Origin of the sequence: Streptomyces sp. NPDC002825, assembly GCF_040295385.1 — a bacterium.
In the GTDB taxonomy this organism is placed as follows: Bacteria; Actinomycetota; Actinomycetes; order Streptomycetales; family Streptomycetaceae; genus Streptomyces.
This window is the reverse complement of the sequence record NZ_JBEOVH010000004.1, coordinates 55,977-110,702: the sequence shown is the minus strand read 5'-3', so window position 1 is coordinate 110,702 and position 54,726 is coordinate 55,977. Positions and strand designations below refer to the sequence as shown.

General features: G+C 72.6%; 55 protein-coding genes and 1 tRNA gene (2 of these 56 running past the window's edge). 31 read left to right on the top strand and 25 right to left on the bottom strand.

The window, feature by feature from the left end; translation table 11 throughout:
• The 3 genes from ABT041_RS07195 to ABT041_RS07185 all read right to left on the bottom strand — a co-directional run.
• Positions 1-648, bottom strand: partial view of a PP2C family protein-serine/threonine phosphatase gene (locus ABT041_RS07195; protein WP_351180356.1) — the 5' portion only. It extends 591 nt beyond the left edge of the window; only the first 648 of its 1,239 coding nucleotides appear in the window; its start codon is at positions 646-648; its stop codon lies off the left edge, out of view.
• A 327-nt stretch (positions 649-975) separates the two neighbouring features.
• Positions 976-2,025 carry a C40 family peptidase gene (locus ABT041_RS07190; RefSeq protein WP_351180353.1) on the bottom strand — a complete coding sequence of 350 codons (1,050 nt, stop codon included), beginning with the start codon at positions 2,023-2,025 and terminating at the stop codon, positions 976-978.
• Between the two features lie 368 nt (positions 2,026-2,393).
• Entirely contained in the window at positions 2,394-3,194 is an 801-nt protein-coding gene (locus ABT041_RS07185) for a class I SAM-dependent methyltransferase (RefSeq protein WP_351180350.1), read from the bottom strand.
• A gap of 188 nt (positions 3,195-3,382) precedes the next feature.
• Here ABT041_RS07185 and mshA point away from each other — a divergent pair, with 188 nt between their 5' ends.
• Both mshA and ABT041_RS07175 read left to right on the top strand, forming a co-directional pair.
• Entirely contained in the window at positions 3,383-4,750 is a 1,368-nt protein-coding gene (gene mshA, locus ABT041_RS07180; RefSeq protein WP_351180347.1) for a D-inositol-3-phosphate glycosyltransferase, read from the top strand.
• The gene (locus ABT041_RS07175) at positions 4,743-5,255 is read left to right on the top strand and encodes a type III secretion system chaperone family protein (RefSeq protein WP_351180344.1); all 513 of its coding nucleotides are present in this window, start codon (positions 4,743-4,745) and stop codon (positions 5,253-5,255) included. The genes mshA and ABT041_RS07175 overlap by 8 nt, the downstream gene beginning before the upstream one ends.
• Here the strand turns inward: ABT041_RS07175 and ABT041_RS07170 are convergent.
• On the bottom strand, positions 5,212-6,192 hold the full coding sequence (locus tag ABT041_RS07170) for an AraC family transcriptional regulator (protein WP_351180340.1): 981 nt from the start codon (positions 6,190-6,192) through the stop codon (positions 5,212-5,214). The genes ABT041_RS07175 and ABT041_RS07170 overlap by 44 nt on opposite strands.
• Positions 6,193-6,286: 94 nt before the next feature.
• On the opposite strand from ABT041_RS07170, the gene ABT041_RS07165 reads away from it, so the two are divergent.
• Positions 6,287-7,201: an MBL fold metallo-hydrolase gene (locus tag ABT041_RS07165; RefSeq protein ID WP_351180337.1), complete on the top strand. Its 915-nt coding sequence runs from the start codon at positions 6,287-6,289 to the stop codon at positions 7,199-7,201.
• A 1-nt stretch (position 7,202) separates the two neighbouring features.
• On the opposite strand, the gene ABT041_RS07160 is transcribed toward ABT041_RS07165, so the two are convergent.
• Entirely contained in the window at positions 7,203-8,540 is a 1,338-nt protein-coding gene (locus ABT041_RS07160; RefSeq protein WP_351180334.1) for an MDR family MFS transporter, read from the bottom strand.
• A gap of 125 nt (positions 8,541-8,665) precedes the next feature.
• On the opposite strand from ABT041_RS07160, the gene ABT041_RS07155 reads away from it, so the two are divergent.
• The gene (locus ABT041_RS07155) at positions 8,666-9,424 is read left to right on the top strand and encodes a phosphoglyceromutase (protein WP_351180331.1); all 759 of its coding nucleotides are present in this window, start codon (positions 8,666-8,668) and stop codon (positions 9,422-9,424) included.
• Positions 9,425-9,520: 96 nt separating this feature from the next.
• Here ABT041_RS07155 and ABT041_RS07150 read toward each other — a convergent pair whose 3' ends face one another.
• Positions 9,521-10,252 carry an SCO4225 family membrane protein gene (locus ABT041_RS07150; protein WP_351180328.1) on the bottom strand — a complete coding sequence of 244 codons (732 nt, stop codon included), beginning with the start codon at positions 10,250-10,252 and terminating at the stop codon, positions 9,521-9,523.
• Positions 10,253-10,535: 283 nt separating this feature from the next.
• On the opposite strand from ABT041_RS07150, the gene ABT041_RS07145 reads away from it, so the two are divergent.
• From ABT041_RS07145 to ABT041_RS07135, 3 genes are all read left to right on the top strand, one after another.
• Complete coding sequence (locus ABT041_RS07145; RefSeq protein WP_351180325.1) at positions 10,536-11,186, top strand: hypothetical protein; 651 nt, start codon at positions 10,536-10,538, stop codon at positions 11,184-11,186.
• Positions 11,187-11,313: 127 nt separating this feature from the next.
• Positions 11,314-11,673 carry a hypothetical protein gene (locus tag ABT041_RS07140; RefSeq protein WP_351180322.1) on the top strand — a complete coding sequence of 120 codons (360 nt, stop codon included), beginning with the start codon at positions 11,314-11,316 and terminating at the stop codon, positions 11,671-11,673.
• A gap of 135 nt (positions 11,674-11,808) precedes the next feature.
• A complete protein-coding gene (locus tag ABT041_RS07135; RefSeq protein WP_351180319.1) occupies positions 11,809-12,276 on the top strand; it encodes a GNAT family N-acetyltransferase in 468 nt (155 codons plus the stop codon).
• A gap of 298 nt (positions 12,277-12,574) precedes the next feature.
• On the opposite strand, the gene phoU is transcribed toward ABT041_RS07135, so the two are convergent.
• Positions 12,575-13,255, bottom strand: coding sequence for a phosphate signaling complex protein PhoU (gene phoU / locus ABT041_RS07130; protein ID WP_041130440.1), 681 nt, complete (start codon positions 13,253-13,255; stop codon positions 12,575-12,577).
• Between the two features lie 265 nt (positions 13,256-13,520).
• Between phoU and phoR the strand changes: the two genes are divergently transcribed.
• Positions 13,521-14,750 (top strand): two-component system sensor histidine kinase PhoR, encoded by a 1,230-nt coding sequence (gene phoR, locus ABT041_RS07125; protein WP_351180315.1) that lies wholly within the window; start codon positions 13,521-13,523, stop codon positions 14,748-14,750.
• 5 nt (positions 14,751-14,755) lie between these two features.
• On the top strand, positions 14,756-15,427 hold the full coding sequence (gene phoP, locus ABT041_RS07120) for a two-component system response regulator PhoP (protein ID WP_466728736.1): 672 nt from the start codon (positions 14,756-14,758) through the stop codon (positions 15,425-15,427).
• 96 nt (positions 15,428-15,523) lie between these two features.
• Here the strand turns inward: phoP and ABT041_RS07115 are convergent, their stop codons facing one another.
• Entirely contained in the window at positions 15,524-16,159 is a 636-nt protein-coding gene (locus ABT041_RS07115) for a DUF461 domain-containing protein (protein WP_351180311.1), read from the bottom strand.
• A gap of 674 nt (positions 16,160-16,833) precedes the next feature.
• Here ABT041_RS07115 and ABT041_RS07110 point away from each other — a divergent pair.
• The 6 genes from ABT041_RS07110 (at position 16,834) to ABT041_RS07085 (ending at position 23,159) form a co-directional block, all read left to right on the top strand.
• Positions 16,834-17,316, top strand: a complete 483-nt coding sequence (locus ABT041_RS07110) for a CarD family transcriptional regulator (RefSeq protein ID WP_003953493.1) — start codon at positions 16,834-16,836, stop codon at positions 17,314-17,316.
• Between the two features lie 409 nt (positions 17,317-17,725).
• Positions 17,726-18,475 carry a 2-C-methyl-D-erythritol 4-phosphate cytidylyltransferase gene (gene ispD / locus ABT041_RS07105; RefSeq protein WP_351180308.1) on the top strand — a complete coding sequence of 250 codons (750 nt, stop codon included), beginning with the start codon at positions 17,726-17,728 and terminating at the stop codon, positions 18,473-18,475.
• Positions 18,465-19,013, top strand: a complete 549-nt coding sequence (ispF, locus tag ABT041_RS07100; RefSeq protein ID WP_351180305.1) for a 2-C-methyl-D-erythritol 2,4-cyclodiphosphate synthase — start codon at positions 18,465-18,467, stop codon at positions 19,011-19,013. The genes ispD and ispF overlap by 11 nt, the downstream gene beginning before the upstream one ends.
• Before the next feature lie 80 nt (positions 19,014-19,093).
• The gene (cysS, locus tag ABT041_RS07095) at positions 19,094-20,491 is read left to right on the top strand and encodes a cysteine--tRNA ligase (protein ID WP_351180302.1); all 1,398 of its coding nucleotides are present in this window, start codon (positions 19,094-19,096) and stop codon (positions 20,489-20,491) included.
• A 77-nt stretch (positions 20,492-20,568) separates the two neighbouring features.
• On the top strand, positions 20,569-21,525 hold the full coding sequence (rlmB, locus tag ABT041_RS07090) for a 23S rRNA (guanosine(2251)-2'-O)-methyltransferase RlmB (RefSeq protein WP_351180299.1): 957 nt from the start codon (positions 20,569-20,571) through the stop codon (positions 21,523-21,525).
• Positions 21,526-21,620: 95 nt separating this feature from the next.
• Entirely contained in the window at positions 21,621-23,159 is a 1,539-nt protein-coding gene (locus tag ABT041_RS07085) for a DoxX family membrane protein (RefSeq protein ID WP_351180296.1), read from the top strand.
• Positions 23,160-23,223: 64 nt separating this feature from the next.
• Here the strand turns inward: ABT041_RS07085 and ABT041_RS07080 are convergent, their stop codons facing one another.
• The 3 genes from ABT041_RS07080 to ABT041_RS07070 form a co-directional block, all read right to left on the bottom strand.
• Complete coding sequence (locus ABT041_RS07080) at positions 23,224-23,940, bottom strand: nucleotidyltransferase family protein (RefSeq protein ID WP_351180293.1); 717 nt, start codon at positions 23,938-23,940, stop codon at positions 23,224-23,226.
• Positions 23,941-23,986: 46 nt separating this feature from the next.
• The gene (locus tag ABT041_RS07075; RefSeq protein ID WP_351180290.1) at positions 23,987-24,397 is read right to left on the bottom strand and encodes a hypothetical protein; all 411 of its coding nucleotides are present in this window, start codon (positions 24,395-24,397) and stop codon (positions 23,987-23,989) included.
• Positions 24,398-24,648: 251 nt separating this feature from the next.
• The gene (locus ABT041_RS07070) at positions 24,649-25,746 is read right to left on the bottom strand and encodes an ABC transporter ATP-binding protein (RefSeq protein ID WP_351180287.1); all 1,098 of its coding nucleotides are present in this window, start codon (positions 25,744-25,746) and stop codon (positions 24,649-24,651) included.
• Positions 25,747-25,928: 182 nt separating this feature from the next.
• Between ABT041_RS07070 and ABT041_RS07065 the strand changes: the two genes are divergently transcribed.
• Both ABT041_RS07065 and ABT041_RS07060 read left to right on the top strand, forming a co-directional pair.
• A tRNA-Thr gene (locus ABT041_RS07065) sits at positions 25,929-26,002 on the top strand.
• Between the two features lie 226 nt (positions 26,003-26,228).
• The gene (locus tag ABT041_RS07060) at positions 26,229-27,956 is read left to right on the top strand and encodes an FG-GAP repeat domain-containing protein (RefSeq protein ID WP_351180284.1); all 1,728 of its coding nucleotides are present in this window, start codon (positions 26,229-26,231) and stop codon (positions 27,954-27,956) included.
• An 80-nt stretch (positions 27,957-28,036) separates the two neighbouring features.
• On the opposite strand, the gene ABT041_RS07055 is transcribed toward ABT041_RS07060, so the two are convergent.
• Positions 28,037-29,425 carry an NAD(P)/FAD-dependent oxidoreductase gene (locus ABT041_RS07055; RefSeq protein WP_351180281.1) on the bottom strand — a complete coding sequence of 463 codons (1,389 nt, stop codon included), beginning with the start codon at positions 29,423-29,425 and terminating at the stop codon, positions 28,037-28,039.
• Positions 29,426-29,617: 192 nt separating this feature from the next.
• On the opposite strand from ABT041_RS07055, the gene ABT041_RS07050 reads away from it, so the two are divergent.
• From ABT041_RS07050 to ABT041_RS07040, 3 genes are read left to right on the top strand one after another with little or no spacing between them, the layout of a single operon-like run.
• Positions 29,618-30,508, top strand: a complete 891-nt coding sequence (locus ABT041_RS07050) for an aminoglycoside phosphotransferase family protein (protein WP_351181025.1) — start codon at positions 29,618-29,620, stop codon at positions 30,506-30,508.
• Positions 30,509-30,528: 20 nt separating this feature from the next.
• The gene (locus ABT041_RS07045) at positions 30,529-31,008 is read left to right on the top strand and encodes a GNAT family N-acetyltransferase (protein ID WP_351180277.1); all 480 of its coding nucleotides are present in this window, start codon (positions 30,529-30,531) and stop codon (positions 31,006-31,008) included.
• 9 nt (positions 31,009-31,017) lie between these two features.
• Positions 31,018-31,353, top strand: coding sequence for a hypothetical protein (locus ABT041_RS07040; RefSeq protein ID WP_351180274.1), 336 nt, complete (start codon positions 31,018-31,020; stop codon positions 31,351-31,353).
• Between the two features lie 3 nt (positions 31,354-31,356).
• On the opposite strand, the gene ABT041_RS07035 is transcribed toward ABT041_RS07040, so the two are convergent.
• Together ABT041_RS07035 and ABT041_RS07030 are read right to left on the bottom strand one after the other, a co-directional pair.
• The gene (locus ABT041_RS07035) at positions 31,357-32,361 is read right to left on the bottom strand and encodes a zinc-binding dehydrogenase (protein ID WP_351180271.1); all 1,005 of its coding nucleotides are present in this window, start codon (positions 32,359-32,361) and stop codon (positions 31,357-31,359) included.
• A gap of 99 nt (positions 32,362-32,460) precedes the next feature.
• A complete protein-coding gene (locus ABT041_RS07030; RefSeq protein WP_351180268.1) occupies positions 32,461-33,642 on the bottom strand; it encodes an NAD(P)-binding protein in 1,182 nt (393 codons plus the stop codon).
• Positions 33,643-33,744: 102 nt separating this feature from the next.
• Between ABT041_RS07030 and ABT041_RS07025 the strand changes: the two genes are divergently transcribed.
• Positions 33,745-34,407: a pentapeptide repeat-containing protein gene (locus ABT041_RS07025; protein WP_351180265.1), complete on the top strand. Its 663-nt coding sequence runs from the start codon at positions 33,745-33,747 to the stop codon at positions 34,405-34,407.
• Positions 34,408-34,771: 364 nt separating this feature from the next.
• Here ABT041_RS07025 and ABT041_RS07020 read toward each other — a convergent pair whose 3' ends face one another.
• From ABT041_RS07020 to ABT041_RS07010, 3 genes are all read right to left on the bottom strand, one after another.
• Complete coding sequence (locus ABT041_RS07020; RefSeq protein ID WP_041130459.1) at positions 34,772-35,272, bottom strand: hypothetical protein; 501 nt, start codon at positions 35,270-35,272, stop codon at positions 34,772-34,774.
• A 115-nt stretch (positions 35,273-35,387) separates the two neighbouring features.
• Positions 35,388-36,044 (bottom strand): response regulator, encoded by a 657-nt coding sequence (locus ABT041_RS07015; RefSeq protein WP_351180262.1) that lies wholly within the window; start codon positions 36,042-36,044, stop codon positions 35,388-35,390.
• A complete protein-coding gene (locus ABT041_RS07010; protein WP_351180259.1) occupies positions 36,041-37,225 on the bottom strand; it encodes a sensor histidine kinase in 1,185 nt (394 codons plus the stop codon). The genes ABT041_RS07015 and ABT041_RS07010 overlap by 4 nt, the downstream gene beginning before the upstream one ends.
• A gap of 132 nt (positions 37,226-37,357) precedes the next feature.
• On the opposite strand from ABT041_RS07010, the gene ABT041_RS07005 reads away from it, so the two are divergent.
• The 5 genes from ABT041_RS07005 (at position 37,358) to ABT041_RS06985 (ending at position 42,770) form a co-directional block, all read left to right on the top strand.
• A complete protein-coding gene (locus ABT041_RS07005; RefSeq protein WP_351180256.1) occupies positions 37,358-38,251 on the top strand; it encodes an ABC transporter ATP-binding protein in 894 nt (297 codons plus the stop codon).
• Positions 38,251-39,060, top strand: a complete 810-nt coding sequence (locus ABT041_RS07000) for an ABC transporter permease subunit (RefSeq protein ID WP_351180253.1) — start codon at positions 38,251-38,253, stop codon at positions 39,058-39,060. The genes ABT041_RS07005 and ABT041_RS07000 overlap by 1 nt, the downstream gene beginning before the upstream one ends.
• A 159-nt stretch (positions 39,061-39,219) precedes the next feature.
• Positions 39,220-41,460 carry a glycoside hydrolase domain-containing protein gene (locus ABT041_RS06995; protein ID WP_351180250.1) on the top strand — a complete coding sequence of 747 codons (2,241 nt, stop codon included), beginning with the start codon at positions 39,220-39,222 and terminating at the stop codon, positions 41,458-41,460.
• A gap of 6 nt (positions 41,461-41,466) precedes the next feature.
• Positions 41,467-42,000 (top strand): hypothetical protein, encoded by a 534-nt coding sequence (locus tag ABT041_RS06990; RefSeq protein WP_351180247.1) that lies wholly within the window; start codon positions 41,467-41,469, stop codon positions 41,998-42,000.
• Positions 41,997-42,770 carry a hypothetical protein gene (locus ABT041_RS06985; protein WP_351180244.1) on the top strand — a complete coding sequence of 258 codons (774 nt, stop codon included), beginning with the start codon at positions 41,997-41,999 and terminating at the stop codon, positions 42,768-42,770. The genes ABT041_RS06990 and ABT041_RS06985 overlap by 4 nt, the downstream gene beginning before the upstream one ends.
• A 36-nt stretch (positions 42,771-42,806) precedes the next feature.
• On the opposite strand, the gene ABT041_RS06980 is transcribed toward ABT041_RS06985, so the two are convergent.
• The 3 genes from ABT041_RS06980 to ABT041_RS06970 form a co-directional block, all read right to left on the bottom strand.
• Positions 42,807-44,012, bottom strand: coding sequence for an FAD-dependent monooxygenase (locus tag ABT041_RS06980; protein ID WP_351180241.1), 1,206 nt, complete (start codon positions 44,010-44,012; stop codon positions 42,807-42,809).
• Between the two features lie 105 nt (positions 44,013-44,117).
• On the bottom strand, positions 44,118-44,738 hold the full coding sequence (locus ABT041_RS06975; protein WP_351180238.1) for a response regulator: 621 nt from the start codon (positions 44,736-44,738) through the stop codon (positions 44,118-44,120).
• The gene (locus tag ABT041_RS06970) at positions 44,738-45,904 is read right to left on the bottom strand and encodes a sensor histidine kinase (protein WP_351180235.1); all 1,167 of its coding nucleotides are present in this window, start codon (positions 45,902-45,904) and stop codon (positions 44,738-44,740) included. Before ABT041_RS06970 ends, ABT041_RS06975 begins: the two co-directional genes overlap by 1 nt.
• Positions 45,905-46,151: 247 nt before the next feature.
• On the opposite strand from ABT041_RS06970, the gene ABT041_RS06965 reads away from it, so the two are divergent.
• Together ABT041_RS06965 and ABT041_RS06960 are read left to right on the top strand one after the other, a co-directional pair.
• A complete protein-coding gene (locus tag ABT041_RS06965) occupies positions 46,152-46,688 on the top strand; it encodes a GlcG/HbpS family heme-binding protein (RefSeq protein ID WP_351180232.1) in 537 nt (178 codons plus the stop codon).
• A gap of 116 nt (positions 46,689-46,804) precedes the next feature.
• A complete protein-coding gene (locus ABT041_RS06960; RefSeq protein ID WP_351180229.1) occupies positions 46,805-48,196 on the top strand; it encodes a M1 family metallopeptidase in 1,392 nt (463 codons plus the stop codon).
• Between the two features lie 10 nt (positions 48,197-48,206).
• Here ABT041_RS06960 and ABT041_RS06955 read toward each other — a convergent pair whose 3' ends face one another.
• On the bottom strand, positions 48,207-48,722 hold the full coding sequence (locus ABT041_RS06955) for a GNAT family N-acetyltransferase (protein ID WP_351180226.1): 516 nt from the start codon (positions 48,720-48,722) through the stop codon (positions 48,207-48,209).
• Positions 48,723-48,782: 60 nt separating this feature from the next.
• The gene (locus ABT041_RS06950; RefSeq protein WP_351180223.1) at positions 48,783-49,358 is read right to left on the bottom strand and encodes a TerD family protein; all 576 of its coding nucleotides are present in this window, start codon (positions 49,356-49,358) and stop codon (positions 48,783-48,785) included.
• A 116-nt stretch (positions 49,359-49,474) separates the two neighbouring features.
• Here ABT041_RS06950 and arfB point away from each other — a divergent pair, with 116 nt between their 5' ends.
• Positions 49,475-49,912, top strand: a complete 438-nt coding sequence (arfB, locus tag ABT041_RS06945) for an alternative ribosome rescue aminoacyl-tRNA hydrolase ArfB (RefSeq protein WP_225803491.1) — start codon at positions 49,475-49,477, stop codon at positions 49,910-49,912.
• A 20-nt stretch (positions 49,913-49,932) separates the two neighbouring features.
• Here arfB and ABT041_RS06940 read toward each other — a convergent pair whose 3' ends face one another.
• Positions 49,933-50,496, bottom strand: coding sequence for a flavin reductase family protein (locus ABT041_RS06940; protein ID WP_351180218.1), 564 nt, complete (start codon positions 50,494-50,496; stop codon positions 49,933-49,935).
• A gap of 262 nt (positions 50,497-50,758) precedes the next feature.
• Here ABT041_RS06940 and cdgB point away from each other — a divergent pair, with 262 nt between their 5' ends.
• Both cdgB and ABT041_RS06930 read left to right on the top strand, forming a co-directional pair.
• Positions 50,759-52,492, top strand: coding sequence for a diguanylate cyclase CdgB (gene cdgB, locus ABT041_RS06935; RefSeq protein WP_351180215.1), 1,734 nt, complete (start codon positions 50,759-50,761; stop codon positions 52,490-52,492).
• Positions 52,493-52,565: 73 nt separating this feature from the next.
• Positions 52,566-53,525, top strand: a complete 960-nt coding sequence (locus ABT041_RS06930; RefSeq protein ID WP_351180212.1) for a CBM35 domain-containing protein — start codon at positions 52,566-52,568, stop codon at positions 53,523-53,525.
• Between the two features lie 21 nt (positions 53,526-53,546).
• Here the strand turns inward: ABT041_RS06930 and ABT041_RS06925 are convergent, their stop codons facing one another.
• Both ABT041_RS06925 and nagA read right to left on the bottom strand, forming a co-directional pair.
• Positions 53,547-54,473 (bottom strand): 1-phosphofructokinase family hexose kinase, encoded by a 927-nt coding sequence (locus ABT041_RS06925; RefSeq protein ID WP_351180209.1) that lies wholly within the window; start codon positions 54,471-54,473, stop codon positions 53,547-53,549.
• Positions 54,474-54,600: 127 nt separating this feature from the next.
• Positions 54,601-54,726, bottom strand: the 3' end of a protein-coding gene (nagA, locus tag ABT041_RS06920) for an N-acetylglucosamine-6-phosphate deacetylase (RefSeq protein ID WP_351180206.1). 1,029 nt of this gene lie beyond the right edge of the window; the window shows 126 of its 1,155 coding nt (coding positions 1,030-1,155); its start codon lies off the right edge, out of view — the gene reads right to left on this strand; its stop codon occupies positions 54,601-54,603.

Genomic DNA, 54,726 nt, shown 5'->3' with positions numbered 1-54,726 from the left:
GTGGACGGTGCCGTCGGGGGTGCGGACGACGTCGTAGAAGTCGCCGCCGAGCAGGGCGCGGGAGCGTCCGGGCCGGTAGTGGGCGGCGAAGCGGAGGTCGGAGCCCTCCAGGAGCGGGGTGGGGAGCAGCCCGCGTTCCAGGCGGGCGTTCTCCTGGGCGCGCAGCCGGGACTCGGCCAGCTTCACCTGGACGGCGTCGGCCCGCTTGCGTTCGACGGCGTACCGGATGGCCCGGCTGAGCAGCCGCCCGTCGAGTTCCTCGCGGAAGAGGTGGTCCTGGGCCCCTACCCGTACGGCCTCGGCGGCCAGCTCGGCGTCGGCGGAGCCCGCGAGTGCGAGGACCGCGTGGCGCGGGGCGAGGCGCAGGATGTGCCGCAGCGGGGCGAGCGGGTCGTCGCCGACGGCCCCGGCGCGCGGGCCGGGCAGGGAGAGGTCGACGAGGACGCAGTGGACGTCGTCGGTGAGGAGCCGCTCGGCCTCGGTGAGGTTACGGGCGGTACGGATGCGGACCCGGGTGCCCGCGGCGTCCGCCGCGTCGAGCAGTTCGGGTACGGCGAGGGCACCCGCCGGGTCGTCCTCGACGACCAGGAGAGTGAGATCGGTGCGGTCGGTTCCTGTGACTGTGCCGGTCATGGGAGTGGCGTCCATTGGGGTGGTTTCGCCGGGTGCCGCAGCGGCAGAGACGTTTCTCTGGCGCGGTACGGATACGGGCATCGGTCCGGGTTTCCTTCCCTCCCCCCGAGGTTTCCTTCCCTCCCCCCGAAGGTGCGCGGGGCGCCCGGTGGCGTCCCGCCCGTCCCGGACCATAGCGGTAGGGCGGTGCGCAGCGGAATGGTGATCAGCCTGTGAGAGCGAGCGTCGCCCTTGGCATATGCCGCGGAAGGGGAGGTACTTGCCCCCGAAGGGTCCGCACGGCGGCCCGGATCCCATGAGAAAGGTCACGCCCCGGGGCCCCGGGGCGTGATGTGGCCGCCGTCACGAAGGGCGGACGACGCCCAGGATCTCCATCGACCCGGCGCCGGCGAGGGTCACGTTCCGCCCCGGGCGGGGCGCGTGCACGATCACGCCGTTCCCGACGTACATCCCGATGTGGCTCGCGTCCTTGAAGTAGACGATCAGGTCGCCCGGCCGCATGTCCTTGATGTCCACGTGCGGAAGCAGCCGCCACTGCTCCTGCGAGGTGCGCGGGATCCCCCGGCCGGCGGCGCCCCAGGCGCGCTGGGTCAGCCCGGAGCAGTCGTACGAGCCCGGTCCCTCGGCGCCCCAGACGTACGGCTTGCCGATCTGGGCCGTCGCGAACTCGACCGCCCTCCTGCCCTCCGCGGTCGCGCCCGCCTGCGGGCCGTCGAGGACGCCGGTGCCGAGCCAGGTCGTCTGGGCGCGGAGCTGGGCCTGCTCCTCCAGGCGCCGCAGCCGCTCGCGCTCCTCGGCGGCGAGCTCGGACTCCAGCTTCTTCGCGGCGGCGATCTTGTCGTTGATCTCCTTCTTCGCCTTGGCCTGCTTGACGCGGATGGCCTCCAGCTTGGTCCAGTTGGTGCTGGCGTCCTTCGCGTACGTGTCCAACTCGGCCTGGGTGCGGGTCATCTCGCCCAGCAGGTCGGTGGTGGCCTTGGCGCCGGACTTGAGCCGTCCGGCGGCGTCGAGGAAGAGCTGGGGGTCGTTGGTGAGGACGAGCTGCGCGCCGTCGGGAAGTCCGCCGTTGCGGTACTGGGCGCGGGCCTGGGCGCCGGCCTTGGACTTGAGTTCCTCGATCTTCTCGCGGCCGTCCACGATCATCCGGGCGAGCCGGACGATCTCGGCGGACTGCTCCTTGGTCTTCTCCTCGGCGAGGTTGTACGCGTCGGTGGCGACGGCCGCCTTCCGATAGAGGTCGTCGATCTCCTTGCGCACCTCCTCCAGGCTCTTCTTCGGCGGCGGAGGGGGGAGCGGCGCGGCGGAGGCCTGGAGGGTCAGCGCGGGGGAGGCCAGCACGGTCAGGGCGCAGATCACGGTGATCGCGGCGGTGGCGTGGCGGCGTCGGTTCACGAGCTCCCCCTCATGTGACCCAAATCTGATTTACCGTCAGTAACTTGGCGGTGACCTTGGCGATAGTGCCATGCGAAACCGGAAAACGACAGGGGAAACCAGGGCTTGTCGGGCCTGCTCCCCCCACGGGGGACGAGTGATGCGCGTGTGACGTTCCCTCCGCGCCGGAAATTCAGGGGGAGTTAAGGAAGTCGGCGGGAAAGTCCGTCACCCGAGCGGCCTCGACGCGCCGTCACCTGACCGGACCCGGACACCCCGTCAGCCCCGTGGGCACCCGTCGTCCCGGGGCGCGCCGTCGTCCCGGGCGCGCCGTCGGTGCCGTGCCGCCCCGTCGTTCCGCGGCGCCCCGTCCACCCCGTGGCACCCCGTCAGCCCCGAGGCGCCAGCGCCTCCCAGCGCACCGTCACCTCGCCCTGGCGCCAGCGGCGCGGGCCGTCCGTCAGCGGCCAGTCCGCCGCCAGGTCGCGGACGGAGCGGATCCACCGCTGCCGGGCTCCGAGCGAGGCGTACGGGGCGGCCGCCGCCCAGGCCCGGTCGAAGTCCCGCAGGAAGGCGTGCACCGGCTCGCCCGGCACGTTCCGGTGGATCAGCGCCTTCGGCAGCCGTTCCGCCAGGTCCGAGGGCCGGTCGAGCGAGCCGAGCCGGGTCGCGAAGGTCACCGTGCGCGGCCCGTCAGCGTCGAGCGCCACCCACACGTGCCGGCGCCCGATCTCGTCGCAGGTCCCCTCCACGAGGAGCCCGCCGGGCGCGAGCCGCCCGCAGAGCCGCGCCCAGACGGCGGCGACCTGGTCCTCGTCGTACTGGCGCAGCACGTTCGCGGCCCGGATCAGGGCGACCCGGCCGGGAACCGGCACCTCGAAGCCGCCGTGCAGGAAGGACAGGCCCTCGTGCACGGCCTCGTACGGCTTCGCCGCCTCGACCCGGGCCGGCTCGATCTCGATCCCGTACAGCAGGGTGCGGGGGTCGGCGGTGCGCAGCCGGGCCAGGAGCTCGACGGCGGTCCAGGGGGCGGCCCCGTACCCGAGGTCGACGGCGAGGGGCGGCTCGGGGGAGCGGCGCAGGGCGGGGCCGTGGACGGCGGCGATCCAGCGGTCCATGCGGCGCAGCCGGTTCGGGTTGGTGGTCCCGCGGGTCGGGGTGCCGACGGGGCGTGTGGTGCGCGGGGCCATGTACATGAGCGTAAGGGGTGCTCCCGCGGCCGTCGGCCCCGGCAACGAATTGGCAAAGCAGCGGGGCCGGCGGAAATGAAAGGGGCGATTCCGGTGTTGTGGCCGCTGGAGGACGTACCGCGCCCTCCAGCCGTCATGCCCGACAGCTCAGCCGCCCAGCTCAGCCCCCGAGCGGAAGGACCGCCGACGTGAGCCAGTACGTGTCCCGGTTCGCCGGTACCCGGCACCGGCACCCGGCGCCGGCCAGGCTCCGGCTCCCCGGCCGGCACCGCACCCCCCGGCGCGTGGCCATGCTCAGCGTCCACACCTCGCCGCTGCACCAGCCCGGCACGGGCGACGCGGGCGGCATGAACGTCTACATCGTCGAGCTGGCGAAACGACTCGCCGCCATCGACATCGAGGTGGAGATCTTCACCCGGGCCACCACCGGCGGCCTCCCGCCGGTCGTCGAGCTCACCCCCGGCGTGCTCGTACGCCATGTGGACGCCGGGCCGTACGAGGGGCTGGCGAAGGAGGAGCTGCCGGCGCAGCTCTGCGCCTTCACGCACGGCGTGATGCAGGCGTGGGCGGGTCACCGGCCCGGGCACTACGACCTCGTCCACTCCCACTACTGGCTCTCCGGGCACGTCGGCTGGCTGGCCGCCGAGCGCTGGGGCGTCCCCCTCGTGCACGCCATGCACACGATGGCGAAGGTCAAGAACGCCGCGCTCGCCGAGGGCGACACGCCCGAGCCCGCGGCCCGGGTGATCGGCGAGACGCAGGTCGTCGCGGCCGCCGACCGGCTGATCGCGAACACGGCCGAGGAGGCCGACGAGCTGGCCCGCTTCTACGAGGCGGACCCGGGCAAGATCGCGGTGGTGCACCCGGGCGTCAACCTGGACCACTTCCGCCCCGCCGACGGCCGCGCGGCCGCCCGCGCCCGGCTCGGCCTGCCGCAGGACGCGTTCATCCCCGTCTTCGCCGGCCGGATACAGCCCCTGAAGGCCCCGGACATCCTGCTCAGCGCCGCCGCGCGGCTCCTGGAGCAGGACCCCTCGCTGCGCGGCCGGATGGTCGTCCCGGTGGTCGGCGGCCCGAGCGGCAGCGGCCTGGCCAAGCCGGAGCAGCTGCAGAAGCTGGCCGCCAAGCTCGGGATCTCCGACGTCGTCCGCTTCCACCCGCCGGTGGGGCAGGACCGGCTCGCGGACTGGTTCCGCGCCGCGTCGGTCCTCGTCATGCCCTCGTACAGCGAGTCCTTCGGCCTGGTCGCGATCGAGGCGCAGGCGGCGGGCACGCCGGTCGTCGCGGCTGCGGTCGGCGGTCTGCCGGTGGCCGTACGGGACGACGTGACCGGCTTCCTCGTGCAGGGCCACGACCCGGCGGACTACGCCCGGGCGCTCGCCCGCTTCGTGGCGGACCCGTCGCTGTCGGCGCGGATGGGCGAGGCGGCGGCGCTGCACGCGGGCTCCTTCGGCTGGGACACGGCCGCCTCGGGCACGGCGGACGTGTACACGGCCGCCATGCACGACCACCGGCTGCGCGAGAACCGCCGTCGCGTACGCTCGCACCATGGCTGAGACCGAGGTCGTCCGGCGGATCGTCGAGGACACGTTCAAGGACGCGGAGCTGGACTGGGAGTCCCCGGAGCCCGGCTCGTACGTCGTGAAGCTCCCGGGCACGCGGAAGCTGTTCACCACCCTGTCGCTGCGGGTGGGCCGCCACTCCGTCTCCCTCAACGCCTTCGTCATCCGGCACCCGGACGAGAACGAGGCGGGGGTCCACCGCTGGCTCCTCGAACGCAACCTCAAGCTGTACGGAGTGAGTTACGCGGTCGACGCCCTCGGCGACGTCTACCTCGCCGGCAAGCTCCCGCTGGCCGCCGTCACCCCGGAGGAGCTGGACCGGCTCCTCGGCTCGGTCCTGGAGGCGGCGGACGGCGACTTCAACACGCTCCTGGAGCTGGGCTTCGCGTCGGCGATCCGCCGGGAGTACGAGTGGCGGGTCTCGCGCGGCGAGTCGACCCGGAACCTGGACGCGTTCAAGAACCTGACGCAGAAGCCGGCGCGGAAGTCCGCGAACTGACGGTGGTGTTCCGGTACCGGCCCGGTGTCGTGCCGAACTCGCGGCGGAAGGCGTGGGACAGGGCGTACGGCGAGGCGTAGCCGACGTGGCGGGCGACGGTGGCCAGCGGGGCTTCGGTGTCACGGAGGAGGGCGGCGGCGCGGGTCAGCCGCCACCAGGTGAGGTACGCCATCGGGGGGCGGCCCACGAGGGCGGTGAAACGGCGGGCCAGGGTCGGGCGGGAGACGCCCGCCTCGGCCGCGAGCCGGTCGACGGTCCAGGGGGCGGCAGGGTCGGAGTGCAGCGCGCGCAGCGCGGCGGCCGCCACCGGGTCGCCGAGGGCCGCCGACCACCCCGCTGGGCTCCCGGCCCTGCTCCCGGCCTTGGTCTCGGCCGTCATCCAGGACCGGATCATGTAGATGAGCAGCAGGTCGAGCAGGCTGGGGAGCGCGAGGCAGGCGCCGGGCCGCCGTTCGTCCAGCTCCCCTCCCAGGAGGCCGACGGCGGCCTGGAGTTCAGGGTGGGCGCCGTCGTGGGCCGGCAGGTGGACGAGCGACGGGAGTTCGGCGAGCAGCGGGTGCGTGTGGCTGCGGTCCAGCCGGTACTTGCCGCAGAGCATCTCGACCTCGCGCGCGCGTGAAGCCGGTTCGGGTGGGCGCGGGAGGCTTCCGTCGGCCCACCGCTCGAAGGACACCGCCCGGGCGACCGTCTCCGCGTCGGCGGGCGCGTCGGCGATGACGTGTCCGGTGCCGTGCGGGAGCAGCACGGCGTCGCCCGCGCCGAGCGCGACCGGTTCGCCGCCGTCGGGCAGCAGCCAGCAGCTGCCCCCGAGGACGACGTGGAAGCCGGCCCCGTCGTACGGGGCGAGCCGGGCGCACCAGCGTCCGGTGACCCGTACCCGTTCGGAGGAGGGCTGCCCGACCCGTACGGCCGAGATCGCGTCGCTCACCACGTCCATGGCGGGAGCGTACCGCCGGCGGTGAGCTTCTCGCGTATGCGGGAGAGCAGTTGGGGCATTGAGAGGCTCAACTCCCCTCCCTACTGTCGATCGCATGACGAACGAGAGCGCACAGAGCATCGTCCTGGGGGACGTCGAGATCATCCGGATCGTCGAGTGGCAGGGCCCGTTCGCGCCCGCCGCCACCCTCGTACCGGAGGCCGGGACCGAGGTGTGGAAGGACAACGAGGAGTGGCTGGCGCCGGACCACTGGGCGCCGGACAGCGACAGCGCGGTGATGGCGCTGCAGACCTGGGTGCTGCGCAGCGGCGGGCGGACCGTCCTGGTCGACACCGGGGTGGGCGACGGGCGGGAGCGGCCCCACTCGCCGCACTTCCACCGCCGGCAGGACGGTTTCCTCGACCGGCTCGGGCGGGCGGGCATCCGGCCCGAGGACGTCGACGTCGTCGTGAACACCCATCTGCACGCGGACCACGTCGGCTGGAACACCTATGACGCGGGAGGGGAGTGGGTGCCGGCCTTCCCGAACGCCCAGTACCTCCTCCCGGCCGCCGACGACGCCCACTTCGGACCGGAGAACGGGTACGGCGGCGGCCTCCGGGAGGAGGACCGGCTGGTCTACGGGGACAGCGTGGCGCCCGTGCACCGCGCGGGGCTCGTCACGCTCTGGGACGGCTCGCACCGCGTCGACGAGAACCTCGTCCTGGAGTCCGCGCCCGGCCACACGCCCGGTTCCGCCGTGCTGAGGCTCGCCTCCGGGACCGACCGGGCGGTCTTCGTCGGCGACCTCCTCCACAGCCCTGTGCAGATCCTCGACCCGGCGCACGCCAGCTGCTTCTGCCTGGACGCGGCCGGGGCGGCGGCCAGTCGCCGCCGGATCCTCGAACGCGCCGCCGACGCGCGGGAGCTGGTCGTCCCCGCGCACTTCGGCGGGGCGGGCGCCGCCGAAGTGCGCAGGGAGGGGACGGGGTTCGCGGTGGCCGGGTGGGCGGCGTACGGGAGGGGGTGAGTCAGGCGCCGACGGAGGAGGAAGCGGAGTTCTCGGTCCGGGCGGCGGCGGGGGCGACGGGGGCGGCGACGGGGGTGTCGCTCCCGGCCTTGACGACGTCACCGGCATCGACGGCCTCGGCGGGCTCGTCCGCCAGGGCCTTCCGGAGGCGGGTGAAGTAGCCGACGGCGGCGATGACGCCGATCGCGGTGGTCGCCGTCCACAGGACGTCCGGTCCGGGCCCGCCGACGATCGCGCCGGCGCCGATGGGGGCGACGAAACCGGCGACGGCCCACGACATGCCCATCACGCCCTGGTAGCGGCCCCGGGCGTGCTCGGGGGCGAGCCGGGCGGTGGCGGCGGCGTTCGTCGGGACGTGGATCATCTCGCCGACCGTCCAGACGACCACGGTCGCGGCGAAGGCGACGGGGGAGCCGGCGAGGGCGGTCGCGCCGGTGCCGAGGGCGAAGAGGAGGGCGGACAGGGTCAGCAGCAGGACGGGGGAGCGCTTGTCGGTCAGCTTGTTGACGAGCAGCTGGAAGCCGACGATCACGATGCCGTTGACGGCGATGACGACGCCGTACGAGGAGGGGGAGAGGCCCTGGTTCGCCATGGTGAGCGGCAGGCCGATCCAGGGGGCGGTGAAGACGAGGCAGACGAGGAGGTTGAGCAGGACGAGCGTGCGGAAGGGCGCGTCGCGCAGCACGGTCAGCATGCTGACCTTCTCCTCGACGACCGGCTCTCCCCGCTTGTCGACGGCGGCGTCGGGACGGGTCTCGGGGAGCCGGAGGAAGACGATGACGGCGCACAGCGTGGTGGCGACGGCGTCGACGACGAAGAGCGTGCGGTAGCCGAGGAAGGCGGCGGCGCCGCCGGCGATGGAGGCGACGGCGAAGCCGAGGTTGAGGGCCCAGTAGTTGAGGGCGTACGCCCGGCGCACGTCGTGGGCGGGGACCATGTCGGCGATGGTCGCGTTGATGGAGGGGCGGACGCCCTGCATGGCGACGCCCATGAGGAGGACGACGGCGGCGATGGCCCAGGCGCTGGTGACGACGGCGAGGGCGGCGGCGCAGGCGGCGGCCGCGAGGTGCATGGTGACCATGGTGGGGCGCCGGCCCCAGCGGTCGGTGAGCAGACCGCCGAGCGGGGAGCCGGCGACGCCGCCGAGGCCGTGGAGGGCGACGACGAGTCCGGCGAACCAGGCGGAGTGCCCGAGCTCGACGGTCAGATAGAGGGAGAGGAAGGTGAGGACGAAGGCGCCGGTCCGGTTGACCAGCGTGGAGAGCCAGAGCCACCAGAAGCCCGGGGGGAGGCCGGAGACCGTCTCGCGGGCCGATCGTCTGAGCGAATCGATGGACATGTGTGGCGGCCCCCTGTGGTGCGTAAGCCCTGCTTCCGGCTCTCGTAACTTACGCATCTCATACGTCGGACGCCAGCGAATTGACGACGCGCGTCAATCGTCAGCGGTCGATTAGGCTCGTACGCATGGCCGACGCACCGTACAAGCTGATCCTCCTCCGCCACGGCGAGAGCGAGTGGAACGAGAAGAATCTGTTCACCGGATGGGTGGACGTGAACCTCACCGCGAAGGGCGAGAAGGAGGCGACGCGCGGCGGCGAGCTGCTCAAGGACGCCGGCCTGCTGCCCGACGTGCTGCACACCTCCCTCCAGAAGCGCGCCATCCGCACCGCGCAGCTCGCCCTCGAGGCCGCCGACCGCCACTGGATCCCGGTCAGCCGCTCGTGGCGCCTGAACGAGCGCCACTACGGCGCCCTCCAGGGCAAGGACAAGGCGCAGACCCTCGCGGAGTTCGGCGAGGAGCAGTTCATGCTGTGGCGCCGCTCGTACGACACCCCGCCGCCGGCGCTCTCGGACGACAGCGAGTACTCGCAGGCCCACGACGCCCGCTACCAGACGATCCCGCCGGAGCTGCGCCCGCAGACCGAGTGCCTCAAGGACGTCGTCGAGCGGATGCTCCCGTACTGGTACGACAACATCGTCCCGGACCTCCTCGCCGGCCGCACGGTCCTGATCGCCGCCCACGGCAACAGCCTCCGCGCGCTGGTGAAGCACCTGGACGGCATCTCGGACGCCGACATCGCCGGTCTGAACATCCCGACGGGCATCCCGCTCTCCTACGAGCTGGACGAGAACTTCAAGCCCGTCACCCCGGGCGGCACCTACCTCGACCCGGACGCCGCCGCGGCGGCCATCGAGGCCGTGAAGAACCAGGGCAAGAAGTAACAGCACGCGTGATCAAGGCCCCCACCTGCGGATTCTCCGCGGGTGGGGGCCTTGTCCGTGTCCGTGGGCCTTCCTCGGGCCCCTTGCGCGCCTTCCTCAGACGGCCGGCTGCGGTTCCCGCGTCCGCAGCCTGCGGGCGAGCAGGCCGAGCAGTACGGCGTTGACCAGCCCGGACAGCACGACGCCGAGGGAGAAGATCAACGGGCTCATCCAGGCGACCGAGGGGAAGAACTCGACGGGTGCCGACACCGCCATCGCGAGGAGGCTGAACGGCGCCGTGGCCATGAGCGGCCAGATCCCCGCGAACCCGGGATCCGGCAGCACGAACGCCGCGACCAGGAAGAACCCCAGCGCCACCGCGACCACGGCGAGGTAGCCACGCGCGAGCCAGTTGTCCACCGCGGGCGCAAGCAGGGCGCGAAGCCCCTTCGGGCGGGTGGCGACCGCGGGGGCCTTCGTGTCCGTTCTCCGTGGCGCGCCCGGGTCCGCGACGCGCGGAGTGGCGGCTCTCGTGGCGAGCGCGCCGAGCACGGCGGCGTTCACCAGGGCGCACAGGACGAGCCACACGGCCAGGGCCGCGATCGCCGTCACGTCGGCCGCGCCGTCGATCTCGGCGGCGGGGGCGAACGGGAGGAACACGCACAGGAAGGAGAGGGGCGCCGTCAGCATCAGGGCGCTTCCGGCGATGGCGCTGTCCGGGAAGAGGAACATCGCGGCGAAGGGGACGGCGAACACCGCCAGATAGCCCCGGGCGAGCCAGTTGCCCGAAGCGAGCGCGAGGAGTCGGCGGAGGCGCGGGGCGCGGCGGGGGCGGGACGCAGTCGGCATCGGTTGTTCCTCGGGTAGGTCCGTTGGTGATCTCCACGGTGGACCACGGCTCGCGCCGGGACATGAGTACACCTACTCACCGGCAGGGCCGCGGAATCCGCACCCGTCTGCGTAAGGCCCCCACTCCGCGGTGGTGGGTTCCTCGTTGTCGTGCGGGGGTTCCCGGGCGGTACCAGGTGTGTGACGGCGGGGGTGGGGTGCTGTGCGCGGGGGTGGGACGTTGCTACGTTCCCGGCAGGGGTGCGGCCGAGTGGTGGTCGCCCGTGACAAGGGGGACTTCCCGATGAACGCCGACCGTCTCAGACCCGCCGTCCTCGTGCTCGCCGCCGCCGCGCTGACCGCCGTGCTCACCGGATGCCAGGAGGGCGGCGCCGCCGCCGGTGGTGCCGCGCCGAGCGCGCCCGCGCCGGCCACCACCGCGGCTCCCGCCGACGCCCCGACCACCGCCCCGCCGGCCGCCACCCCGACCGTCGCTCCGGCCGTGAAGAAGCCGGCCGCCCCCAAGACCTCCGCCCCGAAGACCTCCGCGCCCAAGGCTCCTGCCCCCGCGCCGAAGGCCAAGGACTGTGTCGACGGACCGCCCGGACCCGACGACGTCGACCCCGACGAGTTCGCGCTCTACCGGATCGAGGAACTCGACGGCAGCACCGGGAAGGTGAACCTCGTCGTCCAGCACGGGGCCTGGGGCTGCGGGCCCGCGGACTCCGACGGCGGGCCGTTCGTCGTCACCGGCGAGGAGAGCCGCTGGGCGCTCGACCAGGCCGCGTACGTCACCGCCACCAACCCGATCGTCACCAGCACCGAGAACCAGCACATCGGCGTGCAGGAGCTGATCGACTGGGTCAAGGCCCACCCGGACTCGGGGCTCGTCTTCCGGTACCAGGTCGGGGCCGACGGGGCGATCCACCAGCTGGAAGAGGTCTTCACCCCGTAACCGGCGGATCCCCTCCGCCGTACGGGTGAGGGCGAAACCTTCCGGCTGCCGTGCGCCGCTTGTGGGGTGGGGGAGCGGGTTAGGGGTGGGGATGACCTTGGTCGTCCCCACCGAAACGAGAAACCTCGTGCGTCTCCGCCACTCCCTCGCCGCCGTCTGCGGCGCCCTCGCCCTCACCGCCACCCTGGCCTCCCCCGCCCACGCCGCCACCGGCGACTTCCACTACCGGTTCGTCGGGCTCAACGGCGAACCGCAGACGGGCACGCTCGACGACCCGGCGAGCGGGGTGTGCCTCACGATTCCCGAGGCGGCCGACCCGAACTCCTCCGAGCCCGCGTTCGCGCCGCACAACGACACGGACGAGAAGGCGATCGTCTTCACCGGGCCCGACTGCTCCGGCGACACCTGGATCCTCCGCCCCCACGGCCGCCCGGCCACCGACCGGCTGAAGCTCCGCTCGGTGGTGTTCTTCCAGCCGCTTCCGTAGCCGTAGCGGTCGCCGCAGTCGCAGCAGTACCGGGGGCGGCGGGCTTCCTCGGGAGGCCTCGGAGTCCTGGGCGTCGGCCCGGGGCGGTCGGATAATCGTCGGCGGACATCCCGGCGAGTCGTTACCGTCCTGCACATGAGCACGTCACTCCGCCTGGAGCCCGTCACCCCCGCCACCATCGACGCCGCACTCGCCCTGCGCGTCCACCCCCACCAGGAGCGCAACGTCGCCCCCGTCGTGCGCTCCCTCGCGGAGGCGTACGCCTTCGGGGAGAGCGCCTGGCCGAGGCTGATCTTCGACGGCGACGAGCTCGTCGGCTTCCTGATGGCCTTCCTCGACATTCCGTGGAACGAGGAGGAGGACCCGGACGACCGGCGCAGCGGGCTCTGGCGTCTCAACATCTCCGCCGACGCCCAGGGCAAGGGGTACGGGCGCTTCGCCGTCGAGGCCGTCCGCGAGGAGCTCCGCCGGCGCGGCGAGCAGCGGTTCCACGTCACCTGGGCGCCCGGCGAGGACGGTCCCGGCGCCTTCTACGACAAGCTGGGATTCCGTACCACCGGAGAGACCAGCGGCGCCCAGGTCGTGGGCGTGCTGGAGATATAGGGGAAAGGGGGCGCGTCGAGACGCGCCCCCCGCCGGTCAGCTCGAGCAGCCCCCGCACTGGCACGGGGAGCCCGACTGGCAGCCGCAACCGCAGCCCGAGCCGCAGCCGCAGGCGCCGAGCACGGGCAGGAACACCGCCTCCCGCGGCGCCTCCGTGCCGGATTCGGTCGTCATGGGGGATTCGGCCATGGGGGTCCCTCCCTTTCGAGGCGCGCTTCGCCTCCCCCCATTGCATGCCCACTCGGACCGGCGCATCAACGGCGCATCGGAGCCCGTGCGCCTACGCGCCCTCCACCGGCTACGCGCCCTCCACCGGCGCGTCCGCCGCCTGCAGCTCGTCCGCGTGCTCACCCGTCACCAGGTACACCACGCGCTTCGCCACCGACACCGCGTGGTCCGCGAACCGCTCGTAGTAGCGGCCCAGCAGCGTCACGTCCACGGCCGTCTCGATGCCGTGCTTCCAGCGGTCGTCCATCAGGTGCTGGAAGAGCGTCCGGTGCAGCAGGTCCATCTCGTCGTCGTCCTGCTCCAGCTGGAGCGCCAGGTCGACGTCCTTCGTGATGATGACCTCCGCCGCCTTCGCCATCAGGCGCTGCGCCAGCTGCCCCATCTCCAGGATGGTCGCGTGCAGGTCCCGCGGCACCGCCGTGTCCGGGAACCGCAGCCGGGCCAGCTTCGCCACGTGCTGCGCCAGGTCGCCGGAGCGCTCCAGGTCGGCGCTCATCCGCAGCGAGGTCACCACGATCCGCAGGTCCGTCGCCACCGGCTGCTGCCGGGCGAGCAGCGCTATCGCCCGCGCCTCCAGATCGTGCTGGAGGTCGTCGACCTTCTGGTCCGCGGCGATCACGCTCTCCGCGAGCTTGAGATCAGCGTCGAGCATCGCCGTCGTGGCGCGCCCGATCGCCGACCCGACGAGGCGGGCCATCTCGACCAGGCCCTCGCCGATCGAGTCCAGTTCCTCGTGGTACGCGTCCCGCATGGATGTCCCTCTCTACGCAAAGCTCCGGGGTCCGGGTGGGGCTTCGGACCCCCACGCTCCCACGTTCGGCCCCCTGTGCGTCCGATTCCTACCCCTGATGTGAACCGTCACTTTCCCCCAGGTGAACTCTGGGCGACACGCGCCACCGCAGTCGCCGGGGCAAATGAACCACCCGCATCTCCATGGTGAACTCTGGGCGACGACTGTTCGAGCAGCCACTCGGACGGCTGGGAGAGTGTCCGTCCAGCCGCATAACCTGGAGGGCATGGACGTGAACGCGGCGGTCGCCGCATTGGCAGCGATCGCCGGCGTGTGCACCGGCGTGATCGCCATGCTGGCGTTCCGCTGGAGCGAACGCGACCAGGCGCGACCGACCCGCACCTCGCTGCACACCGATGCCGTGCTCCCGCCCGGCGTCGACACCGTGCTGTCCGTACTGCGCTCCTCCGCGGTCGTCCTCGACGAGAGCGACTCCGTGGTGAAGGCAAGCTCGGCGGCGTACGCGCTCGGCCTGGTCCGTGGCGGCAAGCTGGCCGTCGAACCCATGCTCAACATGGCCCGTGACACCCGCCGCGACGGGGAGATACGGCAGGTCGAGCTGGACCTGGCCCGGCGCGGCACCGGACGCGGCGAGGCCCTCGCCGTCTCCGCCCGGGTCGCCCCGCTGGGCTCGCGGCTGGTGCTGCTCCTGGTCGAGGACCTCACCGAGGCCCGCCGTATCGAGGCGGTACGGCGCGACTTCGTCGCCAACGTGAGCCATGAGCTCAAGACTCCCGTCGGCGCGCTCTCCCTGCTCTCCGAGGCGGTCATGGACGCCTCGGACGACCCCGAGGCGGTCACCCGCTTCGCCGGCCGGATGCAGATCGAGGCGACCCGCCTCACCAACCTCGTACAGGAGCTCATCGACCTCTCCCGGGTGCAGAACGACGACCCGCTGGAGGACTCCGAGCCGGTGTCCGTGGACGAGCTCGTCGCCGAGGCGATCGACCGCTCACGGCAGCCCGCCTCCACCAAGCAGATCACCATGGTCTCCGGCGGCGCCTCCGACCTGTACGTATGGGGCAGCCGCGGCCAGCTCGCCGCGGCCCTCGGCAACCTCGTCGAGAACGCCGTGAACTACTCACCGGCCCGTACGAGGGTGGGCATCGCCGCCCGCCACGTCGCGGCGCCCGCCGGCGACGTGATCGAGATAGCCGTGACCGACCAGGGCATCGGCATCCCGGACAAGGACAAGGAGCGCATCTTCGAGCGCTTCTACCGCGTCGACCCGGCCCGCTCCCGTGCCACCGGCGGCACGGGACTCGGCCTGGCCATCGTCAAGCACGTGGCCGCCTCGCACGGCGGGGAGGTCACCGTCTGGAGCACCGAGGGCCAGGGCTCCACCTTCACCCTGCGGCTGCCCGAGGCGGGCGCCGTGCGGGACCGCCGGACCGCCTCGTCCTCCACCCCTGATCTCATGACCGAACCGCTTCCCGCCCCGGAGGTCCTTCCGTGACCCGAGTGCTCGTCGTCGAGGATGAGGAATCCTTCAGCGACGCCCTGTCGTACATGCTCCGCAAGGAGGGCTTCGAGGTCGCCGTCGCGGCGACCGGGCCCGACGGCCTCGACGAGTTCGAGCGCAACGGAGCCGACCTCGTCCTCCTCGACCTGATGCTTCCGGGTCTGCCGGGCACCGAGGTGTGCCGCCAGCTGCGCGGCCGCTCCAACGTCCCCGTGATCATGGTGACCGCCAAGGACAGCGAGATCGACAAGGTCGTCGGCCTGGAGATAGGAGCCGACGACTACGTGACCAAGCCCTTCTCCTCGCGGGAGCTGGTCGCCCGCATCCGCGCGGTGCTGCGCCGCCGCGGCGAGCCGGAGGAGGTCACCCCGGCGGCCCTGGAGGCCGGCCCGGTCCGCATGGACGTCGACCGCCACGTGGTCACGGTCGCCGGCGGAAAGGTCGACCTGCCGCTGAAGGAGTTCGACCTCCTGGAGATGCTGCTGCGCAACGCGGGCCGCGTGCTGACCCGTATGCAGCTGATCGACCGGGTCTGGGGCGCGGACTACGTCGGCGACACCAAGACCCTCGACGTCCACGTGAAGCGCCTCCGCGCCAAGATCGAGCCGGACCCGGGCGCGCCTCGGTACCTGGTGACGGTGCGCGGTCTCGGGTACAAGTTCGAGCCGTAGACCGCCCGGGCCCGACGAGGCCGGACGGAAAGAGAACCGTAGACGTGGATACGCCGAAGGGGCGCCCCCAGCCGGGGGCGCCCCTTCGCGTGTGGCTCAGTGACCGGCGGTCGTCGGCTCGCCCGAGGCCGGGGTCTCCGTGCCGTGCTCGGCGCCGTGGGACGCCTCGGCCGACGGGGACGCCGTGGCGCTCGGCTCGGCCGGCGGGGCCGCCGGGACGACCGTGGGGCCGAAGTCCTTGAAGTAGCTCTTCGACGGGACGACGAAGGCGCTCAGGCTCACGTCGCCGGTCTTGCTCAGCTTGAAGACGATCTTCTGCGCGTCGCCGTCACGGGCGGCCTCGGAGCCGTTCTCGATCATGGCGGAGGCGTTGCCCTCGCCGCCGATGACGACGGAGCCCAGGGCCGGGACGACGATCGGGCCGGTGCCCTCGGCCGCCTTCAGCTTCACGACGGCCGCCGTGCCGGGCAGGCGGATCGCGTCGATGGTCTGCGGCGTGCGGCCGTTGTTGAAGACGGTGGCCGAGACGGCGGCCGGGCCCTTGGTGCCGGGCAGCGGCTGGGTGATGACCAGCGCGTTCTGGATCTTGACGTCGTCGACCGTGACGGCGGCGTTGTCCGGCCGGACCTGGAGGGTCTGCGCGTCGTTGCCCGCACCACAGGCGGAGAGCGCGGCGACGGAGAACACGATGGCGGTGGCGGCGAGGGCGCCGCGTCGAAGGCTGCGGCTCACGGCGGCGGCATCTCCTAGGACGTACGGACGGGCGTGGGAACTAAGGGACAGCTAAAGGTGTGTCAGCGCGCTTAGGTTACCGAGCCTCACTCCGCGTCCCGCACCCGACCCGCCCCTAACCGGTCACCACCGTCCCCGGGCTCGGCCGCGCCGAGTCTCATGCCGTCCGGGGCGCACGCCGCCGCGCGCTTCCGCTCGCGCTCTTCGGGCGTCACCCCGCGTGGCCGGATCACGACCCATTGACCTGCTGTTCACATAACCGCCTTGATCAATTCGACGCCGCCCGCGCATTCCGCCGAGCCGCCCTCCGGAAAATCCCGCACCGATGTCGGTTGATGTCCACTTGATGTCCACTGATCAATTTCGGGAATCACCCCGGCGTGCATCCGTACGGGTGGCCGATCCTCGAACGGAGTAGGCGAAGAAGGCCGCTCCGAACCAGACAAAACGGGACATCGCCCCTCGCTCGGAGGCCTCCGGGCGTGTGTAACGCGCGCGTTTCTCTCCGTCCACGCAGCCGCTCCGACCTGCGAATACCGCCTTCCGGAAGCCCTCCGCAGCACGTTCGTGTCACCGTTGTCAAGCCCCGAGATATGCCCTGACCTGCGAAAACGCCATTCAGAAGAAGCCGAATCCGTGTTACCCTGGATAGCCACGGAAGGGGTACCTGTCACATGACGTTCAAGGTTGGCGACACCGTGGTCTATCCCCATCACGGGGCCGCGCTGATCGAGGCCATCGAAACTCGCCAGATCAAAGGCGTGGACAAGACCTACTTGGTGCTCAAGGTCGCGCAGGGCGACCTGACGGTTCGTGTGCCGGCGGACAATGCGGAGTTCGTCGGTGTTCGCGATGTGGTCGGTCAGGACGGGCTGGACCGGGTCTTCGAGGTGCTGCGCGCACCGTACGCCGAAGAGCCGACGAACTGGTCCCGTCGCTACAAGGCAAATCTCGAGAAGCTCGCCTCCGGCGATGTCATCAAGGTCGCCGAAGTGGTGCGCGACCTGTGGCGTCGTGAGCGCGAGCGCGGACTGTCCGCAGGCGAGAAGCGCATGCTTGCCAAGGCTCGGCAGATCCTGGTCAGCGAGCTGGCCCTCGCGGAGAACACGAACGAGGACAAGGCCGAGGCGCTCCTCGACGAGGTCCTCGCGTCCTGAGCGGCGTTCCCAAGTGAAGCAGTGAAGCGATGCCGCGGTGCCCGCTGGCGTGCTGTGATCCACACAGTGCTGCCGTCGGGCGCTGCGGCATATTCGCTGGGCGGCACGTGCACCGAGCGGCATGTGCACCCGAGCGGCTCGGTCGCCGAGCGGCGTGTCCGCTGGTGAGCTTGAGCGCGTCGCGTAGCTGTGTTCACCCAGGCGCGTTCGCGTACGTTTGCGGAGCGTACGCGTCACCGCACCGCTGAAGTAACCCGCACCCCCTGAACTTCTCTACGCCCGAACCCCTGTGCCCACGCGGCCACGCCTCGACCGTCGTCACGGAAAGGGCCCGGTCAAGGCGGTGCGTCCGGCACGGTGAGGCCATACCCATGTCGGCCGCGGAAACAAACCTGCCGGAGTGCAACCGATGTCAGACGAAGTGCGTCCCCGTCGTACCGCCGTGGTGATCCCGGCCGCAGGGCGGGGCGTACGCCTCGGCCCGGGCGCCCCCAAGGCGCTCCGCGCGCTGAACGGCACCCCCATGCTCATCCACGCCGTCCGCGCGATGGCCGCCTCCCGCGCGGTCTCGCTCGTGGTCGTGGTCGCGCCCAGCGACGGCGCCGCCGAGGTCAAGAACCTCCTCGACGCCCACGCCCTGCCCGAGCGGACCGACTACCTCGTCGTCCCCGGCGGCGACACCCGCCAGGAGTCCGTCCACCTCGGCCTCAAGGCGCTCCCCGAGGGCGTCACCACCGTCCTCGTCCACGACGCGGCCCGCCCCCTGGTCCCCGTCGAGACCGTGGACGCCGTCATCGAGGCCGTACGGGACGGGGCCGTCGCCGTCGTCCCCGCGCTGCCCGTCGCCGACACCGTCAAGGAGGTCGAGCCGGCCGAGAAGCCCGGCGACCCCGAGCAGGTCGTCGCCACCCCGGTCCGCGCCCGCCTCCGCGCCGTCCAGACCCCGCAGGGCTTCGACCACGACACCCTGGTCAACGCCCACGCCACCGTCGCCCTCACCGGCGAGGGCGCCACCGACGACGCCGGCATGGTCGAGAAGCTCGGCGCGCCCGTCGTCGTCGTGCCCGGCCACGAAGAGGCCTTCAAGGTGACCCGACCCCTCGACCTCGTCCTCGCCGAGGCCGTACTCGCCCGCAGGAGGGCCAACGATGGCTTCTGACCTCTCCCGAGTTCTCGGCTCCGCTCGAACAGGGGGCACCCCCATCCTGATCCCCCGTACCGGCATCGGCACCGACGTCCACGCCTTCGAGAAGGGCCGCGAACTCTGGTGCGCGGGACTCCTGTGGGAAGGCCCCGACAGCGACGGGTACGGGCTCGCCGGCCACTCCGACGGTGACGTGGCCGCCCACGCCGCCTGCGACGCGCTCTTCTCCGCCGCCGGGATCGGCGACCTCGGCGCCCACTTCGGCACCTCGCGCCCCGAGTGGTCCGGCGCCTCCGGCGTCACCCTGCTCGCCGAGGCCGCGCGGATCGTCCGCGCCGAGGGGTACGAGATCGGGAACATCGCCGTGCAGGTCGTCGGCGTCCGCCCCAAGGTCGGCAAGCGGCGCGACGAGGCGCAGAAGGCGCTGAGCGAGGCGGCGGGCGCCCCCGTCTCCGTCTCCGGCACCACCACGGACGGGCTCGGCCTCACCGGTCGTGCCGAGGGTCTCGCCGCCCTCGCGACCGCCCTCGTGTACCCGGTAACCCGCGATTGAGCCCCTGCGGCGGTGAAAAACGTCATCGGTGACCCCGATCAGGTATCGGGGCACTACCACACGCCCACTACCCTGGAGTGGTGACTATTCGCCTGTACGACACCAGCGCCCGGCAGATCCGTGACTTCACCCCGCTCACGCCGGGCTCCGTCTCGATCTACCTCTGTGGTGCCACCGTGCAGGCGGCCCCGCACATCGGCCACATCCGGTCGGGGCTGAACTTCGACATCATGCGCCGCTGGTTCGCGTACCGCGGCTACGACGTCACGTTCATCCGCAACGTCACCGACATCGACGACAAGATCATCAGGAAGGGCTCCGAGCAGGGCCGCCCCTGGTGGTCCATCGGCTACGAGAACGAGCGGGCCTTCAACGACGGCTACCACGCCCTCGGTTGCCTGCCGCCGACGTACGAGCCCCGCGCCACCGGTCACGTCCCCGAGATGATCGAGATGATGCAGGGTCTGATCGAGCGCGGCCACGCGTACGAGGCGGACGGCAGCGTCTACTTCGACGTGCGCTCCTTCCCGGGCTACCTGGAGCTGTCCAACCAGGACCTCGACGACCTCCGCCAGCCCGACGAGGGCGTCTCCGGCAAGCGCGACCCGCGTGACTTCGCCATGTGGAAGGCGACCAAGCCGGGCGAGCCCGACTGGGAGACCCCGTGGGGCCGCGGCCGTCCCGGCTGGCACCTGGAGTGCTCGGCCATGGCCCACAAGTACCTGGGTTCCGCCTTCGACATCCACGGCGGCGGCCTCGACCTGATCTTCCCGCACCACGAGAACGAGATCGCCCAGGCCAAGGCCTTCGGCGACGAGTTCGCCCAGTACTGGGTGCACAACGCCTGGGTCACCATGAGCGGCGAGAAGATGTCGAAGTCGCTCGGCAACAGCGTGCTGGTGTCCGAGATGGTGAAGAACTGGCGTCCCATCGTCCTGCGCTACTACCTGGGCACCCCGCACTACCGCTCGATGATCGAGTACAGCGAGGAGTCCCTGCGCGAGGCCGAGTCGGCCTTCGCCCGCATCGAGGGCTTCGTCCAGCGCGCCACCGAGAAGGCGGGGACGACCGTCGCTCCCGCCGCCGAGGTGCCGCCGGCCTTCGCCGAGGCCATGGACGACGACCTGGGCGTGCCGCACGCGCTGGCGATCATCCACACCACCGTCCGCCAGGGCAACAGCGCCCTCGCCGCGGACGACAAGGACGAGGCCATCGCCCGCCTCGCCGAGGTCCGCGCCATGCTCGGCGTCCTCGGCCTGGACCCGCTCGACCCGCACTGGGCCGAGGAGTCCGGTGGCGGCGAGGAGCTCCACGGCGTCGTCGACACCCTCGTGCGCCTCGTGCTCCAGCAGCGCGAATCGGCGCGCGAGCGCAAGGACTGGGCGACCGCGGACGCGATCCGCGACCAGCTGTCCCAGTCCGGCCTCGCCATCGAGGACAGCCCCGACGGCCCCCGCTGGACGCTGGGCAACCGTTAGAAGACGTGCCGCTCGGGCCTCCGGGCGGCACACTTCAGTTACAGACCTATGTACGCAACACCGAGGATTAGGTAGTCATGGCCGGGAACAGCCAGCGCAGGAACCGTCGCACGTCCAACAAGAAGGGTGCGACGGTCGGCAGCGGTGGCCAGCGGCGCAAGGGCCTCGAAGGCAGGGGCCCGACGCCCAAGGCCGAGGACCGCAAGGGCCACAAGGCGTACCGCGTGTCCAACGCCATGGCCCGGAACGCGGCCAAGCGCAAGCCCGTCGTTCGCCGTGGCGGCAAGGGCCAGTCCGAGATGGTCGTCGGCCGCAACCCGGTCTTCGAGGCGCTGCGCGACGGCGTGCCCGCCACGACCCTGTACGTCCAGCAGTTCATCGACAACGACGAGCGCGTGCGCGAGGCCCTGAACCTCGCCACCGGCCGCGGCAACATCAACATCATGGAGGCGCCGCGCCCCGAGCTCGACCGGATGACGAACGGCCTCAACCACCAGGGCCTCGTCCTCCAGGTCCCGCCGTACGAGTACGCGCACCCCGAGGACCTCGCCGAGGCCGCCTACGACGACCACGACCAGCCGCTGATCGTCGCCCTCGACGGCGTCACCGACCCGCGCAACCTCGGCGCCGTCGTCCGCTCCGTCTCCGCCTTCGGCGGCCACGGCGTCGTCGTCCCCGAGCGCCGCGCCGCCGGCATGACCGCCGGCGCCTGGAAGACCTCGGCCGGCACCGCCGCCCGCACCCCGGTCGCCCGCGCCACCAACCTGACCCGCTGCCTCGAGCAGTACCAGAAGGCCGGCCTCACCGTCGTCGGCCTCGCCGCCGACGGCGACCGCGACGTCCACGAGCTGGAGGAGCTGGGCGGCCCGGTCGTCATCGTCGTCGGCTCCGAGGGCAAGGGCCTCTCCCGCCTCGTCGGCGAGACCTGCGACTTCCTCGTCCGCATCCCGATGCCGGGCGGCGCCGAGTCCCTCAACGCCGGCGTTGCCGCGGGCGTCGTCCTCTACGAGGCGGCCCGCCGCCGCATGGGCTGACCCGAACGAGGGAACCACCCCGGCCGTGATCTTGACGGGCCTCGGACATTTGGCAACCGTCAAGGCAGTGTCCTAACCGCACATCACTCGGTTAGATGAGTGTGGACACCAGAACGCCCCGGCCGGGGTTCGACGATCAGCCCGCGCTGAGCATGGTCAAAGTGGATTCCGATCCCGCCCAGGTGATCGTGAACCACGCCAGCTTCCGTGTGCGGCTCGCGCCGGCCCCCCAGCCGAAGTTCGCGGCCCGTACCGCCGCCCTGTCCGGAGTGGGCGCGGGTGGGCCGCGTCGTCGCCCCGTCGTGTGGACCGGGAAGTCCGCGCCGGGCGCGACCGGCCTGCTGCAGGCCGTGCGTGAGTCGTCCGTCTCCACGCTCGAACCCGTCGGACACGGCGGGCACGGCGTCGGCGACACCCAGGCCATCCCGCGCGTCGACACCACCATGCCGACCCCGGTGGTGCCCGCCGAGGCCGCGCCGCTGCTGCCGCCGATGCGCCGCGCCGAGAGCGCCTACGACGAGGTGTACGAGCTCGGGCCCGAGCCCGGTGAGACGTACGAGCACGACGGGCCGGGCGCCCGGGCCGGGCAGCGGCACGGCCAGGACAACGTCCGGCACGCCTACTACCCCGGCCGCCGGATGAACCTCGGCGTGGTGCTCCTCCCGCTCCGCGTCTTCCTCGGCTTCATCTCCATCTACGCGGGCATGGGCAAGCTCTGCGACCCCGTCTACTTCGACGGCGGCGAGCGCGGCTCCATGGTGAAGTGGCTCAACTCCCTCCACCCCTGGGCCCTCGCCGAACCGCTGCGCGACTTCGCCCTCCAGCACCCCGTCGGCGCCGGGCTCACCGTCGCCTTCCTCCAGGTCGTCGTCGGCGTCCTCACCGTCCTCGGACTCTGGCAGCGCGTCGCCGCCGTCGTCGGCGGACTGCTCTCGGCCGCCCTCCTCCTGACCGTCAGCTGGAAGACCGTCCCGGTCTACGACTCCGCCGACATCATCTACCTGGCCGCCTGGTCCCCGCTGATCATCGCGGGCGCCCCCGTCTACTCCCTCGACGGCCGCCTCGCGAGCGAGGCCTGGCGCACCCTCGGCCCCCGCGCCGAACTCTGGGACCTCCGCCGCCGCGTCACCCGGCGCAGCACCCTCCTCGCCGCCGTCGTCGTCGGCCTCACCCTCCTCGTCGGCTCCGTCCTCGGCGGCGCCGTCCGCTCCACCGAGATGGTCACCGTCCCGGGCCCCAACGACGACCCGATCAACCACCTCCCCGGCCAGCCGCTCCCCCAGGAGCCGACGCGCACCCCGTCGAAGTCCGCGTCCAAGGCGCCCGAGCCCGCCGCGACCACCGAGGCCCCCGCGCGCAGCGAGGAGACCGAGGAGGCCGCCCGGCCCACCGAGACGACCCGCGAGGCCACCCGGAGCCAGGAGCAGCGGCCGACCGCCACCCAGGGCGCCGGCACGGGCGGCAGCCGTACGCCGACGCAGTCGAAGCCGGCGCCCCCGCCGTCCACCAGCGACACCCCGTCCACCAGCGGCGGCACCACGAGCGGCGGCTCCACCGGCTCCACCAGCACCCCGTCCGAGAGCGGCTCGACCTCGGGCGGCGCGCAGAACCCGATCGGCGGCCTGCTGGGCTGACGCGGCGTAAGGACGAGGGCGGCACCGCATCCACGCGGTGCCGCCCTTTTCGTACGTGCTGCTGTCAGGACCTCTGGGCGGCCAGCTCCTTCGCCGCCTCCGTGAGGTCCTTCGCGGTGTCGATGGCCCTCCAGTAGGCGCCGTGGGGCAGCGGGAAGCCCGCCAGGCGCCGTTCGCGGGCGAGGCGGGGGAAGGTGGTCCGCTCGTGGTCGCCGAGGTCCGGGAGGAGCTCCGTGAAGGCCGCGGCGAAGACGTACACGCCGGCGTTGATGAGGAACGGCGACGGCGGCGCCTCGATGAAGTCGGTGACGTTCCCGAAGGTGTCGGTCTCGACGGCGCCCCACGGGATCCGGGGGCGGGCCAGGGCGAGCGTCGCGAGGGCGTCGCGCTCGGTGTGGAAGGCGGCCATCTCGCGCAGCGAGAAGCGGGTCCAGATGTCGCCGTTGGTGGCGTACCAGGGCTGGTCCGGGGCCGGCAGGTGCGAGGCGGCGTACTTGAGGCCGCCGCCGCGGCCGAGGGGCTCGGTCTCGACGACCGTCGTCACCTTCAGCGGCAGGTTCGCGGAGGCCAGCCACTCCTGGAGCACCTCGGCGAGATGGCCGCAGGAGACGACGGCGTCGGTGACGCCCTCGGCGGCCAGCCAGGACAGCTGATGGCCGATGATCGGGGTCCCGGTGCCCGGGATCTCGACCATCGGCTTGGGGCGGTCGTCGGTGTACGGGCGGAGCCGTGTGCCCTGGCCGCCCGCCAGGACCACGGCCTGCGTCGGAGAGGTGTGCATACGGGGAACGATAGGCGCCCCGTATGTCCGATGTGCGCGACGACGCTCAGCTCGCGCGCATCACGCCGGTGGCGTACGAGGTGTCGCAGACCGGGCGGGAGAAGGACTGGGCGCGGGAGGGGCCGTAGTGCTCGACGGCGGCGCGGCCGAGGGCACGGGCGATGGAGAAGCAGTGCTTCGCGAGCGAGGGCCGGTTCTCCACCTCGCGCTGGAGGTGGGTGAGGGCGGTGCCCGGGTCCTTCTCCTGAAGCTCTGCGAGGAGCTGGTCGCGGAGAATATCCTGCGGGGCACGGGACTTGGCCCGGACGGAGACGTCCGTGGAGGACGCCGTCAGCTGGGTCCCGGAGTCCTGGCCGGCCCACGGAACGGCGGACACCGCGAGCGTTCCCGAGAGCACCAGGACGACGGGCAGGACGAGGGCGAGAGAGCGGCCGATTCGGCGGGCAGTGTGCGTCACGCAGGCGAGCGTAGCGGCCGGTAGTGATATGGCGACATTTAGTCACTCTCGCGAGGGATGGTTCGAGGCGCCTTTTCGAATCCCGTGTTGACGCCGGGGTGTGCGCGGGGCCCTGAATGCCGGGGTTTTCCGGGGTACGCCCGTTGTACGCCTTGGACACGCCCGTGGTGCGCCCGTGGCGCGCCCGTCTAAACGAACGGCCCCGCGTCTGCAACAGACGCGGGGCCGTTCGGCAGTGCTCGGGAGCGGTCTCAGTCGCTGAGGCGGGCGCCCGTGGAGGTCGAGAAGACGTGCAGCTCGTCGGCGCGCGGCACGACGTGCAGCGTGGAGCCCTTGGCGGGCACGTCACGGCCGCCGACGCGGACCACCAGGTCCTTGTCCTCGCCGCCGACGCGGGTGGTGCCGTACACGAAGCCGTCCGAGCCGAGCTCCTCGACGACGTTCACGGTGACGGCCAGGCCGTCCTTCGAGGTGGCGCTCTGCACGTCGAAGTGCTCGGGGCGGACGCCGACCGTGACGGTGGTGTCGCCGGCGGCGGAGGCGGCGGCGATGGCGTCACGGGTGACCGGGACGACGCTGTTGCCGAACTTCACGCCGCCGTCGGTGATCGGGACCTCGACCAGGTTCATGGCCGGGGAGCCGATGAAGCCGGCGACGAAGAGGTTCGCGGGCTTGTCGTACATGTTGCGCGGCGAGTCGACCTGCTGGAGCAGACCGTCCTTCAGGACGGCGACGCGGTCGCCCATGGTGAGCGCCTCGGTCTGGTCGTGCGTGACGTAGACCGTGGTGATGCCCAGACGGCGCTGGAGGCCGGCGATCTGCGTACGGGTCGAGACGCGGAGCTTGGCGTCGAGGTTCGACAGCGGCTCGTCCATGAGGAAGACCTGCGGCTCGCGGACGATCGCGCGGCCCATGGCGACGCGCTGACGCTGACCGCCGGAGAGCGCCTTCGGCTTGCGGTCGAGGTACTCGGTGAGGTCGAGGATCTTCGCGGCCTCCTCGACCTTCGCGCGGATCTCCGACTTGTTGACGCCGGCGATCTTGAGCGCGAAGCCCATGTTGTCGGCGACGGTCATGTGCGGGTACAGCGCGTAGTTCTGGAACACCATCGCGATGTCCCGGTCCTTCGGCGGCAGGTGCGTGACGTCGCGGTCGCCGATGCGGATGGAGCCGGCGTTGACGTCCTCGAGACCCGCGAGCATGCGCAGGGAGGTCGACTTGCCGCAGCCCGAGGGGCCGACGAGGACGAGGAACTCGCCGTCCGCGATCTCGATGTCGAGCTGGTCGACGGAGGGCTTGGTGGCACCCGGGTAGATCCGGGTGGCCTTGTCGAACGTGACCGAAGCCATGGTGATGTGTCCCTTCACCGGCAGGAACGTGCCGGACGATCCGAGTAAAGGAAGGATTGAGGTCTAGTCCACCAGGGTGAACCGCAAGCGACGCTACCCGGCGGTGACCGATCTGTCAGTAGTCACGGGCCCGTGAGATTTCCGACCGTCGCCGGGGCCGGGTTGGTTACACTTCACTCGCTGCCGCCTTAGCTCAGTTGGCTAGAGCGCTTGACTTGTAATCTTGAGGTCGTCGGTTCGATTCCGACAGGCGGCTCTGTGGTAGCCGGAGGGCCCCGGACGCGTGACGCGTCCGGGGCCCTCCGTCGTCTCCGGGAAACCCGGATGCGGGGCCCCGGGGGGTGTGGGGTACGTTGCGCACGCGCCCAGGGGGGAGGGGTCTTTGCCTGGCGTGGCCGCGGGGGGCCGACGGCCGTCCGCGTGCTCTCCCGCGGTTTCTCCCGTGCCCGTGCGGCCCGGGAAATGCACAGAGGACTTCATTCGTGCGAAGAATCGTCGCGCTCGGGGGGACGGCCGCCCTGCTGGTGGCCGGTCTGGTGGGCGGAGCCGGTGCGGCCTCCGCCGCCGGGCAGGAAGTGGTCGAATTCGAGCTGGAGAACCGGGTGCTGCAGCCCGGTGAGGGCTGGACCGAGCTGTCCCCGAGCGGTGTCTGGGGCATCCCCGACGGCACCCTGGTCTACGCCCTGAGCAAGGCCCCGCTGACCGACCCGGCCTGGACGCAGGCGGGTCTGCCCAGCGGGATGAGCCTGGAGCCGTCCGACTCCTGCACGCCCCGCGCGGGCGTCGTCGGCGTCTACACCTGCCCGGTCAGCGAGGACAACCCGTTCCCCTCGCTGGACGTCAAGGCCGCGGCGTCGACGGCCGACGGCACCACGCTCCACTACGGGGCCGTCTACGCCCCGCGCGGCACGGACCTCGCCAAGGCCGTCAAGGACGCCCAGGTCGTCGGCAGCCTGCCGGAGGACGGCACGCACGCCGCCCGTACGGTCACGGCGAAGACGCTGGAGCACGTCTCCCAGAACAAGCTGACCCTGAACACCCCGGCCCTGCCGGCGGGCTCCACGGTCACCCAGTCCGTCACCCTGCACGCGGTGGACGCGGGCACGCTGAACCTCTCGTTCAGCCCGGCCGAGGGCATGCGGTGGTGGGAGGACGGCGAGACGCAGGTCGCCATCACCGGCGTCAGCGCCAGCTCGCCGATCGCCGAGTGCGACCACAGCACCGAGCTCGACTACGGCGGCGTGTACTGCGACATCGACCCCGGCCAGTCCGGGCCGACCGACGTCACCGTCTCGTACACCCTGAGCGCCGCCGCCACCGCCGCCGCGTGGAACATCGAGGCCTACGCCACCTACGAGGTCTACGACTTCGGCGTCGGCAACCCCGAGAAGTCCTCGACCTTCTCGATCCTCAGCTCCCGCCCGGTGCCCACGCACTACGCGATGCTCGCCCGGGACAAGAGCGGCAACCTGCTGTGGCACTACGGCACCGGCAAGGCGACGGCCCCCTTCCGGGACATGGCCGAGCACGTCGGCTACGGCTGGGGCATCTACAACTCCCTCGCCAAGCTCTCGCCGATCACCGTCGAGGCCAAGGGCGGCGGCGTCGTCGGCCGCGACTCCTCCGGTGTCCTCTGGTACTACCGGACGACGGGGAACGAGTGGCAGCCGCTCACGGCGCGCACCAAGGTCGGCGCCGGCTGGGGCATCTACAACAACCTGACGGGTGTCGGCGACGTGACGGGCGACACCCGCGCCGACCTGATCGCCCGTGACACCTCGGGCGTCCTCTGGCTGTACAAGGGCACGGGCACCACGACCGCGCCGTTCGCCACCCGTACGAAGATCGGCGCCGGCTGGGGCATCTACAACCAGCTCACCGGCGTCGGCGACTTCACCGGTGACCGCAAGGCCGACCTGATCGCCCGCGACACGGCCGGCGTCCTCTGGCTGTACAAGGGCACCGGCAACGCGACCGCGCCGTTCGCCCCCCGCGTCAAGATCGGTACGGGCTGGGGCGGTTACCCGCAGCTGACGAGCCCGGGCGACCTCACCGACGACGGCAGGGCGGACCTGGTGGCCCGCGACACGACCGGCACGTTCTGGCTGTACAAGGGCACGGGCAGCGCGACGGCCCCGTACACCACCCGCGTGAAGATCGGCACGGGCTGGGGCGACGTCCCGGGCACCTCGTACAACTACCTCTTCTGACGGTCCCTTCCGACCCTCTCGACCGGCCCGTCGGGGCCCGTCCCGGCGCAAGCTCGCCGGGGCGGGCCCCGTCGGCTTTCTCAGCGGCCGCTGAGGCGGTTCGCGAGGACGGCCACGCGGTCCGTCGTGGCCGTGTGGGTGGTGGTCTCGCGGTGGTCGGCGCCCCGGAAGGCGGCGTACATGGTCTGGACGCCGAGCCAGCGGAGGGGTTCCGGTTCCCACTTGCGGACCTTGTGGTTGACCCAGGGGAGGGAGGTGAGGTCGGTGGGGCCCGACTGGCCCGAGTCCTCCCTGATCAGGTCGCGGAGGGTGCGGGCGGCGAGGTTGGCGGTGGCGACGCCCGAGCCGACGTAGCCGCCGGCCCAGCCGAGGCCGGTGGAGCGGTCGAGGGTGACGGTGGCGCACCAGTCGCGGGGGACGCCGAGGACGCCCGACCAGGCGTGGTCGACGCGGACGCCCGCGAGCTGGGGGAAGAAGCGGATCAGGATCTCGCGGAGGGCCTCGACGGTCTGCGGCTGGGTGCGGCCGTCGTTGTCGGTCTTGGAGCCGAAGCGGTACGGGACGCCCCGGCCGCCGAGCGCGATGCGGCCGTCGGCGGTGCGCTGGGCGTACATGTAGGCGTGGGCCATGTCGCCGAGGGTCTCGCGGCCGTCCCAGCCGATGGACTCCCACTGGGCGTCGGTGAGGGGCTCGGTGGCGATCATCGAGGAGTTCATGGGGAGCCAGGTGCGGCGCTGGCCCGCGAGGGAGGCGGTGAAGCCCTCCGTGCAGCGCAGCACGTACGGGGCGCGGACCGTGCCGTACGGGGTGATGGCGTGCTTCGGCCTGATCTCCGTGACCGGCGTCGACTCGTGGATCGTGACGCCGAGCGCCTCGACGGCCGCCGCCAGGCCCTTCACCAGCTTGACCGGGTGCAGCCGGGCGCCGTGCGGGGTCCAGGAGGAGCCGACGGCTCCGGCGACGCGGATGCGCTCCGCCGTCTCCCGGGCGCCGTACAGCTCGCGGTCGGTCTCGCCGAAGGCGAGCTCGGCGGCGTGGAAGGCCTTGAGGCGGGCGAGCTGGGCGGGGGAGAGGGCCACTTCCAGGACGCCGCCGCGGTGCTGGTCGGCGTCGATCTTCTCGGTCTCGCAGACGTCGAGGACCTCGGTGACGGTGGCGTTCATGGCCTGCTGGAGGCGGATGGCGGCCTCGTGGCCGTGGAGCTTGGCGTAGCGGTCGCGGCCGGCGATGCCGTTGTAGAGCCAGCCGCCGTTGCGTCCGGAGGCGCCGTAGCCGCAGAACCTGGCTTCGAGAACGGTGATGTTGAGGAAGGGGACGGCCTTCTTCAGGTAGTAGGCGGTCCACAGTCCCGTGTAGCCGCCGCCGACGATGCAGACGTCGGCGGTCGTGTCGCCGGGGAGCGGTTCGCGGGGCGCGGGGGCGCCCTCCTGCGCGTACCAGAACGATATTCCGCCGTTGACCGTGCTCATGTGTATCCCTCTTCCGGGTGCGTGGGCGGGACGTTACCCGGGGCCTTGGTCCCCTGGATACGGGTCATTCGGCGGCGCTCTCCGTACGGGCCGCTCGTGGACGGGACCGCCCTGCCGGGCGGGGCCCCGCTGTACGAGGCGACGGAATTCTCGAAGGCGCTGCGGGCGGCCGGTGTCTAGGGTCGTGGGGTGATTCTTGATGTGCCCGCGGAACTCGTCGCGTCGCAGGTGAGGTTCAACGGTGCCGCCGGTCGGGCGTTCGTCGACGGGCTGCCCGCGCTCGCCGAGGAGTTTCTCGAACGGTGGGGGCTGCGGGTCACCGGGCCCTCGATGCACGGCGTCGCCTCGCTCGTCCTGCCCGTCGAGCGCGTCGCCGACGGCGCCCGCGCCGCCCTGAAGCTTCAGCTCGTCGACGACGAGACCGCGGGGGAGCCCCTCGGGCTGCGCGTCTGGGACGGCGGCGGCGCGGTGCGACTGCTCGACCACGACCCCGCGGCCGGGACGATGCTCCTCGAACGGCTCGACGAGGCCCGGCCGTTGTCCACCGTCGCCGACACCCGCGAGGCGCTCGGCGTCGTCGCGGACCTCCTCGCCCGGCTCGTCGCCGTCGCCGCCCCGCCCGAGGGACTCCGGACGCTCGGCGACATCGCGGCCGGGATGCTCGCCGGAGTGCCCGCGGCCGCGGCGCGGCTCGGCCCGGACGACGCCGCCCTGCTCCGGGACTGCGCGGCGGCCGTACGGGACGTGGCCGGCGAGCCGGGGGACCGGCTGCTCCACTGGGACCTGCACTTCGGGAACGTCCTGGCGGCCGAGCGGGAACCCTGGCTGGCCATCGACCCCAAGCCGCTGGCCGGCGATCCCGGCTTCGAGCTGCTCCCCGCCCTCATGGACCGCTTCGACCCGGACGACTCCCTGTGGGGGTTCGACCTGCTCGCCGAGGTCGCCGGCGACCGGCGGCGGGCCGCCGCCTGGACGCTGGGCCGCGTCCTGCAGAACGGCCTCTGGGACGTCGAGGACGGCGAGCCCGGCCTCGACCCCGAGCAGGCGGCCTTCGCGCGGATCCTGCTGGCGAGGAGGGTGTGAGCCGAGGCAGGCTTGGCCTCATGATCCGTACCGCCACGCCCGCCGACGTACCCGTCATCCACGCCCTGATCCGCGACCTCGCCGCGTACGAGAAGGCCCTCGACGAGGTCCGCGCGACGCCCGAGCAGCTTCACGAGGCCCTGTTCGGCGAGCGGCCCGCCGCCTTCGCGCACATCGCCGAGACCGAGACGGGCGAGCCCGTCGGCTTCGCCCTCTGGTTCCTCAACTTCTCCACCTGGCGCGGCGTCCACGGCATCTACCTGGAGGACCTGTACGTCCGCCCGGAGGCCCGCGGCGGTGGCCACGGCAAGGCACTCCTGCGCGAACTGGCCCGGATCTGCGTCGAGCGCGGCTACGAGCGCCTGGAGTGGTCCGTCCTCAACTGGAACCAGCCCTCCATCGACTTCTACGAGTCTCTGGGCGCCCGACCGCAGGACGAGTGGTCCGTGTACCGCCTGACCGACGGGGCCCTCGCCGAGCTCGGCGCGGCGACGGTGTAGGAAGGGTGCATGAACACGGACATTGAGCAGCGGTTCCAGCGGATCACCGCCTTCATCGAGGCGCGGCTGACCCCGCTCTTCGACCCCGCCAACGGGAGCGACCACGGCTTCGGCATGGACGACACGTCGCGGGCCCTGCGCGCCCTGCGCTACACCGTGCAGGCCGCGTCGGCGGTGAACGGGCTCGTGGAGAAGCGGGAGACGGCGCCGGAGCTGCGGCAGGTCGTCGACCAGGCGCTGGAGCACAACTGGGACGTGCTGCGCTCCATCGCCCGGATGTGGGAGGACCACCCCGACTTCACGAAGGAGTTCAAGGCGCACTCCTGGGACGTTCTCGGGGTCTGACCCTCACGGGACGAGCACCACCTTGCCCGTCGTGCCCCGGTTCTCCAGGGCACGGTGGGCCTCCGCCGCCTCCGCGAGGGGGAAGCGGTGGACCGCGGGGCGGAGGGTCCCGGTGGACGCGGCGTCCAGCGCGGCGAGTTCGAGCGTACGGATGTCGCCGCCCGCCTTCTGGATCATGACGGGTCCCAGGACGGACTCCGAGGTGATCCCGCGGGCGGTGAGCTCCTCCTCGGTGAAGGTGAGCGGTTCGCCGTCGTGGAGTCCGGCGCCGGACCAGCCGAAGACCAGATGCTGTCCGCCCTTGCCGAGCAGGTCGACGGCGGCGCGGCCGGTGTCGCCGCCGACGGAGTCGAAGACGACGGTGGCCTCGCGGCCCAGCGCGTCCAGGTACGCGCGGACCTCCTCCGGCCAGTCCGGCCGCTTGTAGTCGACGGCCAGGTCGGCGCCGTTCGCCTCGACGAGGGCGGTCTTCACGGGGCCGCCGGCGAGGCCGACGACGGTCGCTCCGGCGTTCTTCGCGTACTGGACGAGCAGCGTGCCGATGCCGCCGGCGGCGGCCGGGACGATCGCGACGGAGTCGGGCCCGAGCTCGGTGAAGCCCAGGATGCCGAGGGTCGTGCGGCCGGTGCCGATCATGGCGACCGCCTCCGCCTCGCCGAGGTGGTCGGGCAGGGCGTGGAGGCGGGCGGCGTCGGTGACGGCGAGTTCGGCGTAGCCGCCGGGGCTCATGCCGAGGTGGGCGACGACCCGCCGGCCGAGCCAGGCGGGGTCGGTGCCCTCGCCGAGGGCGTCGACGGTGCCGGCGACCTCGCGGCCGGGGATCGTGGGGAGCGCGGCGGGCGCGGGGAAGGGGCCGGTGGCGCCCTCGCGGAGCGCGGTGTCGAGGAGGTGCACGCCGGCCGCCGCGACCCGGACGCGGACCTGGCCGGGGCCCGGCACGGGGTCGGGCGTCTCCTCGTAGGTGAGGTTCTCGGCGGGGCCGAAGGCGTGGAGGCGGATGGCGTGCATGACGGTTCCCCTGTCGTCGTGGGCGCGTGTGTACGGACGGTGGGACCAGCCTCGGACCTCAAGCGCGCTTGAGGTCAAGGGGGTGTGGGTGGGAGCGCCTCAGGCGCGCTTGAGGTCCAGGTGGTCCAGGCGGTCCAGGTGGTCCGCTCGCAGCGCCAGCGACACCGCCTCGACCGCGCTCGTGAACGACACCTCCGCCAGCACGCCAGGCGCCGCCACCTGGTCGCCCACCAGGTACACCCCGTCGCCCCGGTCGACGGCCGGCCGGTCGCGCCAGGTCGTGCCCGGCCGGTCCACCGCTCCCGTACGGCCCTGGGACACGGACTCCCGCCGCCACACCGTCCGCTCGCGCCAGCCAGGGAAACCGAGGTCGAGCAGCCGCTCGCCGTGGGCGACGCCGTCCGCCTTCGACGCCTCGGGCCCGATCGGCAGCTGCGCCTGGATCAGCTGCTGCCCGGCCGGCGCCAGCGAGGGGTCCTGCGCCGTGTACCGCTCGATCCAGCCGGGCGCGTCCAGGTCGGAGATCACGAACGGATCGCCCTTCCGGGTCCGCAGCGCCAGGTCGAACAGGACCGTACGGCCGCTCTCCCAGGCCAGCGACGGGTCGTCGAGGAGCCGGGCGGCGGCGGGCAGGGCGGTCGCGACGATCACGGGCCCGCCGCCGAGCGGCAGGGCGTCGACCCGGGACGAGGTCTCGATCCGTACGCCGAGCTCACGCGCGCGCGTGGCCATCCGCTCGATCAGCTCGCCCCAGCCGCCCCGGACGTAGTGCGCCTCGGGCGGCAGGGCGGTGGCCCGGTGCAGCCGCTCCTGCACGAAGCGGGCGGAGAGGGAGCCCGGGTCGTGGTGGAAGAGCGCGACCCCGCTGTACGAGGCGGCCACGCGCGCGGTGCGCTCGCCCGCGAGGCCGGTGACCCAGGTGCGGAAGTCGAGGTCGACGGGCGCCTGTTCGGGGGTGCGGCGGGCCTGACGGAAGAGGCTCAGCGGCGGGGTGCGGCGGACGGCGCCGTCGCGGTGGACGCGGAAACGGAGGGCCTCGGAGGGCGGCAGCGCGGCGAGGGGGCCGATGAGGCCGCGCTGCCTGAGCCAGGTCCAGTGGGGGCCGCCGTCGTAGAGGGCGTGCGGGCCCTCGTTGGTGCGGTACGGGCCGTCGGCGGTGCGGCCGCGGCCGCCGAGCGTCCGGTGCGCCTCGTGGAGGGTCACCTCGGTGCCGGCCTCGGCGGCCGTGATGGCGGCGGTCAGTCCGGCGAAGCCGCCGCCGATGATCGTGAGCTTGCGCATGGGTTCGTCTCCCTCGATTCGGTCCTCGTACGGGGGACGGGGGGAGGGGGCGGGGATGTGACATCGGGGGCGTTGTCAGTGGCGTAGGTCACGATGGGGTGCATGGATCGGAAGAAGAAGGTGGCGGGGGCGCGGCGGCCGGAGGTGCGGCTGCCTCCGCTCGAGGCGTACGGGGGCGGGCTCGACCCCGACGGGGACTACGACGGCCTCGAACTCGCCGGGCTCGACCTGACGGGCCAGTCGGGCGAGGGGGCCCGGTTCCTGGACTGCGCGCTGCGCGAGTGCGGGCTTGACGGGGCGCGGCTCACGGCGGCGCGGTTCCTGGACTCGGTGCTCACGGGGGTACGGGGGGTGGGCACGGAGCTCGCCGGGGCGCAACTGCGGGACGTGGAGCTCGTGGAGGCGCGGCTCGGCGGCACGCAGCTGCACGGGGCGGTCCTGGAGAGGGTCCTCGTCCGGGGCGGGAAGATCGACTACCTGAACCTGCGGGCGGCGAAGCTGAAGGACGTCGTCTTCGAGGGCTGCGTGTTGAGCGAACCGGACTTCGGGGGCGCGGCACTTGAGCGCGTCGAGTTCGTGGACTGCGCGCTCACGGGAGCGGACTTCACGGGGGCGCGCCTGAAGGACGTGGACCTGCGGGGTGCGCAGCGGCTGGAGATCGCGGGGGGTGTGGACTCGCTGTCGGGCGCGGTGATCTCCACGGGGCAGCTGCTGGACTTGGCGCCGGTGCTGGCGGCGCGGCTGGGGGTACGGGTGGAGGACTGAGGCGCGGGCCCTCGCGCGGCTGGGCGGTGCGCCGGCCGGCCCCCGTGCGGGGCCCGCGCCCGGGCGGGCGGTGCGCACCGCCGTGTGGGCAATCGTCCCGCAGGGCGGGACGGGTGGGCACACGGGACGGCGCCCTTAGCGGCGCCTCCGCGTTCCGAGCCTGGACCCGCACCACCTGTGCGCCGTCACCAGGGGTGCGGGTTCAGGCGCGGGAGCCTCTGGCGCCGGGGCAAGGGCGACGTTCCGTTGTGCCCACCCTCCCCCAAGCTCTCGGCTTCGCTCGAGCAGGGGGGACCCCCATCGCCCCGGCGGAACGCATGCCCACAACGGGCGGAACGCCTGCCCACAACGGGCGCGTCGGTTCCTACGGCACTCGGGGGAAGCGGGACTGGAGCGTCCAGATCGTCGGGTTGTCCGCCAGGCCCTCGTGCATGTCCGTGAGGTCCGCGATCAGGTCATGCAGAAAGTCCCGCGCCTCCCGCCGCAGCTCCGCGTGGTTGAACGTCACCGGCGGCTCGTCCCCCGGCATCCAGTCCGCCTCCACGTCCACCCACCCGAAACGGCGCTCGAAGAGCATCCGGTCCGTGGACTCCGTGAAGTCCAGCTCCGCGTACTGCGGCTGCGCCGCACGGCTGCCCCGCGGGTCCTGGTCCAGCTGCTCGACGATGTCGCACAGCGCCCACGCGAAGTCGAGCACCGGCACCCATCCCCAGGCTGTGGACACCTCGCGGTCCGCCTCGGTGTCGGCGAGGTACACGTCCCCGCAGAAGAGGTCGTGGCGCAGCGCGTGGACGTCCGCGCGCCGGTAGTCGGTCTGCGGGGGGTCGGGGAAGCGACGCGAGAGGGAGTAGCCGATGTCGAGCACGGGACCGATGGTGTCACGGCACCGGCCCGCTCCCGCACGCGCCGGCCGCCAGGCCCCCGTCCCGTACGCGCACCGCGCCGCCCCCGCCCCCGTCCACCACGCGCGCCGCACGGCCTCACGGTGCCAGCCCCGCCTCGTACGCCGCGATCACCAGCTGCACCCTGTCCCGGGCGTGCAGTTTCGAGAAGAGGCGGGCCACGTGGGCCTTGGCCGTGGCCGCGCTGATGTGGAGCCGTTCCGCGATCTCGCCGTTCGACAGGCCCCGGCCGACCAGCGCGAGGACCTCCCGCTCGCGGTCGGTGACCCCTTCCAGCCCACGGGGCGGCCGGCGCGCCGGCTCCGGGCGGGCCGCGAACTCCCCGATCAGCCGGCGCGTCACCCCCGGCGCGATCAGCGCGTCGCCCGCGGCCACCACCCGGATCGCGGCCAGGATGTCGTCCAGCGCCATGTCCTTCACCAGGAAACCGCTCGCGCCCGAGCGCAGCGCCCCGTACACGTACTCGTCGTCGTCGAAGGTCGTCAGGACCAGGACCCGCGGCGCGCCCGGGCCCGCCGTCACGAGCCGGGTGGCCTCGATGCCGTCCATGCCCGGCATCCGGACGTCCATCACCACGACGTTCGGGCCCAGCTCCCGCGCCAGGGCCACCGCCTCCGTCCCCGTACCCGCCTCGCCGACGACCGCGAGGTCGGGGCTGTCGGCCATCAGGACGCGCAGCCCCGCCCGTACCAGCGGCTGGTCGTCGACGAGCAGGACACGGATCGTGTCGGTCATGCCGCGTTTCCTTCCCGGGACTGGGAGGCGGCGGCCGGCAGCGGCAGCACCGCGGTCACGTGGAACCCGCCGCCCGGTCGCGGCCCCGCCGTGAGGCTGCCGCCCAGCAGCTCGGCGCGCTCGTGCATCCCGACCAGGCCGTACCCGCCCACGCCGTCCCCACCGGGCGCCCCGCGCCCCTCGTCGGCGATCTCGACGAGCAGCGTGTCCGTGCGCCGTTCCACCGTCACCCGGCAGGCCGCGGTGGCCGCGTGGCGGACGACGTTGGTCAGCGACTCCTGCACGATCCGGTACGCGGCCAGGTCGACCTCCGCCGGCAGCGCGCCGTCCGGGTTCCCGAGCCGCCGCAGCTCGACCCGTACCCCCGCGTCCGCCGTCGACGCCGCCAGCCGTTCCAGGTCGGCGAGGCCCGGTGCCGGGTCCCGCGGCGCCGGACGGCCGTCGGCGGCCGCGCCCCGCAGCGCGCCCAGGGTGCGGCGCAGACCGGCGAGGGTCTCCCGGCTCGTGGCCTCGATGGTGGCGAGCGCGTTGCGGGCCTCGGCGGGCTGGGTCTCGATGACCCGGCGGCCCACGCCCGCCTGGATGGCGATGACGCCGATGCTGTGCGCGACGACGTCGTGCAGCTCGCGGGCGATCCGGAGCCGCTCGGCCGCGACGGCCTCGGCGGCCGTCGCCGCCCGCAACTCCGCGGCATGGCTGCGCCGTTCGCGTACCGACCGGCCGAGGAGGCAGGCGGTCAGCAGGGCGAGCGCGAGGGCCGTGACCGTGCTGACGAAGACGTCCTGCCCGGAGGTCGTGTACGTCGCGGCCGCGACCTGCACCGTGAGCGCGCCGAGCGCCGCCGGCAGCAGGCCCCGGAGCGGGCGCACGGCGGCGATCCGGCCCACGAGCGCGTCGGCGGCGAGCACCGGGAGGTAGAGCAAGACGGCGTCGGGGCGCGCGGTCGCCGCCGCGAACAGCCCGGCGAGCAGCAGTCCGAGGGCCGCGAGCGGGTTGCGTCGCGCCAGGGGCAGGGTGAGGCCGACCGTGACGGCGGTGAGGAAGAGCCGCAGCTCCGTGGAGCGGTACGGGCCGGTCCGAGTGGCGTTCAGGAGCAGGAACGGCTGGGCGACGGCCGCGCCCCAGGCGAGGGCCGCCGGTACCCGCCCCTGGGGCGGGCGGTCGGTCGTGGTGGCGGGCATGATCGTGATCGTAGGCGCGGCCGCCCGCCGGGGCATCGGCCCGCGGGCGTACGCCCCCGGGCCACCCCGGGGCGCCGGTTGTGGCCGCCGAGCCGATGCGCCGGGGGGTACGGGCCCGCGACCGTGGGGCGCGTGATCGAAGTCGACGAACTGACCAAGCACTACGACCGCCGGGCCCGCCCCGCCGTGGACCGCCTCGGCTTCGTCGTGAAGCCCGGCCGGGTCACCGGGTTCCTCGGGCCCAACGGCGCCGGCAAGTCCACGACCCTGCGCCTGATCCTCGGGCTGAACGAGCCGACCTCCGGCACCGCCACCGTCGGCGGGCTGCGGTTCCGGGAGTTGCCGCGCGGGCTGCGGCACGTCGGGGCGCTGCTCGACGCGCACGACGTGCACGGCGGCCGGACCGCCGAGGCCCACCTCGCCGCGCTCGCCCGCACCAACGGCATCCCCCGCCGCCGGGCCGCCGAGGTCCTGGAGGAGGTCGGTCTCGCGGGAGCCGCCCGGCGGCGGATCGGCGGCTACTCGCTCGGCATGAAGCAGCGCCTCGGCATCGCAGCCGCCCTGCTCGGCGACCCTCCCGTGCTGCTCTTCGACGAGCCGGTCAACGGCCTCGACCCGGAGGGCGTGCTGTGGGCGCGGGGGCTGTTCCGGCGGCTCGCCGCCGAGGGCCGCACGGTGTTCGTCTCCAGCCATCTGATGAGCGAGATGGAGCACACCGCCGACGACCTCGTCGTCATCGGCCGCGGCCGTCTGATCGCCGCCGAGAGCGTGGCCGAGTTCGCCGCGCGCGGCACCCGCCGGAGCGTGACGGTACGGCCGGCCGCCCCGGGTCTCGCCGACGTGCTGAGGGCCGACGGCGCCACCGTACGGGAAGAGGAGGGACGCCTTGTCGTCACCGGCACCGACGCCGGCCGCATCGGCCTCCTGGCCCACCGCCACGGCGTGCCGCTCGCCGAACTGACCCCGCGCGCCTCCCTCGAAGAGGCGTTCATGGAGCTCACCGCCGACAGTGTGGAGTACCGCTGATGCCCGCCACCGCCCGCTTCCGTGACCTCCTCGCCGCCGAGTGGCTCAAGCTGTGGTCCCTGCGCTCCACCCCCTGGGCCTTCGCCGTCGGCGCGGTCGCCGTCCTCGGCGTCAACCTCAACGCGACCCTCGCCGACTACCGCAACTACCCGAACTACCCGGACGGCATCAAGGAGCTCTTCGTGCCGATCTGGGCGATGCGGGACGCGTTCACGCTCGGCGGGGCCATGGTGTTCACCCTCGCGACCGGCTCCATCGGCGCGCTGGTGATCGTCGGCGAGTACGGCACGGGCCAGATCCGTACGACCTTCGCGGCCGTCCCGGCCCGCCGGGCCGTCGTCGCCGCGAAGACCCTGGTCCTCGCGGCCGTGATGCTGGTGTACGGCGCGCTGGTCGCCGCGGTCTCGTTCGCCGCCACGCAGGCCGTGCTCGACGGCCGGGGCGTCGGCATGGGGATCGGCGACGAGGGCGCGCTGCGGGCCGTCGCCGCGTCGGCGCTCCTCGCGCCGGTCTGCGCGCTCGCCGGTTTCGGTCTCGGGGCGCTGCTGCGGCACACGGCGACGACGATCGTCTCCCTCACCGGGGTGCTGCTCCTGCTGCCGGCCCTGATGGACGAGCGCAACCGCTGGGGCGCGACGTTTCTGCACGCCCTGCCGCAGGGCGCGTGGAGGCGGCTGACGGAGGTGGGGGTGTCGCCGGTGCCGGTGGACCATCCGTGGACCGCGGGCGGGGCGTGGACGGTGTACGCGGCCTGGGCGTTGGGCGCGGTGGCGATGGCCTTCCTCGCCGTCCACCGCCGGGACGCGTGAACGGCCCTTCTGGTTGCCTGACGTGACGGATCGTCGTCTCGGATGCGGGGCCGGGGGGAAGCGGGACGTTCCTGGGACGGCCGGGACGCGGGATCCGTGGGGACGGAACCTAGGTTCGAGGGGTTCCCGCGCTTTCCGTACCCTGGAGCAAGGAGTCCGATGGCCGACGAAATGGTGCTGCGCGCCCAGCGATTCATCAACCTGACCTACCAGGACGGCGCCCTGCTCGGCATTCCCAAGCTGGAGGAGAACGGCCGCACCGGGTGGGTCGTCATGTACGCCCTCACCCGCGCCCTGCAGTACGAGATGGGCATCACGTCGCTCTCCAACAGCTTCGGTCCGACGACGCTCTCCACGCTCCAGACCAAGTACGGCCAGATCGACGAGACGACGGTTCCGTCGGCGAACTTCTGCCGGATCATCCAGTCGGCCATGTACTGCAAGGGCTACGACGGCGGCGACATCGACGGCCAGTACAACTCCCGCGTGAAGGCCGCGGTGGCGAGGCTGAAGGACCACATGGGCGTCGCCTACGCCTTCCCCGGCACCTCGCTCCAGCCGAAGGTGATCAAGGGCCTGTTCAACATGGACGCGTACGTCAGCGTCAACTCGGGCTCCGACACCATCCGCGCGATCCAGCGCTGGCTGAACGGCCAGTACGTCCAGCGCAAGGACTTCTTCATCATCCCCTGCGACGGCCACCACTCGCGTGACGTCGCCAAGTCGATGCTCTTCGCCATCCAGTACGAGATCGGCATGGCCGACGGCGTCGCGAACGGCGCGTTCGGGCCCGGCACCCAGGCAGGTCTGAAGAACCACACCGTGTCGGTCGGCTCGTCCGGCGTGTGGGTGCAGCTGTTCACCGCGGCGATGGAGCTCAACCGCCGCTACACCGGCTTCACCAGCACGTTCACCGAGTCCACCGCCACCAGCGTCCGCTCCTTCCAGGAGTTCATGGAGCTGGACATGACCGGGCAGGGCGACTTCCGGACCTGGGCCTCGCTGCTCGTCTCGTACGGCGACCAGACCCGTCCCGGCACGGCCTGCGACGGCGTCACGAAGATCACCCCGGCCCGCGCGCAGGCCCTCAGGGACGCCGGTTACCTCTACGTCGGCCGCTACCTGTACAACGCCTCCACGACCTCCCTGCCGGAGAAGGAGATCCAGCCCGGCGAGCTGGACACCATCAAGGCGTACGGGCTGCGCTGCTTCCCGATCTACCAGACGTGGGCGCGCTCGGTCGACTACTACAGCCCCGCGCAGGGTGCCTCCGACGTGCGGACCGCCGTCTACAAGGCGCAGGAGCACGGCTTCAGGAACGGCGCGCGCATCTACTTCGCCGTCGACTACGACGCCGTCGACGAAGAGGTCACCTCGAACGTCCTTCCGTACTTCGCGAGCGTCCGGGCGGAGATGACCCGCCTCGGCAGCCCGTACAAGATCGGCATCTACGGCCCGCGCAACGTGTGTTCCCGCGTGGTCGGGAAGGACTACGCCGACTCCTGTTTCGTGTCGGACATGTCGTCCGGCTTCTCCGGAAACCTCGGCTACCCGATGCCGGACAAGTGGGCCTTCGACCAGATCGTCACCAAGAAGATCGGCGCCGGTGACGGCCTCATCGAGATCGACAACAACATCGCCTCGGGCTGGGACAACGCCCAGGGCGACTTCCTGCCCCGGCCGACGGAGAAGCAGGACATCGGTTTCAGCCTCGCCTACTGGGACGCGCTCCTGGCGGAGGTGACGGCGTACATGGCGTCGATCGGCCGGCCCGGCGGCGAGCGGATGTACACGCTCCAGCAGTGCCTGGAGACGATCATCAGCTTCGACACCACGGTCAGCTCCTCGGCGCGGGCCTTCCGCATGCGCAAGGCCCTCATCCAGACCACGGCCTTCTGGGAGTTCGCCCACTACAGCCAGAAGGACCTCATCGAGGACGCCGGAGTCTGGTTCTACCACGAGGGTTTCATCCCGGACTGGGCCAAGGACCTCCCCAAGGTCGAAAGGCTCGTCGACTCCAGCACCGGCATAGCCAAGATCTCGGGGCGCACGTGCATCCTGTCCCGGAACAACGCGATCAGCACCGGGATCCTGGAGGGCGACCTCATGAACCCCACCAGCGACGACGACCGCTGGACCATGTGGAAGAAGGTCAATCAGGACAACGCCTTCAACCTGAGCACCGTCCCGTACCTGCACATCTGGGGCGCCGACGGCAAGCACGGCGACCACGAGGAGACGCCGATCCGCCGCCCCGCCCTCGACTACACCGACACCGAGATCTTCGAGGTCCTGCGCCGCTACCAGGGCTTCGGCGACGAAGCGGTGGCGGACAACCAGCTGCGGATGCCGCTGTACGCGATCTTCGAGAAGTACAACCGCATCATCCGGGAGTCCTGACGCCCCGTGGTCACCGCCGTCACCGCCGTCGCCGCCGCAGTCCCTTCCGACCCCTGGCAGGGACACGATGTCGGCGTCCTGCTCGGCGTCGTGTTCTGCGGGACGGCGGCCCTGGCGGGCCTCGCCGCCTACCTGGGGTCGCGACTGGCCCCACGCGCCCGCCGCCGGTACACCCCGGCACGGGCGTGGCGGGACGCGTCCCTCGCCGCGGCGGGCGCCGGCCTCGCCGTCTACCTCTGGGGCTGCCTCCACGTCCTGTTCCTGGAAGACCGGGCGCAGGCCGAGGCGTGCGAGACCCACAGGCCGCCGGGCGTGCCCGCCCTCGTGGGCCGCAGGGGCGACTTCCTCCCCCTCCGGCTCGTCTGCGAGGCGTCGGACGGCCGTGACTACACCGTCGTCATCCCCGCCTACGTCAATCCGACCGTCACCGTCCTGCTGCTGCTCGCGCTCCTCGGCGCCGTGACCGCCGCCGCCCTCCTGCATCGCAGGCGGCGCACCTCCGTCCGGCGCCTCCCCACGGAAGAAAGGCCGACCCGTTGACCCACACCGGCATCACCCGCAGGCGCACCCTCGCCGCCACCGCCGGCGTCACCGCCGCCGTGAGCCTTGGCTCCACCGGGCTCCTCGCCTCGCCCGCGGCCGCCGCCCCGGCCGCCCCCGCCGTGCCGCCGCAGCCCGCCGGGAACGACGCGCTCAAGGAGGCGCTGCGCCGCGCCCGGGAGCGCAACCGCCGCATCTTCACCGGCCGTCCGTCCGCCAACGGCTGGGAGATGCAGAAGGTCGCCGACGTCGACGGCGGCGACATCGCCACCCGCTCCGTGCCCGGCACCGGGCTGCGCGTCGCCGTCCGCACCGGCGCGCCCGAGACCCTCCTGCTCCACGTCGTGCGCCGCTTCCACTACGAGGTCGACGCCCTCGGCGTGGACGGCGAGCCCGACGCGCTGTCCGGCTGGGTGCCGCCCGCGACCGTCCGGGACGGCCGGCTCCCCGAGTCGAACCGGGCCTCCGGCACCGCCGTCGTCATCCGCCCCGGCTCCTACCCGCCGGGCGTACGGGGCGGGTTCACGGCCGCCCAGCAGCTGGTCATCCGCGACATCCTCGCCGACACCGAGGGCCTCGTCCGCTGGGGCGGCGACGACCGCCGCGCCTACGAGGGGCTGTTCCACCTCGCCGTGCGGCCGGGCGACGCCCGTCTCGAGCGGGTCGCGGACCGGCTGCGGGCCTGGGACGAGACCCCGGGCCTCGGCGCCGGGGTGCTCCCCGACGTGACGCAGCCGGCTCGGCGTCGCCGGGCGGCCCGCTTCAGCTGACGGGCCGGCGATGCGCGGCCGCCCCCGCACGCGGTGTCAGCGACGGCCGTGCACCGCCCGCGCCACCCGCGGCCCCAGCCACCGCTTCAGCCGGCGCAGCGCCTCCAGCTGCTCGGCGGCCCGGTCGATCCGGTAGTACAGCTGCGGCGGGACGTGCGGAAGCAGCGGTGAGTGGCGCTGGCCGAGGAGTGCGAACATCTTGGCCGGCTCCAGGCTCATGTAGCGCGGCAGGTTCTCGTACCACTGGGCGCTGTAGCGGGCGGCGCTCTGCGCGGAGACGAGCTCGGTGCGCCGCCGTCTCCCGTACGCGGTGAGCGCGGCGTCCAGGTCGCCGGGGGCCTGAAGGGCGTCCGCGAGAGCGAGCGCGTCCTCCAGGGCCAGGGTGGTGCCCGCGCCGATCGAGTAGTGCGTGGTGTGGGCGGCGTCGCCGAGCAGGACGAGGTTGCCGTGGTGCCAGACCCGGTTGGTGAGGGTGCGGAAGGTCAGCCACTGAGCGGCGCCGTCGGCGCGTTCGCGGCCGATCAGCTCGTGCCCGTCGAGGAGGTCGTGGAAGAGCTTCTCCAGGAGGTTGAGGCTGTCGGCCTCGCCGAGCGTGTCGAGGCCGAGGCCGGTGAAGGTCTCCGGGGAGCACTCGACGACGCAGGTGGACCGCTCGCCGCTGAACCCGTAGGCGTAGCACCAGATCCAGCCGTGCTCGGTCTCCTTGAACGCGAAGCTGAAGGAGTCGAAGACCTTGGTGGTGCCGAGCCAGATGTAGTGGTTGCGGCCGCCGGTGAACTCGCTGCCGAAGTGGTCGGCGTGGGCCTCGCGGAGCGCGCTGTTGACGCCGTCGGCGGCGACGACCAGGTCGGCGCCGGTCAGTTCGGGTGCGCCGGGGCCCGGGATGTCGTGCTCGAACTCGACCCGTACGCCGAGCTCTTCGGCCCGGTCGGCGAGGAGCGCGAGCATCCGCCGCCGCCCGATGCCGAAGCCCGCGTCGCCGCGGTGGACGGTCCGCTCGTCGCGGACGATGGCGACGCCGTCGGTCCAGGTGACCGAGGCCTCGGCGACGGCGGCCGCGGACTCGGGGTCGCCCGCGCGCAGCTTGTCGAGCAGCCCCGCCCAGTACGTGACGCCCCAGCCGTACGTGGAACCCTCGGGGTTCCGCTCGTACACGGCGATGTCGTGGGACGGGTCCTGCCGCTTCAGCAGGATCGAGAGGTAGAGGCCGGCGGGTCCGCCGCCGACGATCGCGAGCTTCACGTGCGCTCCCACTGAGACATGACACCGTGCGGTTGGACGACGACGCACGGTAGCAGTGGGGGTGGGTCCGTGACGGGGAATGGCACCATGGACCAGCCCTACGGGCTACGGCAGCAGCCGCCGCTCCTTCGCCACCGCGACCGCGCCCGCGCGGGTGTCCACGCCGAGCTTGGCGTAGATCCGGCCCAGGTGCGTCTTCACCGTCGCCTCGCTGATGAACAGGGCCCGTGCGATCTCCCGGTTGCCGAGGCCGCGTCCCAGCTGGCCGAGGATGTCCCGCTCCCGGTCGGTGAGCGAAGGGCCCGCCGCCCCGCGCATGCGGTCCATGACCCGGCTGGCGACCGGCGGGGAGAGGGCCGTGCGGCCCTGCGCGGCGGAGTGGATGGCGGCGAACAGCTCCTCGGGCCGTTCGGCCTTGAGGAGGTAGCCCGTCGCGCCCGCCTCGATGGCCCGGGTGATGTCCGCGTCCGTGTCGTACGTGGTGAGGACCAGGACGTGGACGCCGGTGGGCGCGATCCGCCGGGTCGCCTCCACGCCGTCGATGCCCGCGCCGAGCTGGAGGTCCATCAGGACGACGTCCGGCTCGAGCTTCGCGGCCATGGCGACGGCCTCCTCGCCGCTGCCCGCCTCGCCCACCACCTCGATGTCCGGGGTGCTGCCGAGCAGGGCGAGCAGGCCGGCGCGGACGACGACGTGGTCGTCGCAGAGGAGGATCCGTACGGACATCAGGACTCCAGGGAGAGCGGGATCGCGGCGGAGAGCACCGTGCCCTCGCCGGGGGTGGACTCGACCGTCAGGGTGCCACCGAGCTGCTGGGCGCGCACCCGCATGGCGGGCAGACCGTGCCCGCGTTCGGCCTGTTCGCGGGCGAGCGCCGGGTCGAAGCCGCGGCCGTCGTCGGCGATGTCGAGGACGATCTGGTCGTCGAGGTAGGTGAGGGTGAGGGCGGCGGAGTCGGCGCCGGCGTGCTCGCGGATGTTGGCGAGGGCGCCCTGCGCGATCCGCAGCAGCGCCGCCTGCACGCGGTCGGGCAGCGGCACCGCGATCCCGTCGACGCGGAAGGCCGCCGACTCTCGGGCGGCGAGGCCGCGCAGGGCTTCTTCCAGGCCGCCGCCCCCGGCGAGGTCGGCGGGGGCGAGGTCCTGTACGAAGCGGCGGGCCTCGGCGAGGTTGCGTTCGGCGATCGACTCGGCCGTACGGACGTGGCGGCGGGCGGTGCCCGGGTCGCTGTCCCAGGTGCGGTCGGCGGCCTGGAGCAGCATCTGCTGGCTCGACAGGCCCTGTGCGAGGGTGTCGTGGATCTCCATGGAGAGCCGCTGGCGCTCGGCGAGGGTGCCTTCGCGGCGTTCGATCGCGGCGAGTTCGCGCCGGGTGCGGATCAGGTCGTCGATCAGCGCCCGCTGGCGGGCGGCCTGCCGGTCGGAGTGGACGAACACGCCGGTGGCGAGGGCGGCGACGGCCGGCGGGGCGACGATCAGGTTCGGGTCCCAGCCGCCGTGCGAGAGCTGGACCTGCGCGAAGACCACGAAGGCGGTGAGCAGGGCGACCAGACCGAGCGCGGCGCGCGGGGGGAGGGTGCGCAGGCCCGTGTAGAAGAGCGGCACCGCGCACCAGGCGAAGCTGGGCGCGAGGACGACGAGGACGACCCAGACGGCGACGACCGTGCCCAGCCAGGCGATGCGGCGCGGGGTGGCGCGGGTGCCGAGGACCGGGCCGAGCAGGTAGAGGGAGGCGAGCGCGCCGGTGAGGGCGATGATCCAGGGGCTGCGGGCCTCCCAGTCGTGCCGCAGCAGGAAGCGGGCGAGGGAGGCGCCGAGCAGCAGGAAGAACGCGATGTGCATGACCCGCGCCAGCCAGCGGCCGTCCGGGTCGTGTTCCGTGGGCCGGGTCACCGTGCCGCCTCCCTGCCGTGCTGACCTGCGTGTATCTGTCCATGGTGGCCCGGAGGGACCAGCGGGGCATCAACCGATCGGCTGACAGGGCCGTCGTCCGGTGTGCGCGCGGAGGGCAGCCGGACCGTGGACCGGCGGGCGCGGGTTCCGCCCGGAGGATTGAGGCAGAGCGAAGGACGAACGAACCGCTCGAAGGCTTCCCCCTCCCTCTCCTCCCTTCTCCTCCTCACCTCTTACGGAGTCAGTCATGAAGAAGACCGTCCTCGGTGCCACTGCCGCCGCTGTCGTCGCCGCCGGTACCTTCGGCGTGGTCTCCGCGAACGCCGCCGCCCCGGCCGCCGCTCCCGCCGCCGTCATGGCCGACGCGGACAACGGCAACACCATGCAGTCGACGCATCTGACGATCGAGGCCGCCACCAAGGCCGCGCAGGCGACCCTGGACGCCGCCGCGGCGGAGAACCAGCGGGTGTCCGTCGCGGTCGTCGACCGCAACGGCAACACCATCGTGACCCTGCGCGGCGACGGCGCGGGCCCGCAGTCGTACGAGTCGGCCGAGCGCAAGGCGTTCACGGCCGTCTCCTGGAACGCCCCGACCTCCGTCCTCGCGGGCCGTCTCGCCCAGGCCCCGCAGCTGAAGGACATCCCCGGCACCCTCTTCCTCGCCGGCGGCGCCCCGGTGACCGCCAAGGGCGCGCCGATCGCGGGCATCGGTGTCGCGGGTGCCCCCTCGGGCGACCTCGACGAGAAGTTCGCCCAGGCCGGCGTGGCCGCCCTCGCGAACTGACGTCCCTCGCGAGCGGACGTCTCTCACCTGCTGACGTCTCCCAGCCGCGGTGCCGCCCGGATCCCCCGACCGGGCGGCACCGCCTTTTTTCGTTTTTGACCTCTTAAGATCGGTACGTGTCACAACGCCGTCGGACCGGAACCCTCGCCCTCGCCGCCCTCGTCCTGCTCGTGGGCGGCTGCACCGAGGCCGCCGGCGGCGTCCGGGGCACCCCCGGCGCGGCCGGACTGCGCGACCCGCTCTTCCCCAAGCTCGGCAACGGCGGCTACGACGTCGCGCACTACGACCTCACCCTCGCCTACGACCCGGCCACCGGCCGCCTCGACGGCACCGCCGAGATCACCGCCCGCGCCACCCAGGACCTCAGCGCCTTCAACCTCGACCTCGCCGGACTCACCGTGCGCGGCGCCACCGTCGACGGTGCCCCCGCCGCGTACAACCGGGCCGCGAACGAACTGACCCTCCGCCCCCGCGACGAGCTCGCCAAGGGCAAGGAGTTCACCGCCACCGTCACGTACACGGGCGTCCCCGAACCCCTCACGGACGCCGACGGCTCCAAGGAGGGCTGGCTGCGCACCGCCGACGGGGCGATCGCGGTCGGCGAACCGGCCGGCTCCATGACCTGGTTCCCCGGCAACAACCACCCCTCCGACAAGGCCACCTACACCCTCACGCTCACCCTCCCCGCCGGCCTCGACGGCTTCTCCAACGGCGTCAGGACCGAGCGGCGGACGGAGAAGGACGGCCGCGTCACCACCGTCTGGCACACCGCCGAGCCCATGGCCAGCTACCTCGCGACGGTCGCGATCGGCCGGTACGAGACGGGGACGGCGACCGCCCTCGGCACCGTGCCCGTCCTCACCGCCGCCGAGGCCCTCGTCGCGCCGGGCAGCGCCGCCCTGCGGGCCGAGATCCCCGAGCTCCTCGCCCGCCAGGTGAAGCGTTTCGGCCCGTACCCCTTCTCCGCCGCAGGGGCCGTCGTCACCAGGGACGGGACCCTCGGCTACGCCCTGGAGACCCAGAGCAGGCCCGTCTTCCCCGCCGCCTCCTTCGACCGGGCGACCCTCCTCCACGAGCAGGCCCACCAGTGGTTCGGGAACTCGGTCACGCCCGAGAGCTGGCAGGACATCTGGCTGAACGAGGGCTTCGCGACGTACGGGGAGTGGCTGTACGCGGAGGAGTACGAGCACGTCCCGGCCTCGACCCACTTCGCGCGGGCCTTCGCCCAGGACGCCAACTGGGCCTTCCCGCCGGCCGCCCCGCCCGCCGCCGAGAACCTCTTCGACCCGCCCGTGTACCAGCGGGGCGCGATGGTCCTGCACAAGCTGCGCGAGACGGTCGGCGACGACGTCTTCGACGAGATCCTGCGCGGCTGGGCGGAGAAGTACCGCCATGCCAACGCCACCACCGACGACTTCACGGCCTACGCGGAGAGCGTGGCGGGCCGCGACCTCGACGCGCTGTGGGACGTCTGGCTGTACGGCGACGAGAAGCCCGAGAAGCCGTAGCCCGGCCGGCTCAGCCCAGGCTCTTGCGCATCACGACGCACGGGCGGCCGTGGCCGAGGTCCGGGCGGCGGGCGATCTCCTCGTAGCCGAGCGAGGTCCAGAAGGCCAGCGCCTTCGGGTTGTTCTCCAGGACGGCGAGCCGCAGCCCGGTGCGGCCCTCGGCGCGGAAGCCCGTCTCGACGTAGGCGGCGAGCCGGCGGCCGTAGCCGGCGCGCTGTGCGTCGGCGTGGACCATCAGCAGACCGAGCCACGGGTCGGCCTGGGCCGGGTCGGGGTGGCGGCCGAGCGTGATCGCGACGGCGACGAGCCGGCCCTCCGCGCGGGCGAGGAGCACCTCGGCCGTCGGCTGGGCGAGCTCGTCGGCGAGAGCGGCGGCGACCTGCTCGGGCCGGATGTCGTCGGGGTCCGGGAAGTCGCCGCTGAGCTGCTGGAACTCCTGGTTCGACGCGTACAGCGCGGTGAGTTCGGTGAGCAGCGGGCCCGGGAGGGCGTGTGCTTCCGTGCGCGGGAGGGCTTCGACGATCACGCGCCACAGGGTAGAGCCCCGGCGGGAATTCCTACCGGGGCTCTGCGAGATCGCGAAGGATCAGAGGTTGACGCCGAAGTCGCGGGCGATGCCCTCGAGGCCGGAGGCGTAGCCCTGGCCGACGGCGCGGAACTTCCACTCGGCGCCGTTGCGGTACAGCTCGCCGAAGATCATGGCCGTCTCGACGGCGGCGTCCTCGGAGAGGTCGTAGCGGGCGATCTCGGTGCCGCCGGCCTGGTTCACGATGCGGATGTACGCGTTGCGCACCTGGCCGAAGTTCTGCGAGCGCGACACCGCGTCGTAGATGGAGACCGGGAAGACGATCTTGTCGACGGTCGCCGGGAGGGCCGCCAGGTTGACGTTGATCTGCTCGTCGTCGCCGCCGCCCTCGCCGGTGCGGTTGTCACCGGTGTGCACGATGGTCTGGTCCGGCGTCGACTTGTTGTTGAAGAAGACGAAGTGGGCGTCCGAGGCGACGCGCCCGGCGGCGTCCACGCCGATCGCGGAGGCGTCGAGGTCGAAGTCGGTGCCGGTGGTGGTGCGGACGTCCCAGCCGAGGCCCACGGTGACGGCGGCGAGGCCCGGGGCCTCCTTGGTCAGGGAGACGTTGCCGCCCTTGGACAGGCTCACAGCCATGGAAAGTCCCTTTCATCGTTCTGTCGTCGCCTGGAGAAACGCACGTCGGCGGCCGGCGGTTCCCGGCCGCCTCCCTGCGGAAAACAGGATGACTCCTCGGGCCCCCTCCGGGGAACATGGAAGGCATGTCCGGTCCGTATCCCATCCGCGGCTCCGTCTCGCTGCCCGAGGCCGAGCTCCAGTGGCGTTTCTCGCGGTCGTCGGGGCCGGGCGGTCAGCACGTCAACACCAGCGACTCCCAGGTGGAGCTCCGCTTCGACCTCGCGGCCACCGACGCGCTCCCCGAGGTGTGGAAGGCCCGCGCCCTGGAGCGCCTCGCCTCCCGCCTGGTCAACGGCGTCGTGACGGTCCGCGCCTCGGAGCACCGCTCCCAGTGGCGCAACCGCGAGACGGCCGCGGTCCGCCTGGCCGCCCTCCTCGCCGAGGCGACGGCCCCACCCCCGAAGCCCCGCCGCCCGACGAAGATCCCACGCGGCATCAACGAGCGCCGCCTGCGCGAGAAGAAGCAGCGCTCGGAGACGAAGCGCATCCGCCAGTCCCGCGACTGGGGCTGACGAGGCCCTCCCGAAGGGGCTCAGGACAGGCGGCGGTACTTCCCCTGGAAGTACGTCAGGGGGCCGCCCTCGCCCGTGTGCAGACCGACCGTCAGGACCCGGCCCACCACCAGCGTGTGGTCGCCGGCCACCACGCGGTTCTCCGTGCGGCACTCCAGGACCGACAGGGCGCCGCCCATCAGCGGGGCGCCGCTCACCTCGCCGCGGGTGTAGGGCAGGTCGGCGAAGAGGAGGCGGTCGCTGACGCGGTTCTTCATGGCGAAGCGGCCGGCGATGTGCCGCTGGTCCTCCGCGAGCATCGACACCGCCCAGACCGGGACCTCGGCGAGCAGGTCGTCCATGCGGGAGCCGTTGCGGAGGCTGACGAGGACCAGGGGCGGGTCGAGGGAGACCGACATGAAGGCGGTGGCCGTCATGCCGACGTCCTCGCCGCGCGGGCCTTCGTCGGGGTCGTGCGCGGTCACCAGGACCACGCCGGCCGCGAGGCGGGCCATGGCCGCCCGGAACTCGTCGTTGCTCACCCCCTCAGCATGAGGGATCGCGAGATCGGAGACGGGGGGTGAGGGTGGTGTCTTCTGCAGCACGCCGTGAACGCTAGTCCGCGGCCCTTCCGCGCGGCATCGGGCCCGGGGACCAGACCCCCACCCCCGACGGACCTAGGTCCTGTCATATGCGGGCGGCCGGTGCGACCCGCCATCATCTGCTGTGACTTGAGTCACAGAGGGCAGTATTTGCTGACCCTGTGTACCTGGGGCGCAGCTCGCTGTGATTCAGTGGCGGGGACAGTGCAACACGAAGCCGATGAGAACCCTGGAGTTGCTGTCGAGGTCTCGGGGAGAGCGAGCGATGGAGACCGAGTCGGAGCCTTACGTCCGTCTCTCGACCCTGCGGCAGCTGCATCAGGTCGTGGCGGACCTCAATACTGCCCGCAGCCTGGCGGACACCCTGCAGACCGTCGCCGACGGTGTGGTCGCCGGTCTCAACTACGAGCTGGCCTGCGTCAACCTCGTCCGCCCCGACGGTGACCTCGTCGTCGCCGCCTTCGCCGGAAGCTCCGCCGCGGAGGCCCTGATCACCGGCCGTGTCGGCTCCCGCTCCTCCTGGGAGCGGCGGCTCTCCATGGGCGTCCCCTGGGGCGACCTGCGGTTCATCCCGCACACCGAGGGCTGGGTCCTCATGGAGGACGACGTCCCCCAGTGGCACACCGACGGGCCCGCGCCCCGCTTCGAGGACGAGTGGCACCCGCACGACCGGCTCTACGCCCCCATGTACGCCTCCGGCTCCGGCCGTGAGCTCCTCGGGGTCATATCCGTCGACCGCCCGCGCAACGGCCGGCACCCCGGCCCCTGGGGCCAGGAAGCGCTCCAGATGTACGCCTCGCAGTCCGCGATCGCCATCAGCAACGCGCGGCTCCGCTCCAACATGCAGCGCGCCCTCGTCCGCCTGGAGCGCGAGCAGCAGGCCCTGCGGGCCTCGGAGGAGTCCTTCCGGCAGGCCTTCGAGTACGCCCCCTCCGGCATGGCCATCGCCGAGATGGGCGGCGACCAGCACGGCCGCCTCCTGCGCACCAACGACGCCCTGTGCCGGCTCCTCGGCCGCCCCGCCTCCGTGATGCGGCGCTACTCCTTCGCCGACCTCGTCCACCCCGAGGACATCGGGACCCTGCTGCGGACCTCCGCCGAGGGCGGTCGGGCCGAGCTCCGCCTGGGCCGCCGGGACGGCACGTACGTCTGGGTCTCCCTGCGGAACTCCGTGGTCGCCGACACCGCCGACGGGCCCCGCTTCCTCCTCACCCACGTCGAGGACATCGAGGAGCGCAAGCGGCACGAGCTCCAGCTCGCCCACCGCGCCTCGCACGACGCCCTCACCGGCCTTCCCAACAGCGCCGAGCTGCGCTCCCGGCTGTCCGCCCGGCTCTGCGAGCGTCCGGCGGCGCCGGGGGACGAGGCGGCGTACGGGGCGTACGACTCCCAGCGGGACGGTGGGTACGGCACGGGCCACGACGGCGGCTACGAGCCGGGGTACGAGCCCTCCTACGAGCCCGCGTACGACTCCGGCCGCGAGCCTCAGGCCTACGAGCACGAGCACGAGCACGGTTTCGGTTTCGAGCCGGCGGCCGGCGGCCCGTACGACCACCATGTGCACATCGTGGCGCCCACCGGCGGCGAGGTCGACGACGGCACCAAGGGGCTCGCGGTCCTCTTCTGCGACCTCGACGGTTTCAAGTCGATCAACGACCGCTTCGGGCACCACACGGGCGACGCCGTCCTCATCGAGGTCGCGCGCCGGCTCACCACCGGCGTGCGGGACGGCGACACGGTCGCCCGGCTCGGCGGTGACGAGTTCGTCGTCCTCGCCGACGGCCTGGGGGCCGCCGACGCCGCCGACCTGGCCGTACGCCTGCGGAACGCGATCATTCCGCCGATCCGGGTGGACGGGCGGGCGGTCCGTGTCGGGGCCAGTTTCGGCATCGGCTGGGCCGAGTGCGGGATGACCGTGGAAGAGGTCCTGAACTCGGCGGACCAGCGGATGTACGTGGAGAAACGCTCCCGCGCCAAGGTCCACCGGCGGGCGGGCTGAGTCGCGCGCTGGTCCGTTCGGGGTAGGCTCGGCCGGTCGGCGACGGCTGGCGAGCATGGAGAGGATGACCCGGATGGCTGCCGGTAACGACGGCGCGAACAAGCCCGAGGACGACGATCCGTTCGGCTACCTGTACGCCGACGGTCAGGCAGCGGGTGCCCAGCCACCGCAGGGCGGCGGCTACGGCTACCCCGGCCCCGCCCCCGCGCAGCCGGGCGTGCCCCGGACCTCGTACAACCAGGTCAGGACGGTCGGCGAGCGCCAGTACGGCCAGCAGCAGCCGTACGTGCCGCCGCAGCAGCAGGCCGCGTACGGCAGGCCGCAGGCGCAGTACGCCGCGCCCGAGACGTACGGCGCGCAGCCGCAGACCCGCCCGATCCCGCCCCAGCGCGGCGGCGGCTCCGGCCGCGGCCCGAACACCAAGGGCCTGCTGATCGGCGCGGTCGCGGTGGTCGCGGTCGTCGTGATCGGCATCGCGGCCGCGGTGATCTCCAACTCGGGCAACGAGAAGGACAAGGACGACAAGGCCGGCGGGAACACCCCGTCGACGGCGCCGTCCCAGGTCTCGGAGACCCCGAGCACCGAACCGACCACCGACAAGACCCCGGAGGAGCTCCCCAAGCAGGACGCGGCGACGCTGACGCTGGGCGGCTCGGCGACGACGGGGACCGGCGTGAAGGGCGCGAAGGGCACGAACGGCGCCTACGTGACCCTGAGCGGCGTCGGCAGCTCGGCGAGCTGGTCGGTCGACGTGCCTAACGAAGGCGAGTACACGCTCCGCATCACGTACAGCGTGCCCGGCAAGGACGCCCAGACGTCCCTGACGGTCAACGGCGCGACGCCGCGCAAGGTGAACATGTCCAACTTCGCGAAGGCCGCCGAGGGCGACTGGGAGAAGGGCTGGACGTACACGTACGCCTACGTGAACCTCAACAAGGGCTCCAACGCGCTCAAGATCTCCTGCGAGGCGGGGGACCAGTGCGAGGCGATCCTCGACCAGGTCTACCTGGAGGCCGGTCACACCGGCAGCTGACGCGAGGGGCCGGGGCGCGGCTCAGGCCGCGCCGCCCGCCTCCGTCACCGTCACCCGCGGCAGCAGTTCCTCGTACGTCGTGGGGTCGAATTCGCCGGCCACCGGGGACAGGACCGTCGCCGCCGAGAGGGCGACCGCGCGGGTGAGGCGGTCCGGCCAGGGGGTCTCGTCGACCAGGCCCGAGAGGAGGCCGGCGACGGCGGAGTCGCCGGCGCCCGTGGGGTTGCCCTTCACCGTGGCCGGCGGGGTCGCGCGCCACAGGCCTTCCGGGGTGGCGGCGAGCATGCCCTCGGGGCCGAGGGAGGAGATCACCGCGTGCGCGCCCCGGCGGCGGGCGTCGCGGGTGGCCCGGTGGGGTTCGCGGGAGCCGGTGAGCTGGGCGAGTTCATCGGCGTTCGGTTTGACCAGGTCGGGGCGGGCGGCGATGCCGCGGCGGAGGGGTTCGCCGCTGGTGTCCAGGAGGACCGGGACGCCGGCGGTGCGGGAGAGGCGGACGAGTTCCGCGTACGCGCCGACGTGGATGCCCGGCGGGAGGCTGCCGCAGAGGGCGACCGCACGGGCTCCGTCGAGGAGCTCCGTGAAGCGGGCGCGGAAGGCGGTCCACTCCGCGGCGGTGACGCTCGGGCCGGGTTCGTTCAGCTGGGTGGTGTCGCCGCTCGCGGTGTCGACGATCGCGACCGTGCGGCGGGTGGGCCCGGCGGTCTCGACGAGCTCGTCCCTTACCGGCGTCGCGGCGAGCTGGTCCCGCAGGGTCGCGCCCGTCGCGCCGCCCGCGAAGCCGGTGGCGACCGTCTCGTACCCGAGGGCGGCGAGGACGCGGGCGACGTTGAGTCCCTTGCCGCCGGGCCGCTCGATGACCTGGGTGACGCGGTGGGACGCGTGCGGGGTGAGCGCGGGGACCCGGTAGGTCAGGTCCAGTGCCGTGTTGAGGGTGACCGTGAGGATCAAGACCCGTCCACCCCCCGTACTCCGTGTGAAGTCTTGTGGAACGCTCGTCCCGACGGGCACCGATCATGCCAAAGGAAAGGCGGTTGGCCCAGACCCACGGCCGACCGCCTTCCCGGGTGACACCTGATCAGGCGGCTTTGTCCGCCGTGGGGTCGACGATCCACTCGCCCTTGCGCATGACGCCCCTGAGCTCGAACTCGGCGTCGAGGACGACGATGTCGGCGTCCTTGCCGGGCTCCAGGGAGCCCACCCG

Coding starts and splice junctions, on each gene's coding strand:
- ABT041_RS07185 (WP_351180350.1), bottom strand. CDS start 3,194: ATGGCCCCGCGCACCACACGCCCCGTCGGCACCCCGACCCGCGGGACC.
- ABT041_RS07175 (WP_351180344.1), top strand. CDS start 4,743: ATGGCTGAGACCGAGGTCGTCCGGCGGATCGTCGAGGACACGTTCAAG.
- ABT041_RS07170 (WP_351180340.1), bottom strand. CDS start 6,192: ATGGACGTGGTGAGCGACGCGATCTCGGCCGTACGGGTCGGGCAGCCC.
- ABT041_RS07165 (WP_351180337.1), top strand. CDS start 6,287: ATGACGAACGAGAGCGCACAGAGCATCGTCCTGGGGGACGTCGAGATC.
- ABT041_RS07160 (WP_351180334.1), bottom strand. CDS start 8,540: ATGTCCATCGATTCGCTCAGACGATCGGCCCGCGAGACGGTCTCCGGC.
- ABT041_RS07155 (WP_351180331.1), top strand. CDS start 8,666: ATGGCCGACGCACCGTACAAGCTGATCCTCCTCCGCCACGGCGAGAGC.
- ABT041_RS07150 (WP_351180328.1), bottom strand. CDS start 10,252: ATGCCGACTGCGTCCCGCCCCCGCCGCGCCCCGCGCCTCCGCCGACTC.
- ABT041_RS07145 (WP_351180325.1), top strand. CDS start 10,536: ATGAACGCCGACCGTCTCAGACCCGCCGTCCTCGTGCTCGCCGCCGCC.
- ABT041_RS07135 (WP_351180319.1), top strand. CDS start 11,809: ATGAGCACGTCACTCCGCCTGGAGCCCGTCACCCCCGCCACCATCGAC.
- phoU (WP_041130440.1), bottom strand. CDS start 13,255: ATGCGGGACGCGTACCACGAGGAACTGGACTCGATCGGCGAGGGCCTG.
- phoR (WP_351180315.1), top strand. CDS start 13,521: ATGGACGTGAACGCGGCGGTCGCCGCATTGGCAGCGATCGCCGGCGTG.
- ABT041_RS07110 (WP_003953493.1), top strand. CDS start 16,834: ATGACGTTCAAGGTTGGCGACACCGTGGTCTATCCCCATCACGGGGCC.
- ispD (WP_351180308.1), top strand. CDS start 17,726: ATGTCAGACGAAGTGCGTCCCCGTCGTACCGCCGTGGTGATCCCGGCC.
- ispF (WP_351180305.1), top strand. CDS start 18,465: ATGGCTTCTGACCTCTCCCGAGTTCTCGGCTCCGCTCGAACAGGGGGC.
- rlmB (WP_351180299.1), top strand. CDS start 20,569: ATGGCCGGGAACAGCCAGCGCAGGAACCGTCGCACGTCCAACAAGAAG.
- ABT041_RS07085 (WP_351180296.1), top strand. CDS start 21,621: ATGAGTGTGGACACCAGAACGCCCCGGCCGGGGTTCGACGATCAGCCC.
- ABT041_RS07080 (WP_351180293.1), bottom strand. CDS start 23,940: ATGCACACCTCTCCGACGCAGGCCGTGGTCCTGGCGGGCGGCCAGGGC.
- ABT041_RS07070 (WP_351180287.1), bottom strand. CDS start 25,746: ATGGCTTCGGTCACGTTCGACAAGGCCACCCGGATCTACCCGGGTGCC.
- ABT041_RS07055 (WP_351180281.1), bottom strand. CDS start 29,425: ATGAGCACGGTCAACGGCGGAATATCGTTCTGGTACGCGCAGGAGGGC.
- ABT041_RS07045 (WP_351180277.1), top strand. CDS start 30,529: ATGATCCGTACCGCCACGCCCGCCGACGTACCCGTCATCCACGCCCTG.
- ABT041_RS07040 (WP_351180274.1), top strand. CDS start 31,018: ATGAACACGGACATTGAGCAGCGGTTCCAGCGGATCACCGCCTTCATC.
- ABT041_RS07035 (WP_351180271.1), bottom strand. CDS start 32,361: ATGCACGCCATCCGCCTCCACGCCTTCGGCCCCGCCGAGAACCTCACC.
- ABT041_RS07030 (WP_351180268.1), bottom strand. CDS start 33,642: ATGCGCAAGCTCACGATCATCGGCGGCGGCTTCGCCGGACTGACCGCC.
- ABT041_RS07025 (WP_351180265.1), top strand. CDS start 33,745: ATGGATCGGAAGAAGAAGGTGGCGGGGGCGCGGCGGCCGGAGGTGCGG.
- ABT041_RS07015 (WP_351180262.1), bottom strand. CDS start 36,044: ATGACCGACACGATCCGTGTCCTGCTCGTCGACGACCAGCCGCTGGTA.
- ABT041_RS07010 (WP_351180259.1), bottom strand. CDS start 37,225: ATGCCCGCCACCACGACCGACCGCCCGCCCCAGGGGCGGGTACCGGCG.
- ABT041_RS07000 (WP_351180253.1), top strand. CDS start 38,251: ATGCCCGCCACCGCCCGCTTCCGTGACCTCCTCGCCGCCGAGTGGCTC.
- ABT041_RS06995 (WP_351180250.1), top strand. CDS start 39,220: ATGGCCGACGAAATGGTGCTGCGCGCCCAGCGATTCATCAACCTGACC.
- ABT041_RS06975 (WP_351180238.1), bottom strand. CDS start 44,738: ATGTCCGTACGGATCCTCCTCTGCGACGACCACGTCGTCGTCCGCGCC.
- ABT041_RS06965 (WP_351180232.1), top strand. CDS start 46,152: ATGAAGAAGACCGTCCTCGGTGCCACTGCCGCCGCTGTCGTCGCCGCC.
- ABT041_RS06950 (WP_351180223.1), bottom strand. CDS start 49,358: ATGGCTGTGAGCCTGTCCAAGGGCGGCAACGTCTCCCTGACCAAGGAG.
- arfB (WP_225803491.1), top strand. CDS start 49,475: ATGGAAGGCATGTCCGGTCCGTATCCCATCCGCGGCTCCGTCTCGCTG.
- cdgB (WP_351180215.1), top strand. CDS start 50,759: ATGGAGACCGAGTCGGAGCCTTACGTCCGTCTCTCGACCCTGCGGCAG.
- ABT041_RS06930 (WP_351180212.1), top strand. CDS start 52,566: ATGGCTGCCGGTAACGACGGCGCGAACAAGCCCGAGGACGACGATCCG.